General features: G+C 59.7%; 47 protein-coding genes and 1 pseudogene (1 of these 48 running past the window's edge). 22 read left to right on the forward strand and 26 right to left on the reverse strand.

Going from position 1 to position 57,671, the window contains the following annotated elements:
• The 4 genes and pseudogenes from ASB65_RS04180 to ASB65_RS04195 all read right to left on the reverse strand — a co-directional run.
• Positions 1 to 220 (reverse strand): annotated as a pseudogene (locus ASB65_RS04180) (sugar phosphate isomerase/epimerase); the annotation flags it as partial.
• 23 nt (positions 221 to 243) lie between these two features.
• Positions 244 to 1,062: an ATP-binding cassette domain-containing protein gene (locus ASB65_RS04185; RefSeq protein WP_003506065.1), complete on the reverse strand. Its 819-nt coding sequence runs from the start codon at positions 1,060 to 1,062 to the stop codon at positions 244 to 246.
• A gap of 9 nt (positions 1,063 to 1,071) precedes the next feature.
• The gene (locus ASB65_RS04190; RefSeq protein ID WP_003506066.1) at positions 1,072 to 2,076 is read right to left on the reverse strand and encodes an ABC transporter permease; all 1,005 of its coding nucleotides are present in this window, start codon (positions 2,074 to 2,076) and stop codon (positions 1,072 to 1,074) included.
• 104 nt (positions 2,077 to 2,180) lie between these two features.
• Complete coding sequence (locus ASB65_RS04195; protein WP_060723116.1) at positions 2,181 to 3,146, reverse strand: substrate-binding domain-containing protein; 966 nt, start codon at positions 3,144 to 3,146, stop codon at positions 2,181 to 2,183.
• Between the two features lie 148 nt (positions 3,147 to 3,294).
• Here ASB65_RS04195 and ASB65_RS04200 point away from each other — a divergent pair, with 148 nt between their 5' ends.
• The gene (locus ASB65_RS04200; protein ID WP_003506068.1) at positions 3,295 to 4,335 is read left to right on the forward strand and encodes a LacI family DNA-binding transcriptional regulator; all 1,041 of its coding nucleotides are present in this window, start codon (positions 3,295 to 3,297) and stop codon (positions 4,333 to 4,335) included.
• Positions 4,336 to 4,550: 215 nt separating this feature from the next.
• Here the strand turns inward: ASB65_RS04200 and ASB65_RS04205 are convergent, their stop codons facing one another.
• The 5 genes from ASB65_RS04205 to ASB65_RS27015 all read right to left on the reverse strand — a co-directional run bounded on the left by ASB65_RS04205 (position 4,551) and on the right by ASB65_RS27015 (position 9,443).
• Positions 4,551 to 6,059, reverse strand: a complete 1,509-nt coding sequence (locus tag ASB65_RS04205) for an HAL/PAL/TAL family ammonia-lyase (protein WP_060723117.1) — start codon at positions 6,057 to 6,059, stop codon at positions 4,551 to 4,553.
• Complete coding sequence (locus tag ASB65_RS04210) at positions 6,052 to 6,882, reverse strand: quaternary amine ABC transporter ATP-binding protein (RefSeq protein ID WP_060723118.1); 831 nt, start codon at positions 6,880 to 6,882, stop codon at positions 6,052 to 6,054. Before ASB65_RS04210 ends, ASB65_RS04205 begins: the two co-directional genes overlap by 8 nt.
• The gene (locus tag ASB65_RS04215) at positions 6,875 to 7,732 is read right to left on the reverse strand and encodes an ABC transporter permease (protein WP_060723119.1); all 858 of its coding nucleotides are present in this window, start codon (positions 7,730 to 7,732) and stop codon (positions 6,875 to 6,877) included. Before ASB65_RS04215 ends, ASB65_RS04210 begins: the two co-directional genes overlap by 8 nt.
• A 96-nt stretch (positions 7,733 to 7,828) precedes the next feature.
• Complete coding sequence (locus ASB65_RS04220; RefSeq protein WP_060723120.1) at positions 7,829 to 8,866, reverse strand: ABC transporter substrate-binding protein; 1,038 nt, start codon at positions 8,864 to 8,866, stop codon at positions 7,829 to 7,831.
• A gap of 91 nt (positions 8,867 to 8,957) precedes the next feature.
• Positions 8,958 to 9,443: a hypothetical protein gene (locus tag ASB65_RS27015; RefSeq protein ID WP_236734553.1), complete on the reverse strand. Its 486-nt coding sequence runs from the start codon at positions 9,441 to 9,443 to the stop codon at positions 8,958 to 8,960.
• On the opposite strand from ASB65_RS27015, the gene hutC reads away from it, so the two are divergent.
• Complete coding sequence (gene hutC / locus ASB65_RS04230) at positions 9,430 to 10,170, forward strand: histidine utilization repressor (protein ID WP_020012277.1); 741 nt, start codon at positions 9,430 to 9,432, stop codon at positions 10,168 to 10,170. The two genes, ASB65_RS27015 and hutC, sit on opposite strands and share 14 nt — an antisense overlap.
• Before the next feature lie 26 nt (positions 10,171 to 10,196).
• Here hutC and ASB65_RS04235 read toward each other — a convergent pair whose 3' ends face one another.
• Entirely contained in the window at positions 10,197 to 10,811 is a 615-nt protein-coding gene (locus ASB65_RS04235; protein WP_003506076.1) for a TetR/AcrR family transcriptional regulator, read from the reverse strand.
• Positions 10,812 to 11,115: 304 nt separating this feature from the next.
• On the opposite strand from ASB65_RS04235, the gene ASB65_RS04240 reads away from it, so the two are divergent.
• From ASB65_RS04240 to ASB65_RS04255, 4 genes are all read left to right on the forward strand, one after another.
• A complete protein-coding gene (locus ASB65_RS04240) occupies positions 11,116 to 12,192 on the forward strand; it encodes an efflux RND transporter periplasmic adaptor subunit (RefSeq protein ID WP_020808557.1) in 1,077 nt (358 codons plus the stop codon).
• Positions 12,192 to 13,277: an efflux RND transporter periplasmic adaptor subunit gene (locus ASB65_RS04245; protein WP_020808556.1), complete on the forward strand. Its 1,086-nt coding sequence runs from the start codon at positions 12,192 to 12,194 to the stop codon at positions 13,275 to 13,277. The genes ASB65_RS04240 and ASB65_RS04245 overlap by 1 nt, the downstream gene beginning before the upstream one ends.
• A complete protein-coding gene (locus ASB65_RS04250; RefSeq protein WP_020808555.1) occupies positions 13,274 to 16,345 on the forward strand; it encodes an efflux RND transporter permease subunit in 3,072 nt (1,023 codons plus the stop codon). Before ASB65_RS04245 ends, ASB65_RS04250 begins: the two co-directional genes overlap by 4 nt.
• Before the next feature lie 197 nt (positions 16,346 to 16,542).
• Positions 16,543 to 17,259, forward strand: coding sequence for a FadR/GntR family transcriptional regulator (locus ASB65_RS04255; RefSeq protein ID WP_003506080.1), 717 nt, complete (start codon positions 16,543 to 16,545; stop codon positions 17,257 to 17,259).
• Here ASB65_RS04255 and ASB65_RS04260 read toward each other — a convergent pair.
• A complete protein-coding gene (locus ASB65_RS04260; protein WP_223567300.1) occupies positions 17,228 to 18,655 on the reverse strand; it encodes an aspartate ammonia-lyase in 1,428 nt (475 codons plus the stop codon). The two genes, ASB65_RS04255 and ASB65_RS04260, sit on opposite strands and share 32 nt — an antisense overlap.
• 270 nt (positions 18,656 to 18,925) lie before the next feature.
• On the opposite strand from ASB65_RS04260, the gene ASB65_RS04265 reads away from it, so the two are divergent.
• From ASB65_RS04265 to ASB65_RS04300, 9 genes are all read left to right on the forward strand, one after another.
• Entirely contained in the window at positions 18,926 to 20,383 is a 1,458-nt protein-coding gene (locus ASB65_RS04265; RefSeq protein ID WP_060723123.1) for an amino acid permease, read from the forward strand.
• On the forward strand, positions 20,380 to 21,333 hold the full coding sequence (locus tag ASB65_RS04270) for an asparaginase (protein ID WP_060723124.1): 954 nt from the start codon (positions 20,380 to 20,382) through the stop codon (positions 21,331 to 21,333). Before ASB65_RS04265 ends, ASB65_RS04270 begins: the two co-directional genes overlap by 4 nt.
• A gap of 318 nt (positions 21,334 to 21,651) precedes the next feature.
• Positions 21,652 to 21,741, forward strand: a complete 90-nt coding sequence (gene kdpF, locus ASB65_RS04275) for a K(+)-transporting ATPase subunit F (RefSeq protein ID WP_003506089.1) — start codon at positions 21,652 to 21,654, stop codon at positions 21,739 to 21,741.
• 33 nt (positions 21,742 to 21,774) lie between these two features.
• On the forward strand, positions 21,775 to 23,478 hold the full coding sequence (kdpA, locus tag ASB65_RS04280; RefSeq protein ID WP_060723125.1) for a potassium-transporting ATPase subunit KdpA: 1,704 nt from the start codon (positions 21,775 to 21,777) through the stop codon (positions 23,476 to 23,478).
• Positions 23,479 to 23,487: 9 nt separating this feature from the next.
• Positions 23,488 to 23,652, forward strand: coding sequence for a hypothetical protein (locus tag ASB65_RS28650; protein WP_020012266.1), 165 nt, complete (start codon positions 23,488 to 23,490; stop codon positions 23,650 to 23,652).
• 44 nt (positions 23,653 to 23,696) lie between these two features.
• Complete coding sequence (gene kdpB / locus ASB65_RS04285) at positions 23,697 to 25,781, forward strand: potassium-transporting ATPase subunit KdpB (RefSeq protein WP_060723126.1); 2,085 nt, start codon at positions 23,697 to 23,699, stop codon at positions 25,779 to 25,781.
• A gap of 12 nt (positions 25,782 to 25,793) precedes the next feature.
• A complete protein-coding gene (kdpC, locus tag ASB65_RS04290; protein ID WP_060723127.1) occupies positions 25,794 to 26,360 on the forward strand; it encodes a potassium-transporting ATPase subunit KdpC in 567 nt (188 codons plus the stop codon).
• A 55-nt stretch (positions 26,361 to 26,415) separates the two neighbouring features.
• Positions 26,416 to 29,118 (forward strand): sensor histidine kinase, encoded by a 2,703-nt coding sequence (locus ASB65_RS04295; protein ID WP_060723128.1) that lies wholly within the window; start codon positions 26,416 to 26,418, stop codon positions 29,116 to 29,118.
• 48 nt (positions 29,119 to 29,166) lie between these two features.
• Positions 29,167 to 29,856, forward strand: a complete 690-nt coding sequence (locus tag ASB65_RS04300) for a response regulator transcription factor (protein WP_003506100.1) — start codon at positions 29,167 to 29,169, stop codon at positions 29,854 to 29,856.
• Between the two features lie 28 nt (positions 29,857 to 29,884).
• Here the strand turns inward: ASB65_RS04300 and ASB65_RS04305 are convergent, their stop codons facing one another.
• The gene (locus ASB65_RS04305; protein ID WP_060723129.1) at positions 29,885 to 30,937 is read right to left on the reverse strand and encodes a low specificity L-threonine aldolase; all 1,053 of its coding nucleotides are present in this window, start codon (positions 30,935 to 30,937) and stop codon (positions 29,885 to 29,887) included.
• 369 nt (positions 30,938 to 31,306) lie between these two features.
• Between ASB65_RS04305 and gltB the strand changes: the two genes are divergently transcribed.
• Genes gltB through ASB65_RS04315 form a run of 3 tightly spaced genes read left to right on the forward strand, consistent with a single transcriptional unit; the run spans position 31,307 to position 37,689 of the window.
• Entirely contained in the window at positions 31,307 to 36,052 is a 4,746-nt protein-coding gene (gene gltB, locus ASB65_RS04310) for a glutamate synthase large subunit (protein ID WP_060723130.1), read from the forward strand.
• Positions 36,053 to 36,060: 8 nt separating this feature from the next.
• The gene (locus ASB65_RS28010; protein WP_020809065.1) at positions 36,061 to 36,219 is read left to right on the forward strand and encodes a hypothetical protein; all 159 of its coding nucleotides are present in this window, start codon (positions 36,061 to 36,063) and stop codon (positions 36,217 to 36,219) included.
• 15 nt (positions 36,220 to 36,234) lie between these two features.
• The gene (locus ASB65_RS04315) at positions 36,235 to 37,689 is read left to right on the forward strand and encodes a glutamate synthase subunit beta (protein WP_060723131.1); all 1,455 of its coding nucleotides are present in this window, start codon (positions 36,235 to 36,237) and stop codon (positions 37,687 to 37,689) included.
• A gap of 85 nt (positions 37,690 to 37,774) precedes the next feature.
• Here the strand turns inward: ASB65_RS04315 and ASB65_RS04320 are convergent, their stop codons facing one another.
• The 4 genes from ASB65_RS04320 to ASB65_RS04335 form a co-directional block, all read right to left on the reverse strand.
• Positions 37,775 to 39,130 (reverse strand): sensor histidine kinase, encoded by a 1,356-nt coding sequence (locus ASB65_RS04320; protein ID WP_060723132.1) that lies wholly within the window; start codon positions 39,128 to 39,130, stop codon positions 37,775 to 37,777.
• Positions 39,127 to 39,801: a response regulator transcription factor gene (locus tag ASB65_RS04325; RefSeq protein ID WP_003506112.1), complete on the reverse strand. Its 675-nt coding sequence runs from the start codon at positions 39,799 to 39,801 to the stop codon at positions 39,127 to 39,129. The genes ASB65_RS04320 and ASB65_RS04325 overlap by 4 nt, the downstream gene beginning before the upstream one ends.
• Positions 39,802 to 40,052: 251 nt before the next feature.
• A complete protein-coding gene (locus ASB65_RS04330; RefSeq protein WP_060723167.1) occupies positions 40,053 to 41,288 on the reverse strand; it encodes an SGNH family hydrolase in 1,236 nt (411 codons plus the stop codon).
• 63 nt (positions 41,289 to 41,351) lie between these two features.
• Positions 41,352 to 42,575 carry a lytic murein transglycosylase gene (locus ASB65_RS04335; protein WP_003506115.1) on the reverse strand — a complete coding sequence of 408 codons (1,224 nt, stop codon included), beginning with the start codon at positions 42,573 to 42,575 and terminating at the stop codon, positions 41,352 to 41,354.
• A gap of 195 nt (positions 42,576 to 42,770) precedes the next feature.
• On the opposite strand from ASB65_RS04335, the gene galU reads away from it, so the two are divergent.
• Complete coding sequence (gene galU / locus ASB65_RS04340; RefSeq protein ID WP_003506117.1) at positions 42,771 to 43,658, forward strand: UTP--glucose-1-phosphate uridylyltransferase GalU; 888 nt, start codon at positions 42,771 to 42,773, stop codon at positions 43,656 to 43,658.
• Between the two features lie 57 nt (positions 43,659 to 43,715).
• Here galU and uppP read toward each other — a convergent pair whose 3' ends face one another.
• Positions 43,716 to 45,209, reverse strand: coding sequence for a polysaccharide biosynthesis protein UppP (gene uppP, locus ASB65_RS04345; protein ID WP_060723133.1), 1,494 nt, complete (start codon positions 45,207 to 45,209; stop codon positions 43,716 to 43,718).
• Positions 45,210 to 45,215: 6 nt separating this feature from the next.
• Positions 45,216 to 45,536 (reverse strand): hypothetical protein, encoded by a 321-nt coding sequence (locus tag ASB65_RS28015; RefSeq protein ID WP_153315100.1) that lies wholly within the window; start codon positions 45,534 to 45,536, stop codon positions 45,216 to 45,218.
• A 92-nt stretch (positions 45,537 to 45,628) separates the two neighbouring features.
• Between ASB65_RS28015 and ASB65_RS04350 the strand changes: the two genes are divergently transcribed.
• Entirely contained in the window at positions 45,629 to 45,994 is a 366-nt protein-coding gene (locus tag ASB65_RS04350) for a PAS domain-containing protein (protein ID WP_020809342.1), read from the forward strand.
• Between the two features lie 112 nt (positions 45,995 to 46,106).
• Positions 46,107 to 47,102, forward strand: coding sequence for a KpsF/GutQ family sugar-phosphate isomerase (locus tag ASB65_RS04355; protein WP_003506123.1), 996 nt, complete (start codon positions 46,107 to 46,109; stop codon positions 47,100 to 47,102).
• A 22-nt stretch (positions 47,103 to 47,124) separates the two neighbouring features.
• Here ASB65_RS04355 and ASB65_RS04360 read toward each other — a convergent pair whose 3' ends face one another.
• From ASB65_RS04360 to ASB65_RS04385, 6 genes are all read right to left on the reverse strand, one after another.
• Positions 47,125 to 47,589 carry an NfeD family protein gene (locus ASB65_RS04360; RefSeq protein ID WP_003506125.1) on the reverse strand — a complete coding sequence of 155 codons (465 nt, stop codon included), beginning with the start codon at positions 47,587 to 47,589 and terminating at the stop codon, positions 47,125 to 47,127.
• Positions 47,590 to 47,591: 2 nt separating this feature from the next.
• Complete coding sequence (locus tag ASB65_RS04365) at positions 47,592 to 48,641, reverse strand: SPFH domain-containing protein (RefSeq protein ID WP_003506126.1); 1,050 nt, start codon at positions 48,639 to 48,641, stop codon at positions 47,592 to 47,594.
• A gap of 57 nt (positions 48,642 to 48,698) precedes the next feature.
• A complete protein-coding gene (gene hemH / locus ASB65_RS04370) occupies positions 48,699 to 49,733 on the reverse strand; it encodes a ferrochelatase (protein ID WP_060723134.1) in 1,035 nt (344 codons plus the stop codon).
• A gap of 351 nt (positions 49,734 to 50,084) precedes the next feature.
• Complete coding sequence (locus ASB65_RS04375; protein WP_060723135.1) at positions 50,085 to 52,019, reverse strand: 5'-nucleotidase C-terminal domain-containing protein; 1,935 nt, start codon at positions 52,017 to 52,019, stop codon at positions 50,085 to 50,087.
• 215 nt (positions 52,020 to 52,234) lie between these two features.
• Complete coding sequence (omp10, locus tag ASB65_RS04380; protein ID WP_003506132.1) at positions 52,235 to 52,609, reverse strand: outer membrane lipoprotein Omp10; 375 nt, start codon at positions 52,607 to 52,609, stop codon at positions 52,235 to 52,237.
• A 149-nt stretch (positions 52,610 to 52,758) separates the two neighbouring features.
• A complete protein-coding gene (locus ASB65_RS04385) occupies positions 52,759 to 54,204 on the reverse strand; it encodes a homospermidine synthase (protein WP_020809346.1) in 1,446 nt (481 codons plus the stop codon).
• A gap of 259 nt (positions 54,205 to 54,463) precedes the next feature.
• Between ASB65_RS04385 and ASB65_RS04390 the strand changes: the two genes are divergently transcribed.
• On the forward strand, positions 54,464 to 55,372 hold the full coding sequence (locus ASB65_RS04390; protein ID WP_020809347.1) for a sensor domain-containing diguanylate cyclase: 909 nt from the start codon (positions 54,464 to 54,466) through the stop codon (positions 55,370 to 55,372).
• Here ASB65_RS04390 and ASB65_RS04395 read toward each other — a convergent pair.
• Together ASB65_RS04395 and ASB65_RS04400 are read right to left on the reverse strand one after the other, a co-directional pair.
• A complete protein-coding gene (locus tag ASB65_RS04395) occupies positions 55,369 to 56,004 on the reverse strand; it encodes an aminotransferase class IV family protein (RefSeq protein WP_060723136.1) in 636 nt (211 codons plus the stop codon). The two genes, ASB65_RS04390 and ASB65_RS04395, sit on opposite strands and share 4 nt — an antisense overlap.
• A gap of 100 nt (positions 56,005 to 56,104) precedes the next feature.
• On the reverse strand, positions 56,105 to 57,671 hold the 3' portion of the coding sequence (locus ASB65_RS04400) for a M3 family oligoendopeptidase (protein ID WP_060723137.1). Its footprint extends 284 nt past the window's final position; only the last 1,567 of its 1,851 coding nucleotides appear in the window; the start codon falls outside the window, past its right edge; its stop codon occupies positions 56,105 to 56,107.

Below are 57,671 nucleotides of genomic sequence, written 5' to 3' on the forward strand. Positions count from 1 at the left end.
GATACATCGGCAGCAGCGAGGCGATACCGACATCGGCCTCTTTCAGCGCCTTCTTGAAGGACCGGATGCGCTCGGGAAAGACGCGCGGCGCCTTGAACCATTCGAGGAAATCGGCGCGCGGGCTGAGCTCGATCCAGTCGAAGCCGAGTTCCTTTACTTTGGCCGGGAGGGCTTCGAGGCTGCTAAAACGGTGCATGTGGGGGTCGATGGCGATTTTCATCGGTCTTGATCCTTCTCAATGTTTCAATTGGATGGCGGCGGCGGATGGTCGTCATGACCGGCCATGTAATTTTCCACCTCTGCGCTTAGATCGGCGAGCGCTTCACCACCGGCCATCAGATCAGTGATTTCCTCGCGGGATTTCTCGCCCTTGCGGAAGTTGGCGGCGACCGCGCCACGGATGAGCACGGCGAAATGGTCGCCGACTGCGATTGCGTGGGTGACCTGATGGGTGATGAAGATCACCGCGACCCCCCGCTTGCGTGCTTCCAGCACGATGCGCAGAACGTGGGACGCCTGTTTCACGCCCAGCGCTGCCGTCGGCTCGTCAAGGATGAGAACACGTGCGCCAAAATGCACCGCGCGGGCGATGGCGAGCGATTGCCGTTCGCCGCCGGAGAGCCCGCCGATCAGGCGGTCGCCGTCATCGATGCGGGTGATACCGAATTCCTGCACGGCCTTGACGGCGATTTCATTGGCTTTCTTGCGGTCGTAAATCCGGAAGGGCCAGAAACCTTTGGTCGGTTCGGCGCCAACGAAGAAGGAGCGGCCGATGCTCATCAACGGAAAGGTTCCGCCGAACTGATGAACAGTGGAAATCCCCATGCGCTGTGCGTCGCGCGGCCCGTCGAAATTGATCGGCTTTCCATCCATCAACAATTCGCCTGAGCTGGGCTGGTATACGCCAGCCAGCGTCTTGATCAGCGTGGATTTTCCAGCGCCATTGTCTCCCAGCAGGCAGAGCACTTCGCCCGCCCGCACCTTCAGCGAGATATCGTGCAGAACATCGATGGGGCCGAAGGATTTATTGACACTCTTAAGTTCGAGAATGGGTGTCGTCATCGTCCGTCCTCACTTCTTCTTCGGCGAATAGGTGAGCGCCATGACACGGAAAGTGTTGTTCATGAGCACGGCCAGGAGCAGCATGACGCCGATGATGAGGCTTGACCAGTTGCGGTCGAAGGCGGTGAAATAAATGCCCTGATTGACGATGGCGAAGGTGATGGTGCCGAGAAAAATGCCAATCACCGAACCGAAGCCGCCGGTCAGCAACACCCCGCCCACGACGACCGCGATGATGGAGTTGAAGATGAAGGTCATGCCCGCCGAGACTTGGGCGACATTGAACAATATGGCCTGACAGACGCCGACGAAGGAGGCGCTGACAGAGGAAAGGACGAAAAGCGTCACCGTCAACTTGTCGGTGGGAATGCCGGCGTTGCGAGCGCTCACGCGGTCGCCGCCCATGGCGAAGATCCAGTTTCCGAAGGGCGAATAATGGACATAGAAGACATAGATCGCCGTCAGCAGCAGCCACCAGATGATACTGACCTGAAAACTGCCGCCGATGAACTGTCCGAACAGGAATTTGGCGATTGGGCCGGATTGGGCCGGACTTAGCGCCACACTGGTCGTTCCAGTCAGCAGCACCGAAAAACCGAGGATCAGACCCTGCACGGCAAAGAGCGTGCCGAGCGTCACGATCAAGGATGGCACCACGGTTCTTATGACCAGAAAGCCATTGATCAGCCCGACAAGTACACCAAGGCAAAGCGCGCCGATGATGCCGAGCCAGATCGGCATGCCGTAATAACCGGAGATAATGGCGACCGTCAGCGCGCCGGCCGGGATCATTGCGCCGATGGAAATATCCAGCTCGCCGGAAATCATCAGCAACCCGACGGGAATGGCGACGATACCAAGATTGGCAGCGACATTCAGCCAGCTTGCGGCGCCGGCGGGTTTCAGAAATTCGATGCTGCCGAAGACAACAAAGAAGGCAAGAACAAAAACAAGGCCGAGAAAGGCGCCCGATTCCGGACGGCGCAAAAGGTCGCCCAACGAGAGATTTTTCACGTCGTTCACTCCACTATTAGTCAAAGGTTTCGAGGCGGTGTCCTTTGCCCGTCAGGTCCCGATCCCCGGTACGGCGGGGGTCGGGGCAGGGCGTGTCTCACCGCTCAGCGCGCACCCTTGGCGACGCCGGCAAGCGTGGCTTCGATGTTGGATTTGTCGACGATGCTCGGTCCGGTCAGCAGTGGGGCGGTCGGCAGATCGGTGCCGAAATCGATGGCCGAGGCCAGAAGCGTCACCGCCAGCAGCGATTGCAGGTAGGGCTGCTGGTCGATTGCGAAACCCTGCGTTCCGTCCTTGATCCGGTCGAGGCCGGACTGGTTGAGATCGAAAGTGCCGAGCAGGGCGGTTTCGGTTTTGCCGGCCTGCATGACGCCGATGGCGGCCGAATCCGCGTCACCTGCCGAAATGGTAAGGACGCCGTCGATCTTGCCGTCCTGAAGCAGCGTGGCCTTGATCGCTTCGGCGACGGCGGTGGCATCGCCGAAGCTGGTGGCGGGAAGCGGCAGCTGCTTGCCGGTGCCGCCGGCCTTGGTGATGCCGTCAAGGACCCCTTTGCATCGTGCTTCGAGATTGGCGGCGCCAGGAACGGTGTTGACACAGATAACGTTCTTTTTGCCCTGCCTGGCGAAATATTCGCCGCCGGCCACACCGGCCAGATATTCATCGGAGCCGACATAATTGATCGCGCCAAGTTCCCTGGCCTTCTCGTGCCCCCCGGCATTCATGAGAATGACCTTGATGCCGGCATTGATGGCTTCCCGGATCGCTGGGTCCTCGCCTTCCGGAACCCAGTTCGGAATGACGAGGCCGTCGACCTTCTGACTGATGGCGGTCTGGATCAGCTGCACCACATCGGGTGCAAAGTTGTCGTAGGTTTGCAGGCGGAGATAGTTGACCTTGCCACCATTCGCCTCGACCACGAGGCGTGCGTCGTCGACACCTTTTTTGATGAGGTTCCAGAACGCATCGTCATTCTTGCCGCCGACAACGGCGATATTGGCCGCAAACGCACCGGATGCCATCACAAGCGACGCAGCGCCCGCGACCAGAAATTTCCTGAAAAATGCCATTGTTTCCTCCCTGCCCATTCTCCCAACGGGCTCTCATGATGGGATGATTTATATCTTTCATTTTCATAAGAATGGAATTTATATTTCATTTAATGTTGCATTTCGTATCATTATATGTCATTCAGGAATGATAGGATTGTGAGGCGCCATGAACCGACCGACCATCACCGATCTTGCGAAGGCCGCGGGCGTCAGCATCTCCACGGTGAACCGGCTGCTGCACGGTTCGACCGCCGTGCGACAGGATACGATCGACCAGATTCTCAAGGCGGCGGAGGAAATCGGTTTTTATGGTCTCGGCACCATCAAGGACCGTCGTCGCGAGGCTATGCCTCACCACAGGCTCGGCTTTCTGATGCAGCAATCCCACCGGCCGCTCTATCGGCTTTGGGCGGAAGGGATCATTGCCGCCGCACGCCAGCGGCCGGATAGCATTATCGAGCCGGACGTTGTTTTCGAGGACGATCTTTCGCCGGAGGCCGTCTCCGCCAATCTCCTGAAGATGGGGCAATCCTGCAGCGCAATCGCTGTGGTGACGGCCGACCACCCGCTTGTCAGCCAGGCGATCGACGAACTGCGGGGCAGGGGCGTTCCCGTGGTGACTTATGTGTCCGATCTGTCCGCGGCGAGCCGGGCGGGCTTTGTCGGGACCGATAGCTGGAAACGCGGCCGCACGGCGGCGTGGTTCCTTAGCCAGACGGTGAAGGGCGAGGGAACGGTCGTGCCGCTGATTGGCAGCAATCGTTACCAGTGTCAGGATGTTTCTGATGCGAGTTTTCGCTCCTATATGCGGGAGAACACCCCCGAACTTCAGGTCGCGGAAACGCTGCTGACCCACGAGGAGCCGGAAAATGCCTATGTCATCGTTCGGGACATGATTGCTGCCGAACACGGGCTCAGGGGGATTTATGTCAATGGCGGCGGCATATCTGGTGTTCTGCGCGCACTTCGAGAACTGCCTGTCGAGCGGCAGCGCGGCATAAAAATCATCTGTAACGATATCGGCCCGGAAACGCGCAAGGGCCTCAACGAAGGGCTGATCACCGCATCGCTGCCGCTTCCCCTCGACAGGATGCCGCAGCAGTTGATCGACGTAATGTTACGGCGCATCGAAAACGGTGGTTCGTCCTCCGTCGAACAGCGGATTGTGCCCTTCGAAATCCTGACACCCGAAAGCATCTGGACCTAGCTCGGCATGCTCACCGGAATTTGAGGCTCATCCGGGCAAAATCGTCCACGGGCTTTCGGCAAAAGCGCACAGCATGATGACTGGACGGAGCGTCGCCTCGAGGCGGCTCCGCACCACGTCGCCAGCGCGATTGCGGAAACCGTTCTCATCGCCCACAAGACCGGCAGAGAGTAACCTCTTCCACATCCTGTTCAGCCAGATTTCTACCGCAGCAGTCAACCCGCGTCGGCGCGTATCCCTGCATGCGTGGTCTGCAGTATTTCCCGCGCAGCAGCCACCAAGTTGTTGAGCGGCCGGTCGTCACGGTAAAAGGGCACTGTCGTTCGGATACGCTGGTGGAGCGTATCGGTGCCGGGTGCACGGCCGGCTTTGTCTGGTTGCATGTCGTAAGCCTGCGCCGCGCTCATGATCTCGATCGCCAGAATGGTTTCCAGATTGCCGATAATCGAAAGTGTCTTGTCGGCAGCGGCGGTGGCATGAGTGAGTATGTCCTCCTGCAGAGCGGAGGTGATGCCGCCATCGAGGCTGGCGGGAACGGCAAGGCGGCGATTTTCTGCGGCAAGCGCTGCGGCCGTGTACTGGATGATCATGAAACCGGAACAGACACCGTCACTTTCTGCCAGAAAGGCAGGCAGCCCGCTGACAAGCGGGTTGACGAGCCGGTCGATACGGCGCTCGGAAATCGCGGCAAGTTCGGCTGCGGCCGTTGCCAGCCCATCCATGGCAAGCCCGAGTGCCGCGCCAACTGCATGGGCCTGGGAATGGACCTCGGGCGCCTGCGGCGTGCCGGTGACAACAGGATTATCCGTGACGCTCGCAAGCTCGCGGTTCACGACGTCGGCGATCTGCGCGACGCTATCCCGAACGGCGCCGTGCACCTGCGGCACGGCGCGCAGGCTGAGCGGATCCTGCGTGCGCGATCCGGCCGACCGGGCAAGAAGCGGGCTTCCGGCCAGGAGTTGGCGCAGGTTCGCGCCGACGGTCTGGATGCCGGGCGAGGCGCGTAGCGCAAGCGGCTCTGCGGCGAAGGGGTCCGCCTGTGCGCCAAGATTTTCATAGCTCATAGCAGCTGCCGCATCGGCCCAGTCGATAAGGGAAGTGGTGCGGGCAAGTGCGAGGCTGGCGAGACCGGTGGCGCAGGGTGTGCCGTTGACGAGACTCAGCCCTTCCTTTGCCTGCAGGACCATGGGTTCGAGGCCGAGCTTTTCCAGCCCTTGTCTGCCGCTGATCAATTCGCTCCCGTGGCGGGCCTCGCCCTCGCCGATCAGCAGGAGGCCTATGGCCGCGGCATGGGTGAGGTAACCCACCGACCCCTTCGAGGGAATGACGGGAAGAATATCGCCATTCAGCAGGGCCAGCAGCGCTTCAACCGTTTTGACCTGCACGCCGGAGTAACCATGCGCGAAGTTGTTGATCTGGGCAGCCATGATGGCGCGCGTTTCTTCGCGCCCGAGCGGTTCTCCGACGCCGCAGGAATGGCTGAGCAGGATGTTTCGGGAGAGGGCCTGCTGTTGCGGAATATCCACGATCACATCGCAGAGCGCACCGACACCCGTGTTGATGCCGTAACCGCGCACGCGTTTTTCGACGAGTGCATCAACGATGGCGCGGGCATCGGCAATACGCTGCCACGCCGCATCCGACAGGGAAAGCGTCGCACCCTTTGCGACAGCGGCGATCTCTTGCCAGGTAAGGGGACGATCGATGGTGATCGTATCAGCCATGCTGGGCTTCCCCCGCACCTGCGCGGCGCTCCACGAAACGGGCGACATAGTCGTTTGCGGGGCTGTTGAGGATCTGGTCCGGCGTTCCCACCTGTACCAGTTTTCCATCCTTCAGGATCGCGATCTGCGCACCGATGCGGAGCGCCTCGTCAAGATCGTGGGTGATGAAGACGATGGTCTTGTGCAGGTTCTTTTCGAGCTGGAGCAACTGGTCCTGCATGTCGGCGCGGATCAGCGGGTCGAGCGCTGAAAAGGCCTCGTCCATCAGGATGACATCGGTATCGGCCGCCAGCGCGCGGGCGAGACCCACACGCTGTTTCATGCCGCCGGAAAGCTGGTGGGGAAACTTGTCCTCGTAGCCTGAAAGGCCGACAGTCTCGATCCACTTCATGCCGATGGGCCGTGCGTCGGCCTTGGTCAGCCCGCGCACGCGCTGGCCATAAACGACGTTCTGCAAGACGGTGCGGTGCGGCATCAGGCCGAAATTCTGGAACACCATGCTGACGCGCCGGTTGCGGAAATCCCGCAGCTCCTTCGCCCTGAGGGCGAGAACATTGTCGTCTCCGACGAGAATCTCGCCGCTCGTCGGCTCGATAAGACGGTTGATGTGGCGCACCAGCGTCGACTTGCCGGAGCCGGAGAGGCCCATGATCACGAAAATGCGGCCGCCCGCTATATCGAGGCTGACATTGTCGAGGCCGACGCTGCATCCCGTCTTCGCCAGGATTTCGCTCTTTTCCGCGCCCTGCTGCGCCATGGCGAGCGCAGCCTTCCAGTTGCCGCCGAAAATCTTGGACACGTTACGGATATGGATATCAGTCATTGCCCATTTCCTTCCGGCTGGATCGGCCAAAACCCTGGGTGATACGATCGAGCACGATTGCGAGAATAACGATGCCGAGACCCGCTTCGAGGCCCTTACCGACATCAAGCGTCTGGATGCCGTTCAGCACCTGTTCGCCAAGACCGCGCGCACCGATCATCGAGGCGACGACGACCATGGAAAGCGCCATCATGATCGTCTGGTTGAGACCGGCCATGATCGTGGGTGTGGCAAGCGGCAATTCGACGCCGAAAAGGATCTGTCTCGGGCTGCCGCCAAAGGCGGTCGCCGCCTCCACCACTTCCCGGTCCACCTGCCGGATGCCGAGATCGGTCAGGCGGATCAACGGCGGCACGGCATAGACGATGGTGGCAAGTACGGCCGGGACTTTGCCGAGGCCGAACAGCATGATGGCGGGGATGAGATACACGAAGCTCGGCATGGTCTGCATGACATCGAGGATCGGCAGGGTGATACGCCGGGCCCATTCGCTTTTGGCAAGCAGGATACCCATTGGCACGCCGATGACGATGGAGATGACGCTGGCAATCAGCATCAGCGCCAGCGTCTGCATCGTCAGGTCCCAGAGACCGAGCGCACCGACGATGAAAAGCATCACCGCCACCATGATGACGAGCGAAATCTTTTTCGCCGCGAACCAGGCGAGCACCAGGAAGACCAGAAAAATGACCCACCACGGCAGACCGCGCAGCGCCCATTCCACGAAGAGGATCGCCTGCAGGATCGTCTGTGAGATCGCCTTGAAAAGGTAGCCGTAGTTTACCACCAGCGAGCGCACGATCTCATTGATCGGGCCGCGGATGGAAATATGGAAAACTTCAGGAAACATTGGTGTCGTCCTCGCGCCTGCCGACCCCATTTCCGGGAGGCCGGCCCCTGTCCTGACGGGAAAATGCGCGCCGGAAGTCCGGCGCGCCTGCGATGTTTACTTGACGGCGGCTTCGATACGCGCCTTGGCGTCCGCAGAAACCCAGCTGCTCCAGATATCGGCCTTGGTCTGAAGGAAGGTCTTGGCGGCGGCTGTCGCATCGACCTGCTTGTCGGTCATGTAGGCGAGGCTGGCGTTGATTTCCGTCAGCGGGAAGGTTGCCTTTTCAAGGATAGCGATGATCTCAGGCGCTTCCTTGGCAAAGGTGCTGTTCACGCCATAGGCCACCTCGACGGAGGGGAAGGCGCAACCGGCGTCGCGCTTTCCATCCGCGCTTGTCAGTTCCTTCCAGCAGGCGTCGCTATAGGCCGGCTCCTGCAGCTGGACGAGCTTGTATTTGCCCATGATTGCCGTGGGGCTCCAGTAGTAGAACAGCATCGGCTCGCCCTGGAGATAGGCGGCGGCAATTGCGGCATCGAGCGCAGTGCCGGTGCCCGGGCGGAAGTTCACATAGTTTGCTTCCAGCTTGTATGCCTGCAGCTTGGCGGTGTTGACGCCTTCGCAGGTCCAGCCCGACGGGCAATTGAGGAAGCGGCCCTTGGTAGGCTCTTCCGGGTCCTTGAACAGTTCGACGATCTTCGGATCGGAAAGCTGGTCGACGCTCTTCAGGTCCGGAGCTTTGGCTTCGATGCCTTTTGCGGGGTCGCCCTTGATCAGATATTCCGGCACGAACCAGCCTTCGGCGGCGCCGACGAAGGTCTTGCCAACTGACGTGACCTGGCCTGCTTCCGCAGCCTTGTTCCAGACGTCGGAGCGGCCGATCCATTCTTCAGCGAAGATCTGCACGTCATTATTGGCGGTTGCCTGTTCCAGCGTCACGGAGTTGCCGGGAATGGAATCGACCTTGCAATCATAGCCCTTGGAAAGGATTTCCTTCATGACTTCGGTGATGAAAGCGCCGCTTTCCCAGTCGATGCCGGCGAAGGTGATGGTCTTTCCTGCGCTGCAATAGCCTTCCGCCTTGGCCGCGCCTGCGGACGCTCCCATGATGAGCGCGGTGGTGGCCAGCGCGATTTTCAGTTTTGAATTCAGCATTGCATTCCCCTTTTGGTTTGATGATTGGCAATTTGCTGGCATGCGTGAACCGGGCGCGCCCTGGGCAGGTGTTTGCCCCTGAGCCCGGTGGTCATTGATGCATTTCATATCCCGTCAAAATCGGCGGCCGGGCGCTCGTCGAATCAATATGGAATTCGATGTTCACCTCGAAGCGGCGTGCCGGAAGTTCACTATACAACTTTGGGAAATTCGCATGGGGTGCGCGTATCGGCGACTTTGGGTCGAACGCGCCTGCGGCTGGCCGGTTCTGAAAAGGATGAGCTTTCAGCGCATATTGCCCAAGCGAGCCTTCAAATACAGCTTTAGCTCCGGCATGGCAGCTGCTGCCCTTGCGCTGAGCGGGCATTTGAATATCGCTCCGACCGTCGGCGGGAGACTTGCGGCTGCCAGAGATCGAGTCTTCGCTCGCCATTATTTTCCCCTCAAGTTGTATATGTAACTTCACATATTTGCGAAAGACAAGCAAGATAGGATGTGATAATTTTGTGCTTGCGCGGATTCTGGCTGCGTTTTGTGCAGTCGCCCGATTTTTAGGAGTTTTAATGCTGCCCGTCATCGAAAGCGAGTTTTCTGTCTCGGGCGATCGCTCCTCCCTGCCGCTGTATGAGCGGGTGAAGGAACAGATCAAGGAAAAGATCGCCAGCGGAGAGTGGTTGACGAACCACAGGATACCCTCAGAAAACGAGATGGTCGACATGCTGGGTGTCAGCCGCATGACGGCAAACCGCGCCTTGCGGGAGCTGGCAACCGAGGGGGTGATTGTTCGCGTGCAGGGGCGCGGGTCTTTCGTCGCTCCTAAAAAGCGAAGCGCCGGCATGATGGGCGTGCGTAACATCGCCGACGAGATCAAGGAGCGCGGTTCAACCCATCGGCCAAGCCTGATCCTCGCCCAGACGGAAGTTTGCGGTCCGGATCTCGCAACGGCGCTCGAGATCGCCGTGGGAGCGAAAGTTTTCCACTCCATCATCGTGCACCATGAAGATGACGTGCCGATCCAGCTCGAAGATCGCTTCGTCAATGCGGAGATCGCTCCGGATTATCTGATGCAGGATTTCAATACGCTCACGCCGAATGCCTATCTGACGGCGGCGGCACCTATTTCCCGGACCGAGCAGTTCATCGAGGCGGCGTCGCCACAGCCCTGGGAATGCAAGCTGATGGCCATCAGCCGAAACGAGCCCTGCCTTCTCGTGCGCCGCAGAACCTGGTCGTCGAGCCGTGCCGTCACGTCCGTGCGGCTGCTCTATCCCGGTTCCCGATACCGGCTTGAAAGTCAGGAATAGAGGTCTGCGGCCGCGTGCAGTGATGCCTATGCCAGCAGCCCGCGCATGATCAGTTCGAGATGAATCTTCAGAACGGCCTGCCTGTCTAAAATGCGCCGGTCGTTGAAAATCAGCCGAAACACCAATGTTCCAACCATGGGCGACATCACGACCTTGGCGAGTTCGGGGGGATTGGCCCTGAACCTTTTTTTCGCCACGCCTTCCTCGAGGATCGTATTGATGCGCTCGAAGACCGGCGCCATCAACGTGTCATGATGCTGGTCGATGAGATCGGGGAATTTTGCGCCTTCCGCAAGGATGAGGCGGAACAGTTCCCGCATTTTCTTGTTGTCGACGAGTGCGTCGAACATGAATTCCAGTAACAGGCGCAGCTCCTCGACGGGGTCGTCGGATGTATGCGCATAGGCCTTGAACGCTTCCTGGAATGGCTGGGAGGCGTGCTTGACCATTGCCTCGAAGAGCGCCTCCTTGGTTTCGAAATAGACGTAAACCGTCCCTTTCGTCACACCCACCCGTTCCGCGATGTCTTCTACCCGTGTCGCGGTAAATCCCCTTTTGGTGAATTCCTCGAATGCGGCATCGAGAATTTGCAACGGACGTTGTATCTTCTGTTCAGCACGTGTCAGTTTTGCTTTCGCCATGGCCCCGGATCCCTTTGTTTTTTCGGCGCGTGCCCTTCTGTCCGTCGCGATAGGCGGAAATGAGAGATGGTTTGCCTATAGCACCGTCGCAAAAACCGGAATGGATTTTTGTGAAGGCGCGCGCATGCTTCAATATGCCGGAACATTGCCAATGCGCCCGCAAGGATATGCCGGACGAAGTGGAATGATCATTCGGGAGGTTGGCCTGATGTTCCGGACAGATCCCCGATCGGCGGCATAAGAATTTCATTGACTATTCAGTCAGTCAAATATTATAGGATGAGGCGAAGATCAAGAGGTCACCATGAAAACCATCCTTATCGCGGCGGCGCTTGGCGGCATTTTCGCCCTGTCGTCCTGCAGCAATGAAGAGCCGCCTGCGGAAAAGCCGCTGCGCACCGTCGGCGTGGTCGCGGCTGAAAAGAAGCCCGTTGATCGCGGCAGCGTCATAACGGGTGAAGTGAGGGCAAGGGTCCAGACGGACCTGTCTTTCCGGGTCAGCGGCAAGATCACCGAGCGGCTGGTGGATGTGGGTACACGGGTCAAGACCGGGCAATTGCTTGCCCGCATGGATCCTGAAGAGCAAAAGGCCGATCTCGATGTTGCGCTCGCCAACCTGCAATCCGCAGAAGCGCAGCAGACGCAGGCGCAATTGACGTTCGACCGTCAGCAAAGCCTGTTCAGGACGCAGGTGACCTCGCGTTCGGCAGTCGACAAGGCCCAGGAAACCCTGCTGACGACGCAGGGCGCGGTGAGATCGGCGCAGGCGCAGCTCGACACGGCACGGGATGCCCTGTCCTACACCGAACTCAGGGCGGATGCGGACGGCGTGATCACGGCGCGCAATGTCGAAGTCGGCCAGGTGGCGCAGGCCGCCCAGCTTGTCTTCACGCTGGCGCATGACGGACCGCGCGATGCGGTCTTCGATGTCTATGAATCCCTGTTTCTCGAGCGCGACATCGACAATCTCGTCAATGTCAGCCTCCTGTCAGATCCCGCCCGCAGCGTTGCGGCGCCGGTGCGGGAGATTTCTCCGACGATCGACCCCGACAATGGAACGATCAGGGTCAAGGTGGGTCTGAACGGTGATCTGACCATGCCGCTCGGGGCGCCTGTATCCGGCCATTTCCGCTTCAAGCAGGTCGATGCGATTGAGCTTCCCTGGTCGGCGATGACGTCGCAGGACGGCTTTCCCGCCGTCTGGGTGGTCGATCCGCAATCCTCGGAAATCGCCATGCGGCGCGTCGAGGTCGCTGACTACGAGACCGGTCAATTCGTCATCGCGCAAGGACTTAATCCCGGCGATCTCGTCGTCACCGTCGGGACCAAATTTCTCCGCACCGGTGAAAAAGTCGCCTATGAAAAGGGGCAGGCACAATAATGTCCAGTATATACAGAAGCTTGTTTTTGGTGGCTGTGGCGATTGCGGTCTCCTCCTGCGAGGAGAAGCAGGAAGCCGCCGCCGAGGCGCCGCGTCCGGTACTTTCCGTCGTCGTGGAAGAGAAGCCCGCCGATGCGCTGCGGCTGACCGGCACGGTGGAATCGCGTATTCAGACCGATCTCGGTTTTCGTGTTCTCGGTCGGATCATCGCCCGCAATGTCGATGTGGCCGATCTGGTCAAGAAAGGCGATGTGGTCGCGTCGATCGATCCGCTGGCGCTCGAGCTTGCGGTGAAGAGTGCGCAATCCGATCTTTCCAATGCGGAAGCGCAGCTGGCCAACGCGGTCACGACGGAACAGCGTCAGCGCGTGCTGGCTGAAGCCCGCAGCGGCACGGAAGCCGCACTGGAAGAAGCCGAACAGGCAACACGCACCGCCAACGCCGCCGTCGCCAAGGCCCGCGCCAATCTGGACAAGGCCGAGGAGCAGCTGGGTTATGCGCAGCTGCATGCGGAATTTGACGGCGTGGTGACGGCAACCTCAGGCGAAATCGGTCAGGTTGTTTCGGCCGGCCAAACGGTCGTGACGATTGCCCGGCCGGAAGTGCGCGATGTGGTGGTCGATGTTCCGCAATTTGCGGCGCAGCGGCTCGAGATCGGTTCCGCCTTCGAGATCGCCCTGCAGCTTGACCCGAAAATCCGCACCACCGGCGTGGTGCGCGAGATCGCTCCGGAAGCCGAAACGGCAACGCGCACGCGCCGCACGAAGATCAGCCTGCAGGATGCGCCGCCGGCATTCAGGCTGGGTTCCGTCGTCACGGCCTCGGTGCTTGCCGCATCCGAACCGCAGATCATGCTTCCCGCATCAGCCCTGCTGAAAACAGATAGTGGGTGGGGTGTCTGGATCGTCAATGCCGACAAGGCAACGGTGACGTTGCGCCCTGTCACGATAGAAGGTGAGCCGACTGAGGGCGGCAGCGTGCGTATCACCGACGGCGTCAAGCCCGGCGAGCGCGTCGCTAGCGCCGGTGTTCACAAGCTCAAGGATGGACAGGCCATCAGGATCGATCAGGAGGTCCGTCAGTGAAGAAATTCAATCTCTCCGACTGGGCGCTCGAACACCGTTCGCTCGTCTGGTACTTCATGCTGGTCTTCGTTCTCGCCGGCGTTTTCTCCTATCTCAACCTCGGCCGTGAGGAAGATCCGAACTTCACCATCAAGACGATGGTGATCAGCGCGCAATGGCCCGGTGCTTCCGCGGAGGAAGTGGCCCGGCAGGTGACGGACCGGATCGAAAAGAAGCTCGAGGAGCTCGACAATCTCGACCATCTGCGCAGCCAGACGGTGGCTGGCCGCACCACAATCTTCGTGGAACTGGTGCCGGAAACCAAGGCACGCAATGTCGAACCGACCTGGGTGCGGGTGCGCAACATGATCGGCGACATCAAGGGGGAGTTTCCCTCCGGCGTGGTCGGCCCCTTCTTCAATGACCGTTTCGGCGATGTCTATGGCAATATCTACGCCTTCACCAGCGATGGTCTCAGCCAGCGGCAATTGCGCGACCTGGTGGAGGATGCCCGTGCAAAGGTGCTGACCGTCGACAATATCGGCAAGGTCGATGTCATCGGCGCGCAGGACGAGACGATCTATCTGGAGTTCTCCACGCGGCAGATCGCAGCCCTCGGCATCGATCAACAGTCGATCATCAAGACGCTGCAATCCCAGAACGCCGTCACGCAATCCGGCTTCGTTAATGCCGGGCCTGAGCGTGTGGCGCTGCGCGTCAGCGGCCAGTTCACTTCTGAAGACAGCCTGCGGTCCATCAATCTGCGGGTCAACAACCGGTTCTTCCCGCTGACGGAAGTGGCGACGATCAGGCGCGGTTATGTCGATCCGCCGTCATCGCTGTTCCGTTTTAACGGCCAGCCGGCTATCGGCCTTGCGATCGGCATGAAAACCGGCGCGAACCTGCTACATTTCGGCGAGGCGCTGGATGCACAGATGAAGCGTGTGGTGGCGGATCTGCCTGTTGGTGTCGATGTGCATCGTGTATCCGATCAGCCGGCCGTGGTCGATGAAGCGGTCTCCGGCTTCACTTCGGCGCTGTTCGAGGCGATTGCAATCGTTCTCGTCATAAGCTTCATCAGCCTTGGCCTCAGAGCCGGCATGGTGGTTGCCGTTTCCATTCCGCTCGTGCTGGCGATCACCTTCGTCTACATGGAATACACAGGCATTTCGCTGCAACGTATCTCGCTCGGCGCCCTTATCATTGCGCTCGGGCTTCTCGTCGACGATGCGATGATTGCAGTCGAGATGATGGTCGCGCGGCTCGAGGTCGGAGACGATCTCAGAAAAGCGGCGACCTATGTTTACACCTCCACCGCTTTCCCGATGCTGACGGGCACGCTGGTCACCGTGGCAGGCTTCATTCCGGTCGGTCTCAACAACTCCGCGGCGGGTGAATTCACCTTCACGCTTTTTGTGGTGATCGCCGTTTCGCTCATCGTATCGTGGATCGTCGCCGTCCTGTTCACGCCGCTTCTCGGCGTCACGATCCTGCCGAAGACGATGAAATCGCACCATGAAAAGAAGGGCCGGTTCGCCTCCGCCTTTTCCTGGCTCCTCGGGCGGGCGCTGCGCTGGCGCTGGGTGACGATCATCCTCACCATTGCCCTCTTCGGCCTTTCCGTCGGCGGCATGAGCCTCGTGCAGCAGCAGTTCTTCCCGTCATCCGACCGTGTGGAGTTGATCGTCGACTGGAACCTGCCGCAGAACAGCTCGATTGCCGAAACCAACCGGCAGATGGCGCAGTTCGAGCAGGAAATGCTGGCGAAAAATACGGATATCGACCATTGGACGACCTATGTCGGCGAAGGCGCACCGCGTTTCATCCTGTCCTTCGACGTGCAGACACCTGACGTCACCTTCGGCCAGACGGTCATCGTCACCAAGGGGCTGGATGTGCGCGACAAGGTGCGTGCCGAGCTGCAGGATTATCTGGACCGGACATTCATCGGCACCGACGCCTTCGTGAAATTGCTCGATATCGGTCCTCCCGTCGGGAAACCGGTCCAATATCGCCTGAGCGGTCCTGATATCCAGAAGGTCCGCGAACTCGGTCAGCAATTGTCCGGTATCGTCGGTGAACATCAGCTGCTCTCGAACCTCGTGATGGACTGGAACGAGCCGACGCGCGTGGTGAAGGTCGATGTCATCCAGGACAAGGCCCGGCAGCTCGGCGTCTCCTCGGAAGATATCGCCAATGCCATGAACAGCATTGTCGAGGGTTCTACCGTGACCCAGGTCAGGGACGATATTTACCTCGTCAACGTGGTGGCGCGCGCGCAACTGGCAGAGCGGGGGTCCATCGAGACGTTGCAGAACCTGCAATTGCCGGCGACGAACGGCAAGGCCGTGCCGCTCTCGGCGATTGCCAATTTCCGCTACGAACTGGAGCAGCCGACCATCTGGCGTCGTGACAGGATCCCGACAGTCACCGTCAAGGCCGCGATTATCGGCCCAACACAGCCAGCCACGATCGTGGAGCAGCTGAAGCCGAAACTCGAGGCTTTCGAGAAGACGCTTCCCGTCGGTTACAAGATGGAAGTCGGTGGCTCCGTGGAATCCAGCGCGGATTCGCAGGCTCCGATCGTTGCCGTGGTGCCATTGATGCTGTTTGCGATGGCGACGATCCTGATGGTTCAGCTGCAAAGCTTCAGCCGGCTGTTCCTGGTCTTCGCCGTTGCGCCGACGGCCTTGATCGGCGTCGTGGTGGCGCTGCTCTTCTCCAATGCGCCGATGGGCTTTGTCGCCATTCTCGGCGTGCTGGCGCTGATCGGTATCCTGATCCGCAACTCGGTCATTCTGGTGGTGCAGATCGAGCATCTGAGAAGCGAAGGGGTCTCGGCATGGCATGCCGTCATCGAGGCGACCGAGCACCGCATGCGGCCGATCATGCTGACGGCGGCGGCCGCCACCCTTGCCCTCATCCCCATCTCCCGGGAGATATTCTGGGGTCCGATGGCCTATGCGATGATGGGCGGCATCGTGGTGGGTACGGCGCTCACGCTGCTTTTCCTCCCCGCGCTCTATGTCGCTTGGTTCCGCATTCCGCGTGAGGATGACAAGCCGGAGGGAACAGAAATCAAGGCGTGACATCGGTGCGGGGCGAGGGTACGGCGTCGTTGTCCCCTCGCTCCAACAAAAATATCCACCGTCGTTGTTCCCGCGGTCAGGATAATGTTAGGAAGGTCGGCTTAGCTGCGAGAGCGGCGGCCGTCCTTTTGCGTTTGGACGGTTGTCTGGTTTTGCGTTGATATTGCGGACATATTGAGAGTGCGGAGGGTTTAAAGATGGGCGGGTTGTCGGATTGGCTTGCGGATGGGCAGCCGATCAATCGCAAGAATGCCGCAGAAGCGGTGTTCGATGATATCCGTTCGGCCATCACCTCGGGGCAGCTTGCGGTCGGCATCCGGCTGCCTTCGGAAGCCCATCTGGCAGCGCGATATGGCGTCAGCCGGCCGATCATTCGCGAGGCGCTGCGCTCGCTCCAGACCCTGGGGTTGACGCAGACCCGCACTGGAAGCGGCACCTATGTGATGACGCCGACGCCACCTTCCGAATTAAATTACGGCGCCTATTCCGCCCGCGATCTGATCGAGGCCCGCCCCTTCATCGAGGTGCCGGCAGCCGGTTGGGCGGCGTTGAGGCGGACCGATGCCCAGCTGGAGGTCTTGCTTGACCTCTGTGATCGGATGGAAGCCGAAGAAAGGCCGCATCCCTGGGTGCTGCTGGATGGGCAGTTTCATTGCGCCATTGCGGAAGCCTCGGCCAACAGGCTGTTCGCCAAGGTGGTGGCCGATGCGCGCGAAGCCCTATCCCAGCAATCCGAGATGGTGAACCTGATGGCCGGCCGCCGCGTCGCGTCGAATTTCGAGCACCGCCGGATCGTCGAGGCGATCCGGCGGGGTTCAGCGCCAGAGGCGCGGGAGGCGATGGAGCTTCACCTTGGGCAGGTGAAGCAGGTGGTGACGACGATCATTGGCGAAGATCGGCTTCGCCAGCCGTGACGGCAGGCAGGTTGGCAAGGTGTCGCGGGCTCAGCGCCTGCTGCAATTGCGCATCGGTGAGATAACCGCGCTCCAGAACCACCTGTGGCACCGTGCGGCCGCTGGCAAGCGCTTCCTTGGCTACTTCCGTTGCCGCATAATAACCGATCAGCGGGTTGAGCGCGGTGGCGAGACCGATCGATTCTTCCACGCGCTGCGCCATGATGGCCGGATTGGCCACGATGCCGTCGACGCAGCGTTCCGCCAAGGTGCGGCAGGCGGCGCTGAGCTGGCTGATGCTCTGTGAAAGCGCGCGCACGATGATCGGCTCGAAGGCGTTGAGCTGCAGCTGCCCGGCTTCGGCGGCCATGGTGATGGTGATGTCGTTGCCGATCACCGCATAGGCCACCTGGTTGACCACTTCGGGAATGACCGGGTTGATCTTGCCCGGCATGATGCTGGAACCCGCCTGAACCGAGGGCAGGGTGATTTCGCCGATCCCGGCGCGCGGGCCGGAAGAGAGCAGGCGAAGGTCGTTGCAGGTTTTCGACAGCTTCACGGCGACGCGCTTCAGCACGCCGGAGAGATGCACGAAGGCGCCGGGGTCCTGTGTGGCCTCGATCAGGTCGGCGGCCGTTACCAGCGGTCGTCCGGTCAGTTCCGCCAGATGCTGGCAGGCGAGCGCCGCATAACCGCGCGGTGCATTCAGCCCGGTGCCGATGGCGGTGGCGCCGAGATTGATCTCGTGCAGCAATGCCGCGGATTCGATCAGGCGCGCCTGATCTTCGCCGAGCATCACCACGAAAGTGCGGAACTCCTGGCCGAGCGTCATCGGCACGGCATCCTGCAATTGCGTGCGTCCGATCTTGATGAAGCCGGCAAATTCCTGCGCCTTGCGGTCGAAAGCGTCCTTCAGAACGCCCATGGAAGCCGCCAGATCGTCGATCGCCTCGATCAGTCCGACATTGATTGCGGTCGGATAGGCGTCGTTGGTCGATTGGCTGAGATTGACATGATCATTCGGGTGAAGGCGGGCATAGTCGCCTTTTTCGTGGCCAAGCAGTTCCAACGCGCGGTTGGCGATGACCTCATTGGCATTCATGTTGGTGGAGGTGCCGGCTCCGCCCTGAATTTCATCCACCACGAATTGCTCATGCAACGCGCCGGCGCGGATTTCGCGGCAGGCCTCGGCGATGGCTTCCATTCGTTCGGTGTCGAGCAGGCCGAGCTCGTGATTTGCGCGTGCCGCCGCCTCCTTCACATAGGCCAGTCCCCGGACGAGATAGGGGTTGTGGCCAATGGTCACCCCGGTGATCTTGAAGTTTTCCACAGCGCGCGCGGTGTGCACGCCCCAATAGACATCCGCGGGAATTTCCTTCGTTCCGAGCAAATCATGCTCCCTGCGCGTCACGCTCACTGTGTCCTCCACTGGCTTTAAGCGTTGCAAAATCTGTAAAGCTGTCTTACAGATTTGATGACCATATTCCCAAGGAGGGGGAAGGTCAATATTGCCCGGTGGCTCTTGACGAAAGCCAGTCTCTGCAATTAAGAGGGCAAAAATCTGTCATGCAGCTTTACAGCATGCGCGCATTCGCTGGCCATATTTCCAGCCTTGGGGACGACGCCAGTTCCACTTTGATTTCCGGCTTATTGCCGATTACAAGCGTTTTATCGGGAGGATAAATCCATGCATTCTGGAAAAACGGCACCCGCCGAACGTGAGGTCTTCATCGAAGAGGACCTCGGTTACCATAAGGCCTTGAAGCCGCGCCAGATCCAGATGATCGCCATCGGCGGCGCTATCGGCACGGGCCTCTTTCTGGGTGCGGGCGGGCGTCTAGCGCAGGCCGGTCCGGCGCTGGTTTTCGTTTACGCGCTCTGCGGTTTCTTTGCATTTCTGGTGCTGCGCGCGCTAGGCGAGCTTATCATGCATCGCCCGAGTTCCGGTTCCTTCGTCTCCTACGCCCGCGAGTTCTACGGCGAGAAGATGGCCTTCGCGGCCGGCTGGATGTATTGGCTGAACTGGGCCATGACCTCTGTGGCCGATGTGACCGCCGTCGCCCTCTACATGAATTTCTTCAAGCAATACGTACCGTGGCTGGCGGGTATCGATCAGTGGGTGTTCGCGATGACGGCACTGGTCGTCGTGCTGGCGATGAACATGCTGTCGGTGAAGGTCTTCGGCGAGCTGGAATTCTGGTTCAGCCTGATCAAGGTGCTCGCGCTTGCCATTTTCCTCGTCGTTGGCGTCTATTTCGTCATTTTCGGCACACCCATCGAAGGCCACGTTACCGGCTTCAGCCTCATTACGGATAATGGCGGCTTCTTCCCGAATGGCATTCTTCCAGCCTTCGTCATCATACAGGGCGTGGTGTTCGCCTATGCCTCGATTGAGCTGATCGGCACGGCGGCGGGCGAAACTGAAGACCCGCGCAAGGTCATGCCGCGCGCCATCCGCGCCGTGGTCCTGCGTCTCGTCGTGTTTTATGTCGGCTCGGTACTGCTGTTCACGCTGCTTCTGCCCTACACCGCTTACAAGGCCGGCGAGAGCCCGTTCGTCACCTTCTTCGGTTCCATCGGCGTTGAGGGTGCCGATGTGATCATGAACCTCGTCGTTCTGACCGCCGTGCTGTCCTCGCTCAATGCCGGTCTTTATTCCACCGGCCGCATCCTGCATTCCATGGCGGTTTCCGGCTCTGCTCCGGCGGCGCTGGCGAAGATGAACAAGAATGGCGTGCCCTATGGCGGCATTGCGGTCACGGCCGTCGTCACCGTTCTCGGCGTGGCCCTGAATGCGGTCGTTCCCTCCGCCGCTTTCGAAATCGCGCTCAACCTGTCGGCGCTCGGCATCATCTGCGCATGGGCGGTCATCGTGCTTTGCCAGCTGAAGCTCTGGCAGCTTTCCAGGCGTGGCGAGCTTGCACGTCCGGATTTCCGCATGTTCGGCGCGCCCTACACCGGCATTCTCACGCTCATCTTCCTGTTCGGCGTGCTGGTTCTGATGGCCTTCGACTATCCCGTCGGCTCCTGGACCATCGCCTCGCTGTTCGTCATCATCCCGGCGCTCGTCATTGGCTGGTATCTCTTGCGTGAGCGCATCCACCGTCTGGCGGCCGAGCGTGCCGGTGCAGGAGCGTCGCATTGAGCGGGCAGGGCGCAACGCCTCTGGTGGCGGTCATCGCCACCGGCGGCACCATCGCCAGCCGGCGTAGCGCCGATGGCGTCAGCACGCCCAGCCTTTCGGGTGAGGACCTGCTGACGCTGGTTCCGCAAATCAGCGCCCGGCTGAAGCCGGTCGATCTGATGGCGAAGGATTCCTCCAGCCTGACATTGGCAGACATGCAGCGCATCAGCGATGCGGTGGGGGCAGAGCTTGATGATCCCGCCGTTGCCGGCATCGTGGTTCTGCATGGCACCGACGCCATGGAAGAATCCTCGCTGCTCGTGCATTTGCAGCAGGCCATCACAAAGCCGGTGGTCTTCACCGGCGCGCAGTTTACGGCAGACCATAAGGACGCGGACGGGCCGGCCAATCTGGCCCGGGCCATAGAAACAGCGCTCGATCAGGCGAATGCCGGGAAGGGCGTGCTTCTCTCCTTCGGCGGCCGCTGTCTGCCTGCCTGGGGACTTTACAAGCTGAGCGCGGACGAGGCGGACGCCTTCCGCTCGGCCAGGCCGCTGACTGCTGTTGCAACGCTGCGGCTTTCCGCCCCGGTAACCGATCAGCGCGTCGATATCGTCGCCATTCATCCCGGCTGTGATGCCACCCATATTGATGCAAGCCTGCAGGCGGGAGCGAAAGGGATCGTTCTTGCGGCGCTTGGTTCCGGCAACGCCAATCCGCGTATCGCTGAAGCCGTGAAGCGCTGCGCCGAACGCAACGTTCCCGTCATCGTTTCCAGCCGCGTGCCCGAAGGGCGGCTCGTGGCAAGTTACGGCGGCGGCGGCGGGGGGCATGATCTTGTCGCGGCGGGCGCCGTACATTCATCCACGCTTCGTCCGGGACAGGCCCGCATTTTGCTGGCCGCGCTGCTGGCCGATAAAAGTCCGGCGGAAACCATCATGTCCGCTTTCAGCGACAGCCCGCTCTCTTAAGTAGCGGCAGCGATGTCCGCGACCGGCGGGCGTCGAAATTCCTATAGGATTCCTATTTTATTGCCTCTGTGGCCGTCTCGAACCTTTATGCGGTTCGGGTGCATTCTTCTGTGCGGGAAGGGATGGTGTTCCCTTCTCAGCCAGAAAGATTGAAAAGCGACGTCCCACATGACGGCGCTTTTCTTCCTGTCCGGCTCCTCGAATAAAAAGGAGTCCCATCGATGATGGATGTTGTTCTGATCGGTGCAGCCACGGTGTTTTTCGCCCTCTGCTTTGCCTATACGCGCGCCTGCGACCGGCTTTAGACGGGAGGCTGCGATGACATTCGACTATATCTTGAGCGGCGCCGTCACGGTCTTTATCGCCGCCTATCTCACCTATGCTCTCATTCGCCCCGAACGTTTCTGATCGGGAAACGACGGCTATTGAAAGTTCAATACCATGACCCTCAATGGATGGTTTCAGGTCCTGCTTTTCTGCGGGATCATTTTTGCGCTGGTGAAGCCGCTCGGCTTCTATATGGCGCGTGTCTTTAATGGCGAACGCACCCTGTTGTCGCCGGTTCTCGCACCCGTCGAGCGCGGCCTTTATGCCCTTGCCGGGACAAGCGAGCGCGAGGAGCAGCACTGGACGACCTATGCCTTCTCCATGCTTCTCTTCAACCTCCTCGGTTTTGCCCTGCTCTATGCCCTGATGCGTTTTCAGGCCGTGCTGCCTTATAATCCGCAGGGAATGGCGGCGGTTGGGCCGGAACTCTCCTTCAATACGGCGGTCAGCTTCGTCACCAACACCAACTGGCAGAATTATGGCGGCGAAAGCACGCTGTCCTATCTGACCCAGATGGCCGGTCTCACCGTGCAGAACTTCGTTTCCGCGGCGACAGGCATGGCAATCGCCATCGGCCTCATCCGCGCTTTTTCACGCGCCTCCGGCAAGGCGATCGGCAATTTCTGGGTGGATATGGTCCGCTCAACGCTCTACGTGCTTTTGCCCCTCTGCATCGTGCTGACCCTCATCTATGTGTGGCTCGGCGTGCCGCAGACCCTTGGCGCCTATGTGAATGCGCAGACGCTGGAAGGCGTGCAGCAGACGATTGCCGTCGGTCCCGTGGCGTCGCAGCTGGCGATCAAGATGCTGGGCACCAATGGCGGTGGTTTCTTCAACGCCAATTCCGCGCATCCCTTTGAAAACCCCGACGCCATTTCCAACATGATCCAGATGGTGTCGATCTTCGCGATCGGCGCCGCCTTCACCAATGTTTTCGGCCGCATGGTTGGCAACCAGCGCCAGGGCTGGGCGATCCTCGCCGCCATGGGCGTTCTGTTCATCGCCGGCGTCGCCGTTACCTATTGGGCGGAAGCGGCCGGAAATCCGCTGATGCACAGCTTCGGCCTTGCTGGCGGCAATATGGAAGGCAAGGAAGTCCGTTTCGGCGTGGCGCTCTCGTCGCTCTTCGCGGTCATCACCACAGCTGCGTCCTGCGGCGCGGTCAATGCCATGCATGGCAGCTTCACGGCGCTGGGCGGTCTTGTTCCCCTCATCAACATGCAGTTGGGTGAGGTGATCGTCGGCGGTGTCGGCGCGGGCTTTTACGGCATCCTGCTCTTCATCGTCATCGCCATCTTCGTGGCGGGTCTGATGGTCGGACGCACGCCGGAATATCTCGGCAAGAAGATCGAGGCCAAGGAAATGAAAATGGCGGTTCTGGCCATTCTCTGCCTGCCGCTCGCCATGCTGGCTTTCACGGCAACGGCCACCGTCCTTCCCTCGGCCGTGGCGTCGATCGGTACGGCGGGACCGCACGGCTTCTCCGAAATCCTCTATGCCTATACCTCCGCCGCCGCCAATAACGGCTCCGCTTTCGGCGGGCTGACGGGTAATACCACCTGGTACAACATCACGCTTGGCCTTGGCATGCTGATGGGTCGTTTTCTGGTGATCATTCCGGCGCTCGCCATTGCCGGTTCGCTGGTCGCCAAGAAGACCGTTCCGGCCTCAGCCGGCACCTTCCCGACGGATGGTCCGCTCTTCGTCGGCCTGCTTGCCGGCACGATCCTGATTGTCGGTGGTCTCACCTTCCTGCCAGCGCTCGCACTCGGCCCCGTTGCCGAACATCTTGTCATGGCGGCGGGCCAGCTCTTCTGAGGTGATGCCATGAATGACGAAAAGTCTCGAAGTAACCGCATCGTCTCCGCCCGCAAGGGCGCTCCCGGCAAGGGGAGCGCCACGCCCGGCGGCTGGTGCGCCTCCAATCTCATTCTTGCGATGATGGCGGCTCTGTTCGCCGCCGTCGTCGCTCTCGAAGTTATCACGGGCTGATCGACCCTTATCGGTCGCCCCGTTTCAAACGCTGGAGCCTCTTCATGAGCCAGTCCAAACAAGCGAGCATCCTTGATTCTCGCATTCTCGTGCCGGCCATTGCCGCCGCATTCAAAAAGCTCAACCCGCGCACATTGGCGCGCAACCCGGTCATGTTCGTGGTGGCGACAGTGTCGGTGCTGACGACAGTGCTGTTCATCCGCGATCTCATCACCGGTGGCGCCAATCTCGGCTTTTCCTTCCAGATCAATCTCTGGCTCTGGTTTACCGTGTTGTTCGCCAATTTCGCGGAAGCCGTCGCCGAAGGGCGCGGCAAGGCGCAGGCGGATTCGTTGCGCCGGACCCGCACGGAGACCCAGGCGAAACTGCTGACCGGCGATGACCGCAGCCAATATAAAATGGTGGCGGGCACCAGCCTGAAGGTGAACGATGTCGTTCTCGTCGAGGCGGGCGATATCATCCCCTCCGACGGTGAGGTCATCGAAGGTGTCGCCTCCGTCAACGAGGCGGCCATCACTGGCGAATCCGCCCCCGTCATCCGCGAATCCGGTGGCGACCGCTCGGCGGTTACCGGCGGCACGCAGGTGCTGTCGGACTGGATCAGGGTTCGCATCACTGCCGCTGCCGGTTCCACCTTTCTCGACCGGATGATTTCGCTAGTCGAAGGCGCTGAACGCCAGAAGACGCCGAACGAGATCGCGCTCAATATCCTGCTGGCCGGCATGACGCTGATCTTCGTTCTGGCCACAGCCACCATTCCGAGTTTCGCGGCCTATGCCGGAGGTTCGATCCCGATTATCGTGCTGGTGGCACTGTTCGTGACGCTCATCCCGACCACCATCGGTGCGCTTCTGTCCGCCATCGGCATCGCCGGCATGGACAGGCTAGTGCGTTTCAATGTGCTGGCCATGTCCGGCCGCGCCGTCGAGGCGGCCGGCGATGTGGATACGCTGCTGCTCGACAAGACCGGCACCATCACCCTTGGCAACCGTCAGGCGACCGAGTTTCGTCCCGTTGCCGGCGTTTCCGAGCAGGAACTGGCCGATGCGGCGCAGCTTGCCTCCCTTGCCGACGAAACGCCGGAAGGCCGCTCGATCGTGGTTCTGGCCAAGGAAAAATACGGCATCCGCGCCCGTGACATGCAGAAACTCCATGCGAATTTCGTACCTTTCACCGCCCAGACCCGAATGAGCGGTGTCGATTTCGAAGGTTCCTCCATTCGCAAGGGCGCAGTCGATGCCGTTCTTGCCTATGTTGATGGCGGCGCTCCGCAACAGGGCAATGTGGCGCTTGCCGTCAAAACCGAAACGGACGCCACGCGCGGCATCCGGGCAATTGCGGAAGAGATCGCCAAGACCGGCGGCACGCCGCTCGCCGTTGTGCGCGATGGAAAATTGCTCGGCGTTGTGCAGCTGAAGGACATCGTCAAGGGTGGCATTCGCGAGCGTTTTGCGGAGCTTCGCCGCATGGGCATCCGCACGGTGATGATCACCGGCGACAATCCCATGACGGCCGCGGCAATAGCGGCGGAAGCAGGGGTGGATGATTTCCTCGCCCAGGCGACGCCGGAAAACAAGCTGGAGCTTATCCGCGAGGAACAGGCCAAGGGCAAGCTCGTCGCCATGTGCGGCGACGGCACCAATGATGCTCCCGCGCTGGCGCAGGCCGATGTCGGCGTTGCCATGAACACCGGCACCGTGGCGGCCCGCGAGGCCGGCAATATGGTCGATCTCGACAGCGATCCGACCAAGCTCATAGAGATCGTCGAAATCGGCAAGCAATTGCTGATGACGCGCGGTGCGCTGACGACGTTCTCCATTGCCAACGACATCGCCAAATATTTCGCCATCATCCCGGCAATGTTCCTGGCGCTCTATCCGCAGCTTGGCGTTCTGAACGTGATGGGGCTTTCGACACCCCAGAGCGCCATCCTGTCAGCCATCATCTTCAACGCGCTCATCATCATCGCGCTGATCCCCCTGTCGCTGAAGGGCGTTAAATATCGTCCGATTGGCGCCGGCGCGCTGCTGTCGCGCAATCTGGTCATCTATGGCCTCGGCGGCATCATCGTTCCCTTCATCGGCATCAAGGCCATTGACCTCGCTATTACGGCGCTCGGTCTCGCCTGAGGAGTAAAGACAATGTTTAAACAGCTTCGTCCCGCACTGGTGCTCATCCTCGCCACCACCGCCATCACCGGCCTTGCCTATCCCTTGGGCATGACAGGTCTCGCGCAGGCGATCTTCCCCTTTCAGGCAAATGGCAGCCTGGTAGAAAAAGGTGGTGCCGTGGTGGGTTCGCAATTGATAGGGCAGGCCTTCACCGGTGAGAAATATTTCCACGGAAGGCCGTCCGCTGCCGGCGATGGTTATAATGCCGCTTCGTCTTCCGGCTCCAATTTCGGGCCGACGAGCGCCAAGCTCATCGACCGGGTGAAACAGGATTACGAGGCCGCAAAAGCCGAAAATCCGGAGGCCGAGGTTCCCGCCGATCTGGTAACGGCTTCGGGCAGCGGCCTTGATCCACATGTTTCGCCTGAATCCGCCTATTTTCAGGTTCCCCGCGTGGCCAAGGCGAGGGGCATGGATGAGGCGTCCCTGCGTAGCATCATCGAGCGCCATGTCGAAGGACCGGAACTCGGCTTCATGGGAGAGCCTGTCGTGAATGTGCTGGCACTCAACATGGCCCTTGACGCAGCCGGCTCATGAATTGAAATGGCTATGGCTTGTTCGCAAGCCATAGCCTCGACCACTGGTGGGTTAAATGCCTGACGACAATCGTGATATGCCGAGCCGACCATCGCCCGATGCGCTGCTGGAAAACGCCCGGCGCGAGGCGCGGGGCCGGTTGAAGATTTTTCTGGGCGCAGCGCCCGGCGTCGGCAAGACCTATGAAATGCTGATGTCCGGCCGGGCGAAGCTGGCGGATGGTGTGGATGCCGTCATCGGCGTCGTTGAAACCCATGGCCGCCGGGAAACCGAAACGCTGGTGCAGGGTTTCGAGATCATCCACCGCCGTCGCATCGATTATCGGGGTCAGGTGCTGGAGGAGATGGATCTCGATGCCATTCTGGCCCGTCGTCCCGCTCTGGTTCTGGTCGATGAACTGGCTCACACCAATGCCACCGGCAGCCGCCATCCCAAGCGTTACATGGATGTTCAGGAGATTCTGGCGCGGGGCATCAACGTCTATACGACGCTGAATATCCAGCATGTCGAAAGCCTGAACGACATCGTTGCGCAGATCACCCGCATCCGTGTTCGTGAAACGGTGCCTGACAGCATCATCGACCGGGCCGACGATGTCGAAATCATCGATATTACCCCTGACGATCTGATCAAACGCCTGCAGGATGGCAAGGTGTACCTGCCCCGCACCGCCCGGCGCGCCATCGAGAATTATTTTTCGCGCGGTAACCTGACGGCCCTGCGAGAGCTTGCCCTCCGGCGCACTGCCCAACGGGTGGATGAGCAATTGCTCAACCACATGCAGTCCCATGCCATTTCCGGCCCCTGGGCGGCGGGAGACAGGGTTCTGGTCTGTCTCGACCATGGCGGCAATGGTCCGGGGCTGGTGCGTTACGCCCGCCGACAGGCGGATCGCCTGCGTGCACCCTGGACGGCGCTGCATCTCGATACGCCGCGTTCGCAACAATTGTCGGAGGCGGAAAAAGACCGGCTGGCGGGCACCATGCGGCTCGCGCAGCAGCTTGGCGGCGAGACGGTGACCCTGCCGGCACTGGACCTGACCCGTGAGATCATCTCCTACGCCAATGCCAATAATTTCACGCACATCATCATCGGCCGCCCGCGAAAATCCTGGTGGCAGCGAATTTTCCAGCGTTCGCTGACGCATGATCTGATCGACCACGCGGGCGATATCAGCGTGCATGTCATTTCCGGCGACAAGAGGGAAGAAAAGCAGGGTCAAGCCGTAAAGCCCGCACCGGCGCGGTCACGCCAGTCCTTCCGGTCCTATCTCAACAGCACCCTGTTTGTCGGGCTGGCGATCGTGGTCGGCATCGTGCTCGATCAGACGCTCGATGTGCAGAACCTCGCGCTTGTTTTCCTGATGGCCGTTCTGGCGGCCGCTGTGCGCGGCGGTTTGGGCCCGGCGCTTTATGCTTCGCTGCTTGGCGCGGGCGCCTTCAACTTCTTCTTTCTGGAGCCCCGTTACACGCTGACGGTCAGTTCTCCGGACAGCCTTGTCGCTCTTTTGTTTTATTTCGGCGTGGCGCTCGTCGCCTCCAACCTCACCGTCGCGGTGCAGCGGCAGGCGGCCTCCGCGCGGGCAAGGGCGCGAACGACGGAAGATTTGTATCTGTTCTCCAAGAAGCTTTCGGTGACAGGAACGCTGGACGACGTGTTGTGGGCAGCCGCTTTCCAGATGGCCTCGATGCTGAAGGTTCGGATCGTTCTGCTTCTGCCGGAAAACAATACGATAGCGGTCAAGGCGGGATATCCGCCTGATGATACGCTTGTCGACGCCGATATTGCCGCCGCCCAGTGGGCCTGGGAACACAACAAGGCTGCGGGCAGGGGCGCAGATACGCTTCCCGGCGCCAAACGTCTTTATCTGCCCTTGCGCACTGGCAGTGGCGCCGTCGGCGTGGTGGGGCTGGACGATGACCGGCTCGGCCCGCTTCTGACGCCGGAGCAGCAACGGCTGTTTGACGCATTGGCGGATCAGGCGGCACTCGCCATCGAGCGGATTCAGCTCGTCTCTGACGTCGACCGGGCAAGGCTTGCTGCGGAAACCGACCGGCTGCGCACCGCGCTGCTGACATCCATTTCCCATGACCTCAAGACGCCGCTTGCGGCTATCCTGGGTTCGGCCGGAACACTGAAGGATTTCGGCGAGGACATCCCGCCGGATGCGCGCGGCGAACTGCTTTCGACGATCATCGAGGAATCCGAGCGGCTGAACCGGTTCATCTCCAATCTTCTCGATATGACGCGGATCGGTTCGGGCGCCATGGAGCCGAATTATGGTCTGCATTTCCTGGGCGATATGGTCGGAACCGCGCTGTCGCGCGCGGCAAAAATCGTCGTCAGGCATGAGATCGTTCTGGATATTCCATCCGACCTGCCGATGCTGAAGGTCGACCCCGTGCTTTTCGAACAGGTCCTGTTCAATCTCATCGACAATGCCGCCAAATACGCTCCCGAACATACGACCATCGAGATTCGCGGCTGGCGACATGGCAAGAATATCTTCCTGTCTGTAGCCGATGCGGGGCCGGGTATTCCACCCGATGATACCGAGCGGGTGTTTGACAGTTTCTACCGGGTGCGCAAGGCGGACCATGTGCAGGCCGGAACGGGTCTCGGACTGTCCATCTGCAAGGGGTTTATCGAGGCCATGGGCGGGTCGATCCGCGCGGAAAACAGGCCGGGTCGCACCGGTGCGCAGTTTACCGTCAGTCTGCCGGTTCCTGCCGATGCGCCTGTAATAGATCATGATTAAGGCACGATTGCCGGCGACAAGCGGCTATGCCGCTGAAGGAGATCGGGAATGACCAATTCCGCCGTTCGTATTCTGATCATCGACGACGAACCGCCGATCCGCAAGCTTTTGCGCGTGGGGCTGTCGACTCAGGGATATTCGGTGAGCGAAGCGATGAATGCGAAGGTCGCCATGGAGCTGGTCAGTGAGGACAAGCCGGATCTCGTCGTTCTCGATCTCGGCCTGCCGGACATGTCGGGGCATGATCTCTTGGCGAAATGGCGCGGCGAGGGCCTGGCGCTGCCGGTTATCATTCTCTCCAGCCGCACGGATGAGGCGGGTATCGTCAAGGCGCTGGAACTGGGGGCGGATGACTATATCACCAAGCCTTTCGGCATGAACGAACTCGTCGCCCGCATCCGTGTTGCTCTGCGCCATCGTCTGCAAAGCCAGGGGGAGAGGCCGGTGTTTCAGACCGGCGACCTCTCCGTCGATCTGGTCAGACGCATCGTCCGGGTGGAGGACCGGGAGGTGAAGCTCTCGCCGAAGGAATATGACATCCTGCGGGTTCTCGTGCAGCATGCCGGCAAGGTTCTGACCCACCGTTTCCTGCTGGAGCATGTGTGGGACGAACTGACCGACGTGCAATATTTGCGGGTTTATGTGCGCCAGCTTCGCCAGAAGATCGAAAAAATTCCGGATCAGCCCCGTTATATCCTGACGGAAACCGGTGTGGGTTATCGGCTGCAGGAGGTGTGAGGGCGTCGCGATGCGACGCCCTGATATTTCAGACGGCAGCGCAGATCGACAGGAAGTCGTCCACATCGGCCTCGGTTGTCGCGAAGCTGGTGACCATGCGGATCAGCATCTCGTCCTTGCCGACTTCTTGCGGCATGTCGCGCGGTTCCAGCCAATCATAGAACTTCGCACCCTTTGCCGTAGCAGCTTCGGCGGCAGCCTTCGGCAGAATAGCGAAAACCTCGTTCGCCGTGGTCGGCCAGGCAAGGCGGGCGCTGTTTAGCGAAGCGAAACCGGCGCGGAGCCGGTTGGCCATGGCATTGGCGTGGCCGGCGAGACCGAGCCACAGGTCGTCCTGCAGATAGGCCTCGAACTGTGCGGCAATGAAGCGTGATTTCGAAAAAAGCTGGGCGGTGCGTTTGCGCAGAAAGGAAAAGTCCCGGGCGAGCGAGGGATCGAAGAAGACGATTGCCTCCGCGCACCAGCAGCCGTTTTTCGTGCCGCCGAAAGACAGGACGTCGACGCCGCGTTTCCACGTCATTTCGGCGGGCGTGGTGCCGAGTGCGGAAAGCGCATTGGCGAAACGCGCGCCGTCCATGTGTAGCGGCAGGCCGTTGTCTTTTGCGATTTTGGCGATGGCGTCGATTTCATCGAGCGTATAGACGGTGCCGGCTTCGGTTGCCTGCGTCATGGTGATGGCCGCGGCGCGGCCGTGGTGCACGGCATCCTGCGGATAACGGGCAATGCGTTCGATCAGGTTTTCCGGCAGCATCTTGCCGTTCGGTCCCTCGACTGCCACCATGCGCATGCCGGAAAAGAAATCTGGCGCGCCGCACTCGTCCTCGATCACATGCGCTTCGGAATGACAGAAGGTCAGGCCGCCAGCGCGGGCAATGCTGGCCAGCGAAAGCGAATTGGCCGCCGTGCCGGTCGCGACGAAAAATACCGCGACTTCGCGTTCGAAAATCTCGTTGAAGCGTTTTTCGATGGAGAGATCGAGTTCGCTGGTGCCATAAGCTGCGGCAAAGCGTGTGGATTCCCGCGAAAGCCGTTCGTTGACGGCCGGATGGGCGCCAGCCCAATTGTCTGAAGCAAAAAACATCTCTGAAGGCTTTCCGATAGCTGAGGTTCTGTTCGGGCTGTTCGAAGCGATAACGGGAAAGTTCTAGGTCGGAACATTGAGATTGGCAAATCCGGTAATGAAAGCAACGGGTCGGGCTGCTTTGCGACAAGAAAGTTTCGCACAATAGGTCAGTATCGAAACTTCGCTGCAAAATGGGGCTTTCACTAATTGGATTCGCACCCTTGCAAAATTCGCCCGTTTCTGTCAAAATCCTCGTGAATTGAGACAGCTTTGCTGTCCTAAATTTGATCGAGCCGGGTTGAATACGGATTTTGCGGGAAGCGAAAATTCGTGTCGAGCCGGATCTTCGCATGAAACCATGCAAGTAATTTTGCAGGAGGGACAAAAATGATGAACAAGCCGCAGGCAGAGATTGCAGCCGCCGCCCTGACCACTGACTGTCCCACCGCGGCTGCGGCCGCACCCGTTTCTGCGAAAGCGCGTTTCGCGGGCGGCCTGCCGGAAAAGCAGGGTCTTTACGATCCCTCCAATGAACATGACGCCTGCGGCGTCGGTTTTGTTGCGCATATGAAGGGCGTCAAGTCGCACCAGATCGTCAAGGACGGCCTGTTCATTCTCGAAAACCTGACGCATCGTGGTGCCGTCGGTGCCGACCCGCTGATGGGCGATGGTGCGGGCATTCTAGTGCAGATTCCCGATCGTTTCTTCCGCGAGGAAATGGCCGGGCAGGGCGTGACGTTGCCAAAGGCTGGCGAATATGCTGTCGGTCACATCTTCATGCCGCGCGATCCTTCCCGCATCGAGCACTACAAGAAGGTGATCGTTGACGTCATCGGTGAGGAGGAGCAGCAGTTCCTTGGCTTCCGTGATGTGCCTGTCGATAATTCCTCGCTCTCCAAGGCGCCGGATATCGCAGCGACCGAACCGCACCATGTTCAGGTCTTCATTGGTGCCGGGCGCGACGCTGCCACCAATGCTGATTTCGAGCGCAAGCTGTTCCTGATCCGCAAGGTTCTCTCCAACCGCATCTATGATGAGGGCGGCGGCAAGGAAACGCAGGATTTCTATCCCGTGTCGCTCTCCTCCTCGACTATCGTCTACAAGGGCATGTTCCTCGCCTATCAGGTTGGCGCCTATTACAAGGATCTGGCGGACCCGCGTTTCGAATCCGCGGTTGCGCTGGTGCATCAGCGTTTCTCCACCAACACCTTCCCTTCGTGGAAGCTGGCGCACCCCTACCGCATGGTCGCCCATAACGGTGAAATCAACACGCTGCGCGGCAACGTCAACTGGATGGCGGCGCGTCAGGCGTCTGTTTCCTCCGTGCTGTTCGGCGATGACATCTCCAAGCTCTGGCCGATTTCCTATGAAGGTCAGTCGGACACCGCCTGCTTCGACAACGCGCTCGAATTCCTCGTGCGCGGCGGTTACTCCATGGCGCATGCCGTGATGATGCTGATTCCGGAAGCTTGGTCGGGCAACCTGTCCATGTCGGCGGAACGCAAGGCGTTTTACGAATATCATGCCGCGCTGATGGAGCCGTGGGACGGCCCCGCCGCCGTTGCCTTCACCGATGGCAAGCAGATCGGCGCGACGCTCGACCGTAACGGGCTTCGCCCGGCGCGTTATCTCGTCACCGATGACGACCGCGTCATCATGGCGTCGGAAGCCGGCACGCTGCCGGTGCCGGAGGAGCGCATCATCAAGAAGTGGCGTTTGCAGCCGGGCAAGATGCTGCTGATCGACATGGAAAAGGGCTCTATCATTTCCGACGAGGATGTGAAGCACGAGCTTGCCGCCAAGCATCCTTACCGCACCTGGCTCGACCGCACCCAGCTCATTCTTGAGGATCTGAAGCCCGTGGAGCCGCGTGCGCTGCGTCGCGACGTGTCACTGCTCGACCGTCAGCAGGCCTTCGGTTACACCAGCGAAGATACGAAGCTCCTGATGTCGCCGATGGCGACGACCGGCCAGGAAGCCATCGGCTCGATGGGCACGGATACGCCGATTTCGGCCATGTCGGACAAGTCCAAGCTGCTTTACACCTATTTCAAGCAGAACTTCGCGCAGGTCACCAATCCGCCGATCGATCCGATCCGCGAAGAGCTGGTGATGAGCCTCGTTTCCTTCATCGGTCCGCGCCCGAACCTTCTCGATCACGAAGGTGCGGCCCGCGCCAAGCGTCTGGAAGTTCGCCAGCCGATCCTGACCAATGGCGATCTGGAAAAGATCCGCTCCATCGGCCACACGGAAGACCGTTTCGACACCAAGACGCTCGACTTCACCTATGATGTGGAGCGCGGTGCGGAAGGCATGCCTGAAATGCTCGACCGCCTGTGCGAGCGGGCGGAATCCGCCGTTCGCGGCGGCTACAACATCATCGTTCTCTCCGACCGTCAACTCGGCCCGGACCGCATCGCGATCCCGGCGCTTCTGGCGACGGCCGCCGTGCACCATCACCTGATCCGCAAGGGTCTGCGCACCTCGGTCGGTCTCGTCGTGGAAACCGGTGAACCGCGCGAAATCCACCATTTCTGTCTGCTCGCCGGTTATGGCGCGGAGGCGATCAACCCCTATCTCGCCTTCGATACGCTTCTCGACATGCACAAGCACGGTGCATTCCCGAAGGAAGTGTCCGATGATGAAGTCGTTTATCGCTACATCAAGGCAGTTGGTAAGGGCATCCTCAAGGTCATGTCCAAGATGGGCATTTCCACCTACCAGTCCTATTGCGGCGCGCAGATCTTCGACGCCATCGGCCTGTCTTCGGAATTCGTCGAGAAATATTTCTTCGGCACCGCCACCTCCATCGAGGGCGTCGGTCTGACTGAAATCGCCGAAGAAACCGTAACGCGCCACACGGCTGCCTTCGGCAAGGATCCGATCCTTGCCAACACGCTCGATATTGGCGGCGAATATGCCTATCGCATGCGCGGCGAAAGCCACGCCTGGACGCCGGATGCCGTTGCCTCGCTGCAGCATGCCGTGCGCGGCAACAGCCAGGATCGCTACCGCGAATTCGCCGGCATGGTGAATGAGACGGCGCTGCGCATGAACACCATCAGAGGTCTGTTCAAGGTCAAGTCTGCGGAAGCGCTCGGCCGCAAGCCGGTTTCCATTGATGACGTCGAACCGGCGGCTGACATCGTCAAGCGCTTCTCGACCGGCGCCATGTCCTTCGGCTCCATCAGCCGCGAGGCGCATACGACGCTTGCCATCGCCATGAACCACATCGGCGGCAAGTCCAACACCGGCGAAGGCGGCGAAGAATCCGACCGTTACATGCCGCTGTTGAACGGCCAGCCGAACCCGGAACGCTCGGCCATCAAGCAGATCGCATCCGGCCGTTTTGGCGTCACGACCGAATATCTGGTCAATGCCGACATGCTGCAGATCAAGGTGGCGCAGGGTGCGAAGCCCGGCGAGGGCGGACAATTGCCCGGCCACAAGGTGGATGCGACGGTCGCCAAGACCCGTCACTCCACACCGGGCGTCGGCCTCATCTCGCCGCCGCCGCATCATGACATCTATTCCATCGAAGATCTGGCGCAGCTGATCTACGATCTGAAGAACGTCAATCCGGAAGCTGATGTTTCGGTGAAGCTGGTATCGGAAGTGGGTGTCGGCACGGTTGCGGCCGGTGTCGCCAAGGCACGCGCCGACCATATCACCGTTGCTGGTTTTGATGGCGGTACGGGCGCTTCGCCGCTCACCTCCCTCAAACATGCGGGTTCGCCCTGGGAAATCGGCCTTGCCGAAACCCAGCAGACCCTGGTGCTGAACGGTCTTCGCTCGCGTGTTGCGCTGCAGGTGGATGGCGGTCTGAAGACCGGCCGTGACGTCATCATCGGCGCGTTGCTCGGTGCGGATGAATTCGGCTTTGCTACCGCGCCGCTGATTGCGGCCGGCTGCATCATGATGCGCAAGTGCCACCTCAACACCTGCCCCGTTGGTGTCGCCACGCAGGACCCGGTTCTGCGCAAGCGCTTCAAGGGTACGCCGGAACACGTCATCAACTACTTCTTCTTCGTGGCCGAAGAAGTGCGCGAAATCCTTGCCTCGCTTGGTGTTACCAGGCTGGACGAGATCATCGGTGCTTCCGAACTGCTCGAAAAGGATGAGATGCTCGCGCACTGGAAGGCCAAGGGGCTGGATTTCAGCCGCATCTTCCACAAGGTCGAGGCTCCCAAGGAAGCGACCTTCTGGACCGAGCGCCAGAAGCACCCGATCGACGATATTCTCGATCGCAAGCTGATCGAGAAGTCGCTGCCCTCGCTGGAAAACCGCGAGCCTGTCGTTTTCGAAGTGCCGATCAAGAACGTCGACCGTTCCGCTGGTGCGATGCTATCAGGCGCGCTTGCCAAGCGCTGGGGCCACAAGGGACTGAAGGACGACACGATCCACGTGACGCTGCGCGGCACGGCGGGCCAGTCCTTCGGTGCGTTCCTGGCCCGTGGCATCACCTTCGATCTGGTGGGTGACGGCAACGACTATGTCGGCAAGGGTCTTTCGGGTGGCCGCATCATCGTGCGTCCGCCGGAAAACACCCGGATTGTTGCGGAAAACTCGATCATCGTCGGCAACACCGTTCTCTATGGTGCGATCACCGGTGAGTGCTATTTCCGCGGTGTTGCGGGTGAGCGCTTTGCGGTGCGCAACTCCGGCGCCGTCGCGGTTGTCGAAGGCGTCGGCGATCATGGTTGCGAATATATGACGGGCGGCATCGTGGTCGTTCTCGGTGAAACGGGTCGTAACTTCGCGGCCGGCATGTCCGGTGGTGTGGCTTACGTTCTCGATGAGAAGGGCGATTTCGCCACCCGCTGTAACATGGCCATGGTCGAGCTGGAGCCGGTTCCGGAAGAGGACGACATGCTGGAGAAGCTGCACCATCACGGCGGCGACCTCATGCACAAGGGACGTGTTGACGTTTCCGAAGACATGACGCGTCACGACGAGGAGCGTCTCTACCAGCTGATTTCCAATCACTTCCACTACACAAACTCGTCGCGCGCCAAGGATATACTCGACCGCTGGAGCGAGTTCCGTCCGAAGTTCCGCAAGGTCATGCCGGTCGAATACCGTCGTGCGCTTGAGGAAATGGAGCGCATGCGCATGGGCGTGGCGGCGGAGTAATCCGCCGCGTGAGGACACTACACCAACTGGTCTCGCTGATGATCGCGGTCGCCGTTCCCACGGCGATCTACTGGACGAGCGGCGAGACCGGATTTGAATTCATCGTATTGGGGGCGGTTATTGGTTTCGCCACCTGGTACTGGGGCCCGACCGGCGCTCCGCTTTGATGTGAGGACATATACGTGGGCAAGGTAACAGGTTTTCTGGAAATCGACCGGCAGGTGGGCAAGTATCAGCCCGCATCGGATCGTATCCGCCATTTCCGCGAATTCACCATTCCGATGTCGGATGCCGAGGTGCAGAAGCAGGCGGCACGCTGCATGGATTGCGGCATTCCCTATTGTCATGGTCCGACGGGCTGTCCCGTGCACAACCAGATCCCCGACTGGAACGATCTGGTCTATAACAACAACTGGGAAGAGGCGATCCGCAACCTCCATTCCACCAACAACTTCCCGGAATTCACCGGCCGCGTCTGTCCCGCACCCTGCGAGGAGGCCTGCACGCTGAACCTCGAGGATGCGCCGGTCGCCATCAAGACCGTCGAGCAGGCGATTGCCGACAAGGCTTACGAGCTGGGCTTCATCGTTCCGAAGCCGGCGACGATCCACACCGGCAAGAGGGTTGCCATCATCGGCTCCGGTCCCTCGGGCATGGCCGCTGCGCAGCAGCTTGGCCGCGCCGGTCACGAGGTTCACGTCTATGAGCGTGAATCCAAGCCCGGCGGATTGCTGCGTTACGGTATTCCGGATTTCAAGATGGAGAAGAACTTCATCGATCGTCGTGTCGAGCAGATCAAGGGCGAAGGCGTCACCTTCCATTGCGGCGTTAATGTCGGCGTGGATGTAACGGTTGAAGCGCTTCTGGCCGATCACGATGCGGTTCTTTATTGCGGCGGTTCGGAAACCCCGCGCCCGGCCGGCATCGGCGGCGCCGATTTTAATGGCGTTTACGACGCTATGCCCTACCTCGTACAGCAGAACCGCCGCGTCGGCCGTGAAAACATCGACAGCATCGGCTGGCCGGCCGATCCGATCCTCGCCGGCGGCAAGCATGTCGTCGTCGTTGGCGGTGGTGATACGGCCTCTGACTGCGTCGGCACGGCTTTCCGTCAGGGTGCGGTGAAAGTCACCCAGCTCGACATCCGCCCGATGCCGCCGGAAAAGGAAGACAAGCTCGCGGTCTGGCCCTTCTGGGCAACCAAGATGCGCACCTCGTCCTCGCAGGCCGAAGGTGCCGTTCGCGAGTTCCAGGTCGCCACGCTTGAATTTGTTGGCGAAGATGGTGTTCTGACTGGCGTAAAGTGCTGTCAGGTGGATGATCGTCGCAAGCCCATCGCCGGGACGGAATTCATCATCAAGGCCGATCTCGCCTTCATCGCCATCGGTTTCTCCGGTCCTTTCACGGACAGCGTGCTGAAGGAAATGGACGGCAAGCTGTCGCTCAACACCGATCGTCGCGGTTCCACCAACGTGATCGCCAACGAAACGGACTACAAGACCTCGGTCGATAAGCTGTGGGCGGCGGGCGACGTTCGTCGTGGCCAGTCGCTGGTGGTCTGGGCGATCCGCGAAGGCCGTCAGGCGGCGCGTGCGATCGATGAGGCGCTGATGGGGGCGACCGTTCTTCCGCGCTAAGCACCGAAGGTAGTACGAACGGAAAAGGCCTGTTTGCGTCTGCAACAGGCCTTTTCTTTTGTCTTCGAAAATGAGGGATTCTTCGTCAGCAATAGGGAAGGGTGATACGGAAGCAGGCGCCACCGGTGGAAGCATCGCTGATGGTAATCTCTCCGCCATGATAGCGGATGATCTCCTGCACGAGGTTGAGCCCGAGCCCGGTGCCGCGATCTTTAGGCCGCAGGCGGTGGAAGGCATCGAAAATCAGCTCCCGTTCCTCTTCGGGAATGCCATTGCCTTCGTCAGCTATCTCGATCACCCGGTTTGCCGCGACCCGCATCGTGATCGTTCCGCGATTGCCGCCATGTTCGATGGCATTCTGCACGATGTTCATCAGGGCGCGCTGCAACGAGGCGTCGTCGGCAAGGGCGAGGATCGGCTCTTCCTCCGGCTCAAAGGAGAGCTCATATCCCTGTGATATGGCGAGCGGGGCCATATCGGCGACGACCGACCTGCAAAGGCCGACAAGATCAAGCGGCACCAGAGGCGCTTTCTGCCCGCCGAGACGTTGTAGATCCAGCAATTGTTCGGCCAGCACGGCAATGCGGCTGGCATCCGCCAAAATTCTGTTTCTGGCCGGGCCGTCCAGCAGCGTTTCAACGCGGGTCTGGAGAATGGCGACGGGGGTCCGCCATTCATGGGCGGCATCGAGAATGAAGCGCTTGTGCCGTTCGTAGCCGTCATCCAGCCGTTTCAGCGCGCCGTTGACGGCATGCACGAGCGGTTGCACCTCTCGTGGAATATCGCCATCCGGCAATCGATATCCACGTCTGTCGATATCTATGGTTTCCGCTGTCCGGGCAATGGCGGAAAGGGCGCGAAATTCCCTGCGGATGAGCCAGGGAATGGCGACGATCGTCACAATGGACATGAGAATGAGGACCGGCATGATCAGTATGTTTGAGAACAGCAGGACGGGGAAAGTCATGCTGAACGGGCCGCCCTTGCCGATCATGACGAATTCTCCCGCTGGCCCGGAGGCGCGACGAACGACGGCGATGCGCACCACGGCAAGATAGGAATAGGAAAGCGCCGCGTCGCGTACGTCCGAGATCCTGACGTCGCTAAGCTGTTGATCCATGTTGCTGAAGGCCTCAGGCACCTGCCCGCCCTGAACGATCTCGCCTTTTTCGCTGACGGCGACAAACCAGAAATCAGAGGTGCCGTTGCGCAGGTCGATGAACTCAGGTGTTTCCCTGAGAACCAGCCGATTATCCTTATCCCGCACGATCGCATTGGCGGTTATCTGGGCTGCCTCAGGGCTGAGCAGTGCGCTGCCCGCACCGCCACTCGACATATAGGTGATGATGGCCGCGGTAACGAAGAAAAGGCTGCCGATCTGGAACAGCAGCAATTGAATGGTGAGGCGACGTTTGAGGGATTTTCTTTTGGCCGGCTTCATGCGGTCGCCCTCAGCAGATAACCGACGCCACGAATGCCGTGGACTTCGAGACCCGCATTTGCGGCTGCCAGTTTGCGGCGCAAGCGGGAAATATGGGAATCGAGCGCATTGGACTGGATCTCATCATCGAAATTATAGACAGCGTCCTCGAGCAATGAGCGCAGCACCGTTCTGCCCTGCCGCCGCAACAGGGCTTCGAGGATCAGCAGTTCCCGTCTTGTCAGTGGGAGAAATTCACCCATGATACGGACTTCACGGGTTTCGAAGCAGAATTCCAGCCTGCCGAGCTTTGCTGTCATCGTGACCGCACCCGCCGGCCGGCGCATCAGGGCCCGGATGCGGGCAAGCAATTCCTCGACGGCGAATGGCTTGGCCAGATAATCGTCCGCGCCGAGATTGAGGCCATTGACCCGATCCGCAAGTGAACCCTGCGCCGTCAGCACGATGACGGGCGGGGTGACGGGCAGGAGGCGCAAATCTTCAATCAGCTGGATGCCATCGCCGTCAGGCAATTGCCGATCAAGCACAACGAGGTCGTGAACACCATCCATGATGGCGTGACGGGCAAGATCGAGCGTGCCGACGGTATCCACGATAATATCGAACCGGTGGAGCGCGGCGGACAGGGCTGCTGCCATTTCGCGTTCGTCTTCAACAAGCAGCAGGCGCATGAATTCATCTCGGCATTGTCCGGCGTACCTTCCGGGAAGAAGGGGCGCGGGCGAAAGGCAAAAAAAGACGGCGCCGCTGACGCTACGGACGAGCGAGGCGTCGCCGTCAAATAAATATCGCCATGCAAAAGGGGGACCGGGGGTGGTGGATGGCCAATCCCGCATTCCTGCAAAGCTGTACCTACCCTGTCATGCGCGGATTGCCTAAACATTACGCCCGCTGCGGGGCGGTCAGGCCGCTGCGAAAGTGCTTATTGTTTGGCCTGTGTGGTATCCGGCGCCACACGATAATCATCGATGCGGCCTGCCGGTGCATCGGCCATCTCGCCGCGCTTGCTCAGCCTTTCGCGCGGCGATTCCACAACGGATACGCGTGTCGGTCCGGCGGTCAAAGGGGCGTCGCCAAGCAGCTTGTCGCCGCCATCGAGATTGGGATCGGTCAGGCTGATCGGCTGGGTCCGCACCTGCCCCGCATCGATGCCAAGTGCGGGCAGGGAGGGGAGCGCCGGCAGATTGCTGCCGTCCAGTTTCACGAGGTCCGGTCCGGCGCTATCAAGGTGCCGGCGCACGAATTTTTCGACGTAAAATGCAAGCTTGCGCTTGCCGGCCTGTGTCATGCCGATGCCATCTGCCTCACGCAGACGGGCCTGCTGGCCGTTCATGTCGTAGCCGGTTATGACAAATTTTCCCCCCTCACCGACAAAACCGTCCCAGACACCCACGAATTCTCCGCCATATTTTTCGACATGGCTGCGATAAAGCCGGTTGAAGCCGACGAGATCGGCCGAAAGCGATGGCGACTGGAAGGCCGGAACGCCAACCCAGAGCAGCGGCACCTTCTGGCGTCCGGCAAGGGTCAAAAGTTCGTCGATCCGCCGTTCATATTCCTTGAACCAGGCCTCCGTGCCGAATTTCTCCCTGATATCGCCGATCTGCATCTGCTGGCGATCATTCGATCCCATCATGATGACGATGGTGGCCGGATTGGTCTCGCTGATGAATTGCGGCAGGTTTTTGAACCAGTCATAATAATCGGTGCGGACGAGGCCGGAAGAGCCGTTGGCACGCACATCGACGGTGATTGCCGGCGAGCTGGCAAAGGCATTGACCAACTCTTCCCCCATGCCGCCGGCGAGAAAATCGCCGATGACCAGGATGCGCCTTGCATTTTCAAGCTTGGCTGCCGGTTCCGGTTTTGCGGTCCGCATCTGCACCACCGAGGGCGCTTTTCTGGCGGGTTGCGGGCGGGTGACCGATCGTTCACGCGGAGCAGAGGGAAAATCCCGGCGGTTGCGGGGCTGGTATTCACGGCCGGATCCGCCATCGCGGCCCACAGGTTTGCCAAAGAGCATTTCAAACAGGGTGCGCCGTTGCTCTTGTGCGAAGCTTTCGGAAGGAACGAGCGGCAGTGTAAGCACAGCGGAAAGAAGGACGGCGCAGAAACGCCAGCCGGTTCTTCCGTTTTTTTCCGCAGGTTTCCTACTCATGACATCAACCTTTCCGGATGCATCGACGGCGCCCATGACGCCGCCGAATTCGCCGGCACATTATCAATTGCGCAGGGCTCTCAGCAACCGCTGCGACGGCTGACCGTCGGTTTCCATACCCATGCGCGACTGGATGGCGCTGATGGCGGCTTTCGAACCGGAGCCGAAGTTCCCGTCAACCTCGCCATCATAATAGCCGAGTTCCTTCATGCGGGTCTGGAGTTCGAATTTTTCACGAATATCCAGCGTCCCGTCGGGACGCGGCCATTTCTGTTGCATGCCGCCATAACCGGCAATCTCATCCGCAAGCAGGCCGACAGCCAGCGCATAGCTGTCGGAAGCGTTGTATTTCTTGATGGTGAAGAAGTTCTTCATCACCAGGAAACCGGGGCCGTTTGCGCCGCCCTGCAATTTCAGCATGGCGCGATCGGAACCGCGGGTAAAGTTCTTGCCGTTCGGACGGGTGAAGCCAAGCTTTGCCCATTCCGCAATGGTCTTCGTCTGCCCTTCATAACGGGCGCCGCCACGCGGAACGGCGGTTTCGTAACCCCAGGTGCGGCCGGGCTCCCAGCCGTTCTTGGAAAGAAGATTGGCAGCGGTTGCCAGGGCGTCGGGAACGGAATGCCAGATATCGCGCTTGCCGTTGCCATCCGCATCGACGGCATAAAGCAGGTAGCTGGTGGGGATGAACTGGGTGTGACCCATCGCGCCCGCCCAGGAACCCGTCAGCTGTTTCGGTGTCACGTCGCCCGCCTGAAGAATCTTCAAAGCGGCGATCAGTTGCGTGCGCGCGAATTTGGCGCGCTTGGGATCGGAGTAGGCGAGCGTTGCCAGCGCCTGCGGAATATTGTGCAGCCGCTCCGGCTTTTCGAGAACCGCGCCGTAATTCGATTCCATCGACCAGATGGCGAGAATGATGTGCTTGTCGACATTGAAGTTACGCTCGATCCAGTTGAGGGTCGTCGCGTGCTTCATCTTCATTTCGCGGCCGATCCGCACCGTGTACGGATTGACGCGGGAATCGAGATAATCCCAGATCTGCGTGGTGAATTCCGGCTGGAAGGTGGCCTTGCGCAGCGCATCCGGGTCCGGCTCGCTGACACCGGAAAAGGCCTTCTGATAGGTCGCCTTGCTAATGCCTTCTTTCGCGGCTGTTGCGTAGAACTGGTTGATCCACTGTCTGAACCCCGCATCTGCGTGAGCAGAAACGGGCGCCAGCGAGATTGCCAAACCTGCAACCATCATGCAGCCGAATTTGCGGACACCTGAAAGGATCATCTTTGTCATCGTCAGTCTTTCGTTCTCTCGAATGTCATTTCGATTGCGAAAACGCATCGGGCGTCGTCATGGATAACAAAAGAACGTCAACAAATTCTTTACCATTAATAGATGGTAGCGTCACCCTTTACAAAACGTTGTTATTTTTGAAATAACAACAGCGTGCGGGGATTGTGATCAAGTTTTATCTCTCAGGAGGGATATGTGGTAGAACAGAAGAAAATTCGGAAGGCTGTATTTCCGGTCGCAGGTCTCGGTACGCGTTTCCTGCCCGCCACCAAGGCGGTTCCGAAAGAAATGCTCACCGTCGTCGACAAGCCTGTCATTCAATACGTCGTTGATGAGGCGGCGGAAGCGGGCATTGAGCATTTTGTATTTGTCACCGGCCGCGGCAAGGCTGTGATTGAAGATTATTTTGATATTCAATTTGAACTCGAACAGATGCTGCGCGAGCGCAACAAGAATGCCGAGCTGACATTGCTGGCCGGCCTTCTGCCCAAGGCGGGCACGGCAAGTTTCACGCGCCAGCAGGTGCCGCTTGGTCTTGGCCATGCGGTCTGGTGCGCACGTGATATCGTCGGCGACGAGCCTTTCGCCGTGCTCTTGCCCGACATGATCATGCATTCGCAGAAAAGCTGCCTTAAGGGCATGGTCGAACTTTACGACCAGACCCAGGGCAATGTCATCGCGGTGCAGGAATGCGCCCCTGATCAGACGCATAAATATGGCATCGTCGGTGTGGGCGACGCCGTCGGCGAAGGTTTCAAGATCACTGAAATGGTCGAAAAGCCTGCCAAGGGTACGGCGCCGTCGAATTTTTACATCAACGGCCGTTATATTCTTCAGCCCGAGATTTTCGACATTCTCGAAAATCAGGAGCGTGGCGCCGGCAATGAAATCCAGCTGACGGACGGCATGCTGTCGCTTGCCAAGTCGCAGCAGTTCGCCGGCTATCATTTCCGTGGCCAGACCTTCGATTGCGGCGCCAAGGATGGTTTCATTCTTGCCAACGTCGCATTCGCGCTCGAGCGTGGCGATATTCGCCCTGCGATCGAAGAGCCGATCAAGGCTCTGATCGACGGTCTGAAATAATCGACCGAGCACATAAGGAAATCCCGGCCTTCGCGCCGGGATTTTCGTTTGTGGCCATTATCGCTTCAGGACAAGTCCTGCGCCGACCCGCAACTCGCTGCTGTCATAAACCGGCGTCCACTGGTAGCTGACGTCCGCGGTCAGGTCGAGATAGCGGTTGAGGCCCCAGGTCAGGCCGGCGCCCGCGGTATATTCCACGGCATTTTCTGTGTCGGAAGAGGGGAACGTGCGGTGCACGATCTGTCCCGTCAGGCGGGCGACAAGGTTGCTGCGCAATTCGTGGGTCAGGCCGGCATCCAGCCTGTAGGAAATCCAGCCACCCTGCGGCCCGCCGGCAAAGTCCTCTATCGTTGTGCGCAGGCCGAGATTGACATTCGTGCCGCGCTGGGGTGACCAGTTGAGTTCGCCATCCAGTGTCAATGCGGCGATCGAGGCGAGGCGATCGTCATCATATTGCTTGCGCAGATAACCGATGGCGGCCTCGCCGCGTGTCTTCTCGCCAAGATCGACTTCCGCGCCGATCTTTGCCCCATAGGCATTGGAGGAACGGGCATAGCCCGAATTGTCGAGACGCCTGTCATATTTGGTCGTCCCAGCGTTCAGTTCGAGGAAGGGGATGAGCGCCGGTGACAATTCATAGCCGATGCGTCCGCGCAGGTTGGCACCGTTCTGGTCGCGGTCGCTGAGGCTGATCGGCCGTCCGTCTATGCCTTTTGCATCCGTATAGACCGTGCGCGAGAGATCGAGCGCCGCCAGGCCGCGCAGCTTGCCGAAATCCCGCTCTATCGACGCGCTCGTGGTGAAGCGGTGTTCGCCGCCCTGTACGGCAGCGCCAGTCAGAGCGTTGGGGTCCGTCGTGTCCTCACGGCTGAATTCGTAACCGGCCTTGAGATTGGCTGTCGTTTCTTCGCCGAGATCAAGGCGCAGATCGGCCTCTATTCTTGCCCGGGGCTCTTCGCCATCCTTGTCGCTGCCGAAGTTTCTCTCCCAGGCACCGTCGCCTGTCACCGTCAAAGCGTGGCGGGACCAGTCGCTGGTGAGCGTGCCGCGTATGCCCGTCGTCAGATAGTTGCGTCTGGAAGGGCCGCCGGTATTCGTTTGTTTTTCCGTATTGATCGTCTGGCTGATCGAAGGCCGCAGCAGGAATGTACCGAGCCGGATGCCGGGCGTCTGTCCGGGCTGGGTCGCTATCCGTGGATTTTCGCCGCCGTCCATCGTCGGCTCATAGGGGTTTTCGGCGTCGGCATAGGGTTGGCCCGCGTCGTCCTGCTGTTCGTAAATCGGGTCACCGGGATTGTTGGACGGACGCCAGAGTTGTGGTGCGGGCGTAGCCGTGGCCTGAACCGTGCCTGTGCTCACCCCTCCACCCGTCGCCAGCGGGGGTGAGGTTCTTCCGTCTCCGGCAGAAGCGGCGCCCGGTAATACGGGCGTGGCCGTCGTTGCAGTCTGCGCGAAAGCACTTCCCTGCGGGCAAAAAATCGTACAGGCGAGCAGCAGGGTTGCTGCTTTCCGCGACGTCGGCAGACGTGTGGCGGTGCCCTTCACATTCATTCCTTTTCACCCGGCGAGTTTGGCCGATGCCGGATCGAAGGCCCGCCAGGGCATCTCCTCGGACCCGATGAGTGACAGGCCGATGAAATGACATGAAGAAACCAGGGACCAGACAGGCGACGCAAGTTTTAACATCGCTTTAACAATAGGTTTTTTATGGTTAACAGTTGATAAAGATCGCCGGGATTTCAGCGTTATGGCGGGCGGCGGAAAAGCAGCGGCATCCATCACCGAAACCGACGGCTCGATTTCGTCCGCTCCGATGACTGGAGAAAAATAGTCATAAATGCAAAAAAATTCTAATATGAGAAGATTAAAACGTTTCAATTTGGCACGGAATCGCCCTATGATCTAACAGGGCTGATCTTCTATTGCTCAGCAAGCCGTATTAAATTTATTTTGTGTGACAGCGTCGTTTCATGAATCCCGTTTTGAACATCAAGCAGGTTGGCTTTTATTGTTGGGATATTACCAATGACCGTTTCTATTTAGATGAAGTATGTGCTGATCTCTTCGGGATTCCACTAAGACAGGCGATGCAGGGCATCAGCATTTTTCAGATGCTCGAAAAAGTGGACCTGGATCATCGAAACCGTGTGATCGAAACGGCGTTGATCACCCTGAAGGCCGCGAGTTTTTATAATCAGGAATATGCCGTACGCCGTAGCGACGGCTCGGTCTCATGGGTAAGGACGCTCGGGCGATATCTGGTCGATGAGGAAAACATCCCTTTCAAGCGGCTGGGAACGATCGAGGAGATTTCTCCACCGGACCGGCGTCATTAACGACATGCCGTCGTACCGAAACCGCTGAACATTTTCGGGTGGCATCTACTAAAACTCGGTGCTTGCCGGCTGAAGAGTGGACTTATTCCGGCTGAAAGAGTAACAGTCGGCCATGATTACGCGCGCCGTCAAACTGGTCGAAGACAATGCCATCGAATCCGCCGTGCGGACGATTTCGATGGAGCGGGCTGGCCTTGCCGCCCTTGAGGACGCTCTCCAGAACGGTCTTTCCGAGCCCTTCTGCAAGGCGATCGAGACCATCGGCCAGTCGAACGGCCGCCTCATCATCACCGGGGTCGGTAAAAGCGGCCACATAGGCGCGAAGCTTGCGGCCACCTTCGCCTCCACCGGCACGCCTGCCTTTTTTGTGCATGCGGCGGAAGCCAACCATGGCGATCTCGGCATGATCGGCGGCGATGACGTGGTGCTGGCGATCTCCAAAGGCGGCGAAAGCGCGGAATTGCGCAGCATCATCAATTATTCGCGCCGTTTTTCCATTCCGCTGATCGCGCTCACCTGCTCGGAAAATTCATCGCTGGCCCAGGCTTCAGATATTGTGCTGCTGGTTCCCAATGAGCAGGAAGCCTGCCCGCTCGGACTTGCACCGACGACCTCCACATTGATGCAGCTGGCGCTGGGCGATGCCCTTGCCGTTGCGCTTCTCGAGGCGCGCAATTTCACAGCGGGCGATTTCAAGGTGTTTCATCCCGGCGGCAAGCTGGGGGCTAGCCTGACACTGGTCAGCGATATCATGCATACCGGTGATCGCGTGCCGCTGGTCAATAAGGGAACGGCCATGCCGGAAGCGGTTGGTGTTCTCTCGCGCAAGCATTTCGGCTGTGTTGGCATTCTGGATGAGGATGGCCGTCTGTGCGGCATCGTCACCGAGGGTGACATGGCGCGCAACCTGTCGCGCAACCTCGCCGAAATGACGGTCGACGACATCATGACCCGCTCGCCGAAGACCGTCAAAAAATCGGTGCTGGCAACCAGCGCACTGGCGACGCTGGAAAAATTCCACATCGGCGCGCTGATTGTCATTGATGACGACAATCGACCGATCGGGTTGGTGCATTTCCACGATCTCTTGAGGATCGGCGTGGCTTGACGCTACCGCCGATCCTGAAAACCTATCGGTCAATCGGCTCGACTGTCAGCGTGCGTCCGCGCGCAGAAGCGATCCTCACGCGGGTTCCGGCCGGCATGTCTTCGCCGTTTACCGGCCACCATGTATCGTCCAGCCTGATCCGGCCACGCCCTTCGACAATCGGTTCCTGAAGGGTCGCGGTGCGGCCGACAAGGCTTGCCTCCCGCTGATTAAGGAATGGCTCGTCGCTTGCGCCGCGGTTTCGGCCGAAATATTTACGGCCGAGCAGGGCGAAGACGACGGAGAGCGCGGCAAACAGCACCAGCTGCAATTGCCAGGCCCAGATTGCGGCATCCCATAAGAACAGCGAAAAGACGCCGATGACCAGCGCAGCAATGCCGATCCAGATCAGGAAGACGCCGGGCGCGATGAGTTCTGCGGCGAGCAGCACGAAGCCGACGATCCACCAGCTCCAGGGTCCCAGCTCAGTGGCAAGCCGTTGCAACATCGTCACTTCTCCGATGAAGAACCGAAGGGATTACCCGGGATGGTAACATTGATGCTTTGGCCGGAGGGCCGGGTCGGCGGCACGGAGCGGGATGACGTGGGGGCGGCGGGCGCGCTCGGTGCATCGCCCTTGTCGCCGAATACCTCCCGCGCAATCGTGCCGATGCCACCGAGGGAGCCGATCAGCGCTGAGGCTTCCATCGGCATCAGCACGATCTTGGAATTCTTGGCCGTGCCGATTTCGGCAAGCGCTTCGGTGTATTTCTGGGCGACGAAATAGTTGATGGCGTGGACGTTGCCGGAGGCAATGGCTTCCGACACCATGCGGGTGGCGTTGGCTTCGGCCTCGGCCAGACGTTCGCGTGCTTCGGCATCGCGGAACGCCGCTTCGCGCTGGCCTTCCGCTTCCAGAATGGCGGATTGCTTGGCGCCTTCCGCGCGAAGGATCTGGGCGTTGCGGGCGCCTTCTGCTTCCAGCACCTGCGCGCGCTTTTCGCGCTCCGCCTTCATCTGCCGCGCCATGGAATCGACGAGGTCCTTCGGCGGCGCGATATCCTTGATTTCGATACGGGTGACCTTGATGCCCCAGGGGCCTACTGCCTCATCGACCACGCGCAGCAGGCGGTCATTGATGGCGTCGCGGTTTGACAGCAGCTCGTCGAGGTCCATCGAGCCCATCACCGAGCGGATATTGGTCATGGTGAGGTTTTCGATCGCCATTTCCAGATTGGCGATCTGGTAAGCCGCCTGTGCGGCGTTCAGCACCTGATAGAAGGTGACGGCATCGGCAGAAACACTCGCATTGTCGCGGGTAATGACTTCCTGCGTCGGTATGTGGAGCACCTGCTCCATCACATTCATTTTCGAGCCGATTTTCTCGAAGAACGGCACGATGAGGTTCAGGCCCGGTTCGAGCGTGCGGGTATAACGCCCGAACCGTTCAACCGTGTAACGATGCCCCTGCGGCACGGTCTTGATGCCGGCAAACAGCACCAGAATAACCAGAACAACCGCCGCTATGACGACGATGTCGAAACCGCCCAATGCAATCATCACTTTCCCTCCAAATCAGAACTATCGGGGATTTATCCCAACAACCTTATGGCAAGATTACACCCAGCCTTGCAACTCCCGTCTTACAACCGTTTCGAGAACATTCATGCCCTCGACGCTGTCGTTGAGACACGGAATATGGGTAAATTTCTCACCGCCATTATGCAGGAATATCTCCCCGGCTTCACCGGCAATTTCTTCCAGTGTTTCAAGACAATCCGAAACGAAGCCGGGATTCATGACGGCGATGCGCTTCACGCCCTCGGAAGCCAGTTTTTCCACTGTTTTGTCGGTATAGGGCTGCAGCCATTCTTCCGGCCCGAAACGCGACTGGAAGGTGATCATGAAGTTCTTTTCGGTCCGCCCCAGCGCTTGCCGCAGCAGGCGGGCGGTTTTCTGGCAATGACAATAATAGGGGTCGCCCTTTTTGAAATAGGATTGCGGAATGCCGTGGAAGGAGGTGATCAACATCTCCGGCTCCCAGTCCAGCGTGGCCAGATGATTTCTGACGGAGGCCGCGAGCGCCTCGATATAGGCGGGATCGTCATGATAGGGCGGCACGGTGCGGATGGCGGGCTGCCAGCGCAGCTTCATCAGATGCTCGAAAGCCTTGTCGTTCACGGTCGCAGTGGTCGATGCGGCATATTGCGGATAAAGCGGGAAAAGCAGGATTTTTTCGCAGCCCTGTTCCTTCAGGGCGTCGATCTTCGAGGCGATTGAGGGCTGGCCGTAGCGCATGCCCCAGTCGACCACGACGTTGGGCAGATCCTTCAACGCTTCCGCCATCAACTCGCCCTGGCTGCGTGTATAGGTGCGCAGGTAGCTTTCATTGCGCTCGTGGTTCCAGATTTCCTCATAGGCCTTGCCGACCTTCTGCGGGCGCTTGTTGAGGACGATGCCATAAAGGATCGGATACCAGTAGAGGCGCGACCACTCGATCACGCGCTTGTCGCTCAGAAACTCCGCCAGATAACGGCGCATCGGCCAATAGTCCGTGCCGTCAGGTGTGCCGAGATTGACGAGCAGGACGCCCACCTTGCCAAAAGTTACGCGGGGATGGTTTGTGGGGAGTGGGGATAGTTCTGTCGCCATGAATGATACCCTGAAACTCGGACTGGTTGTATAAGGAGCGGCCCGCCGCAGATAAAGGCCGGAAACGCTCCATCTTCTGTTTATCTGCCCGAACGCAAACCGATGAGGTTTGGCCGGAATGCCCGAGCTATACGCTCTGGCCGTCATTTTGTTCATCGTGTTCTAGACGAAATTCTTCAGGATTGAACCATCGGCGGCGGCAATTTCCGGGGTGAGGGGAGGCGCAGGCTCGCCCTTGGCAAAATTTCATCCGTAGCGCTTTGTTTTTAAATAGAAAATAAGAAGCCGGCCCCGCTGTCCCGGGGCCGGCTCTGTGTCTGCGGCAAATTGCCCTGTTCGTTCCCGCCCGGTTTATTGGGCCGGCAGTTCCAGCTCCTCGCCGATTTCAATGTGGTTCGGCTGCTTCAGCGTGTTTGCCTTGGCAATTCTGTGCCAGAGAGCGCCGTCGCCATATTTCTCCGCTGCGATCTTCCAGAGCGAATCGCCCTTTTCGACGACGTATTTGCTGACGGCGGCAGCGGCCGCAGCAGGTGCCGGGGATGCCGGCGCAGTTGTAGCGGGTGCAGCGGGTGCGGTGGCCGCGGGTGCCGCAGGTGCTGGAGCAGCAGCCGGGGCAGGCGCGGTTGCGGCTGGTGTCGGTGCCGCAGGCTTTGCCGGAGCGACATAACCGGCAGGCGTCACTTCGCTGATGCGGCCGTCGGTATAGGGCTTATAGGGGCTGTTGGCGGTGATATAAGCCGCAACTGCCTCTTCAAGGTTAGGGCCGAAGTCATAGGCATTGATCGCCTTGGTCGCGAAGACCTTGAAGCCATCACCGCCGGTGCGCACGTAGTTATTGGCTGCGACGATATAGGTCTTGGCGGGGGCGAGAGGCACGAAAGCATCGCCTTCCTTGACGTCGACCGAAACGATGCGGCTACCGGCCGGCTTGGAACGGTCGAAGGAATATTTCATGCCGGAAACCTGCATGAAGCGGCCCGCGACGTCATCGATCTGGCTGACGCCGTTTTCGAGCGCAACGCGAATATCCTCGCCCTTGAGCTGGAAGGTTGCAACGGTGTTCTGGAACGGCAGAACCGTCAGCACTTCACCCATCGAGACATCGCCGCCATCGATGGAGGAACGCAGGCCGCCGCTGTTTGCAAAAGCGATGGTGACACCCTGATCCTTGACGCGGGCCAGCGTCGCATCGGCCACCAGATTGCCCATGGAGCATTCCTTCACGCGGCAAACCTTGCGGTCGCCTTCGATCGGGCCTTCCGAAGTGCCGACGACCTTGGATTTCAGCGCTTCGATCGGCGCCTTCAGCTCATCAATGCGCTTCAGCGTGGCTTCATCGGGCTTGAAGGAGGAATCGATAAGGATCGGGTCGCCCTTGCTTTCCTTCACGACGCCGCCGTCGTCGAAGACCACTTTGAGGTCGCCGAGATATTTGCTGTACTGGCCGGCCTGCACCACCGGAACCTTGTAGCCGCCGGGATTGTCGACGAGGGTCGGATAAGGGCCTTCGGCCTTCTGGTCGGTGTTGGACAGCAACGTATGGGTATGGCCGCCAACCACGACGTCGACATCAGGAATTTTGGCGATGAATTCGAGATCGCGCGGATATCCGACATGCGTCAGCGCGATGATCTTGTTGACGCCGTCCTGCTTCAGCTTCTGCACCTGTTCGCTGATTTTTGCGACATCTTCGGCGATGGTGATATTGGGACCGGGTGTTGCCAGTTCCGCCGTATCGTTGGCAACGGCGCCGACGATGCCGATTTTCTGTCCGCCGACTTCGAGCACGATGGACGGCTTGACGCGGTCGCCGATTTTCGAGGCGGCAGTGGCCACCACATTGGCGGTTACGACCGGGAACTGCACCTTGTCGAGGAAGCCGGCAAGGCCGTCTTCGCTATCGTCGAATTCATGATTGCCGACGGTCATGGCGTCGAACTTCATGGCGTTCAGCACTTCCGCTTCCACCGTGCCTTTATAGGTGGTGTAGAACAGCGATCCCTGGAAATTGTCGCCGGCATTCAGCAGCAGGACATTTTTCCCTTCCGCCTTCAGCGCGTCACGGGTCTGGTTGATTGCGGTCAGCAGGCGCGCGGCGCCGCCGAAGCATTCGTTCTTGCCTTCTTCTTCCGCCGAGCAGGTCGAGTCGAATTTGTTGATCGATTCGATACGGGAGTGAAAATCGTTGATGTGAAGAATGTTGAGCTCGTAATCGGCCAGAGCCGCTCCAGCTGAAAGCGTTATTACCGAAACGCTCAGCATGCCCAGTCCCAAAATTTTCTTCATGGTCCCTCTCCTGTTCAAAGCGGAAGTCCAGGCCGGCTGATCATTCTCCGACCGCGCTCATTCTTTAATCCGAAAACATCTCAGTCTTTCGAAAACCGGATGTTTCCATTTAGCGGCAGCCGCCGCAAGCGAAATTATGACAGGTGCTCAATAAAGAAAAACGCACGCCGAAGGCGTGCGTTTCAGAAGGTCATCCTATTGAAAAGGCGATATTATCAGCCCTGGCGCGTCAGCGAGAACTGGCTGTTCGTGTCGGTCGTGCAGTTCAATTGTGACGGGGAGACCAGGGCGCAGTTGACGCGTGACTGCGTGTTGCGCACCAACGACGTCATGTTGATTTCATAAAGCGTCGGCGAAATCGTCACGTAGGTGCCGGAGGCCAGAAGCGTGTTGGTGTCTGTCGAACGCGTGGAGAAAGCGCCGTTCTGGAACGTGGATACGATGCCGTTGCGGTCGATCCAGCGGCCGTCGACTGCCGGGCCGCGGGAAAGCGAAGGCGCCATCGAGGTCTGCTGGGAGGGGCCCGGCGCGACGCATGAAGACACCGCGATGGCGGCTGAAAGCAAAGCAGCGCTTGTCTTGAAGTTCATGAGCCTGTTCTCCTGCGATTCGATGAAACCTTCTGTGCTTCGACCATGCCGTGAAGCGTTCTTTATTTCAAGGCAACGTTGTTCGCTCTCCCCGGTTCCTGACGTCGTTCAGGAAAGCCCCGGCGTGGCAAATATGAGACTCTGCCGCGTCAGCGCACAAGGATGTTGCGGAACTGCCAGGGATCGGACGTGTCGATATTGTCGGGGAACAGTCCCGGGCGACCGTCGAGCGGCGTCCAGTCAGTATAATGTCCTTCGACGGGCCCGAGATAGGGGCGTTGCACCTCGAGGCAGCGGCGGTAATCCACCTCGTCCGCTTCAACGATGCCGGCCTGCGGATTTTCAATCGCCCAGACCATGCCGGCCAATACTGCGGAACTGACCTGCAATCCGGTGGCATTCTGGCTGGGGGCGAGCGAGCGCGCCTCCTGCAGGGTGAGACGCGAACCATACCAATAGGCGTTCTTGTCATGACCATAGAGCAGAACACCCAGCTCGTCGGCGCCGTCGACAAGCTCGTCTTCACCGAGCACATGCTGGATCGGCTGGGGGTTGCCGCCATTGCCGAACAGCTCATGCAGCGACAGAATGGCGTCGTTGCACGGGTGATAGGCATAGTGACAGGTGGGCCGATAGGTCACATCACCGTCATCGTTGCGGACGGTGAAATAGTCCGAAATCGAAATCGCCTCATTGTGGGTGACGAGAAACCCATATTGCGGTCCGAGCCCCGGGCACCAGGTGCGCACCCGTGTATTGGCGCCGGGCTGATCGAGATAGATCGCCGACTTGCTTCCCTTTTTCTGCTTTTTCGCGTTTTTCGGCATCCAGTTTTCATGCGTTCCCCAGCCGAGTTCGGCGGGCTGGAAACCTTCGGCGATAAAACCTTCCACGGACCATGTGTTCCAGAAAGCCCCGAAAGGCTTCGGCTCTTTCGCCCGTTGGGTATCGCGCTCGGCCACATGCACGCCCTTGACGCCAAGCTGCTTCATCAGCTTCGCCCAGCCTTCCCGGTCATGTGATTGCGGTTCCTCGATGTCGAGGCCGGTATCCTTGGCGAGATTGACGAGCGCCTGCTTCACGAACCAGGACACCATGCCGGGATTGGCGCCGCAGGTGGAAACCGCGGTCGTGCCGCCGGGCCTGCGCGCTCTTTCCTTCAGCATGGTTTCGCGCAGCGAATAATTGGTTCTGGCGGCATTGTCGGCATCGGCATCGAAATAAAAACCGGGCCACGGTTCCACCACGGTGTCGATGTAAAGCATGCCGTGCTTGCGACAGATCCGCATCAGGTCGACGGAGGCGGCATCAACCGAAAGATTGACGCAGAAGCCCTGGCCCTGCACGCCTTTGAGAAGCGGCTTGAGAACTTCCTTATAGTTCTCCTTGGTCAGATGTTTCTGGACGTGGCGGATGTTTCTCTCGGCCAGAAAGGCGGCGATATCCTCGCGCGGGTCGATGACGACGAGCCGGGTCCTGTCGAAATTGAAATGACGTTCGATCAACGGAAGAGTGCCGCGCCCGATGGAGCCGAAGCCGATCATGATGATGGGGCCGTCAATATCGCCGTAAATCGGGTGGTTTGCGTCCGTCATTCGTCAATTTTCCTTTTTCAGCCAATAAGTAAGCTAGATCATAAAAGCGTGCCACAATAAAGGGCAGGTGGATGACGGACATATGACGATAATGGCGGCGAGACGGGCGAACGCATTGTTTCCACCATTTCTGCCTCTTCGCATTTTAGAGAGTGCGTTTATAATTAAATTCTTCTTTTCGTTTTGTGCGTCCAGAGGCGTGGGGGCTTTGGCCGGATGACGACAGGGCAGTTTTTCGCCATCGCAGGGGAGTTGCCTGTTGAATGATCTTTTAGAGCGTGTCGCAGCTCTTCAGAGTGCCACCCCCGTCCTTATTGCCCTTTACGATTCCGAGGACCGGTTGCGCCATGCCAATCCGTCGTTTCGGGAAAGCTTTCAGCTTGCCGCCGGTGATTTGCCAACCTGGGCGGATATCATGCGGCTGAACCATCGGCTGCGCACCGGTGTCGTCATCCGCAACAATGATTTCGAGGGATGGCTGCTCTCGGCGCAGTCCCGGCGCGGCAAGCTGCCCTATCGCGCCTTTGAGATGGACCTGTATGACGGCCGCTGGTTCTGGATGACCGAGACGGTGCAGCAGGATGGTTGGATGCTGTGCGTCGCAAGCGACGTCACTGAACTGCGCCAGGGTTATAGAACCCTGCGGCAGGACAGGGATCTGGCGGTACGCGCCTCGCAGACGGATGAATTGACGGGAACAGCAAACCGCCGTTTCGTCTTCGCCAAGCTCGCTCTGCAGGTGGAGCAGGTCACCAAGGGGCTTGAGGCGCCCTTTTGCCTCTGCACGCTCGACATCGATTTTTTCAAGCAGATCAACGATCGTTTCGGTCACAAATGTGGTGATGCGGTATTGCGCGATTTTGTCACCATCGCCCACTCCGTCATCCGGCGGGTGGATTGTTTCGGCAGGATCGGCGGTGAGGAATTCATGCTGATTTTGCCGCGCAGTTCGGTTGCCGAAGGCCAGGAGATTGTTGAGCGGCTGCTGCAGAAAGTACGCCTTTCCAGACCTCTTTCCGAATTCCCGGATTTTTCCTATAGCTGCTCGGCGGGCATGACCGCCTATCAGGTGGCGGAAAGCGCCGACGATGTTTTCCTGCGCGCCGATCAGGCCCTTTATGCGGCCAAGGAGAGAGGACGGGACCGGCTTCTGGCGGTGACTGTTTAAACAAGCTCTGCCGCAATCAGCCCATGCAGCGAATTACCGACGAACAGCTTCCGGCCGGCGATGTCTTCCGGTTTCAGCGCCTGTCCGCGCGCCCTGCGTTCGCGGATCAGATCGGCGCGCAGCACACCCGGCAGGATGCCGCTGTCGAGCGGCGGCGTCAGCAATTGCCCATCCGGCATTTCGACGAAAATGCTGGTCGATGAGCCCTCGCACAATTCGCCACGCTCGTTGAGCAGCAGCACCTCGTCTGCCTCCCCGGCTGAAAATTCGGCTCGGGCGGCATCATAGGGCTCCCGGCGGGAGGACTTGTGGCGATAGAAGGTGTCGGAGGAATCGAGCCTGGTCTGCCGGGCGATGCGAACCCGCCAGACCGCATCCTGCTGCAAGGGCTGGAAATCGGCCGTGTCGATATCGAGTTCGCCCTTGTAGTTCATCACCAGCCTGACGCAGAGCGGCTTTTCACCGCCCACCTTCTTTTCCAGCACCTGCACTGCGTTGACCGGCGCGCGAAAACCGAGCGCGTCGGCGGAGCGCAACAATCGGCGCATATGCTGGTCGATGCGCTGAAAGCCGGTCTGCGGCTCCCAGCGCAGGGTTTCCCTCAAGGTCAGATCGGCGGGTTTGCGTTTCATTGCCTTTGCTCGTCGCCTGAATTGTCTGCCGGTGTCTTCTGCCGGCAATATCAACCGGCAAAGCTTGTCCGAAATAGGATAGCCCTGCCGGCGGAAGAGATTAAGCCTGTTTGTTATCCAGCGCTTCCAACTCGTCGATCAGTCCTTCGATCATCGAAAGTCCCTTGTCCCAGAAGGAGGGATCGGTCGCATCGAGCCCGAAGGGTTTGAGAAGCTCCGAATGGTGCTTGGTGCCGCCCGCCTTCAGAAGCTCGAAATATTTCTCCTGAAAGCCGGTCTCGGCCTTCTGGTAGACCGCATAAAGCGAGTTCACCAGGCAATCGCCGAAGGCATAGGCATATACGTAGAAGGGCGAATGGATGAAATGGGGGATATAGGTCCACCAGGTCTCATAGTCCTCGGAAATCCGGATCGCCGGACCCAGGCTCTCGGCCTGAACGGAAAGCCACAATTCGCCGATCTGTTCGGAGGTCAGCTCTCCCTGTTTGCGGGCGGTGTGCAGCTTTCGCTCGAATTCGTAGAAAGCGATCTGGCGCACGACCGTATTGATCATATCCTCGACCTTGCGGGCGAGCATGGCCTTGCGTTCCCTGATATCCTTGGTGTCATCAAGCAGCTTGCGGAAGGTCAACATTTCCCCGAAAACGGAGGCTGTCTCGGCCAGCGTCAGCGGCGTGGCGCACATCAGGGCGCCCTGTTCGCCAGCCAGAACCTGATGAACGCCATGACCAAGCTCATGAGCAAGTGTCATCACGTCGCGCGGTTTGCCGAGATAGTTGACGAGCACATAAGGATGAGCCGAGGGTACGGTTGGATGCGCGAATGCGCCCGGCGCCTTGCCGGGACGGGCCGGCGCGTCGATCCACTCTTCATCGAAGAAACGGCGGGCAATATCGGCCATCTCGGGGGCAAAATTGCCATAGGCGGAAAGCACGGTATCCTTGGCCTCATCCCAGGGGATGATCGTGTTCGACGTATCGGGAAGCGGCGCATTGCGGTCCCAATAATTCATCTGCTCCATGCCGAGCCATTTCGCCTTCATGGCGTAATATCGGTGCGAAAGGCGCGGATAGGCCTTTTTGACCGCTGCCGCCAAGGCATCGACCACTTCCCGCTCGACGCGGTTCGCCAGATGGCGGCTATCGGCAATATCCTCGAACTTGCGCCAGCGGTCGGAAATATCCTTGTCCTTGGCAAGCGTGTTGGTGATGAGGGTGAAGACCCGCAGATTGTCCTTGAAAGTGGTGCTCAGCGCTTCCGCCGCCTTCCTGCGGGTTTCCGGCTCCGGCTCCTGCAGCATGTTTAGCGTCACTTCCAGCGGAAGGCTCGCACCGTCTATATCGAAACGCAGATCGGCCATCGTCTCATCGAACAGGCGGTTGAAGGCCGCCGCGCTGGTCATCGATTTTTCGAGGAACAGCTGCTCCAGCTGGTCGTCGAGCTGGTGCGGCTTGTCCTTGCGCAAATCCACCAGCCAGGGACGGTAATGGCCTGCCGCGGCATCATTGGCCATGCAGGCGTCCATCGTGGCGTCGTCGATGCGATTGAGTTCAAGCGTGAAAAACAGGAGATGCGCGGAAATATCCGTCAGCTTTGCCTGGGCGTCGCCGTAAAGCTTGCCGTTTGCCGGGTTCGACGTATCGGAAAAATAAGTGAGCCCGGCAAAG

It is taken from the genome of Agrobacterium tumefaciens str. B6 (assembly GCF_001541315.1).
In the GTDB taxonomy this organism is placed as follows: domain Bacteria; phylum Pseudomonadota; class Alphaproteobacteria; order Rhizobiales; family Rhizobiaceae; genus Agrobacterium; species Agrobacterium radiobacter.

Bases quoted from the DNA above. Each gene is read 5' to 3' on its own strand.
- ASB65_RS04255 (WP_003506080.1), top strand. From the start codon at position 16,543: ATGGGCGGGTTGTCGGATTGGCTTGCGGATGGGCAGCCGATCAATCGC.
- ASB65_RS04320 (WP_060723132.1), bottom strand. From the start codon at position 39,130: ATGAAGCCGGCCAAAAGAAAATCCCTCAAACGTCGCCTCACCATTCAA.
- ASB65_RS04395 (WP_060723136.1), bottom strand. From the start codon at position 56,004: ATGAAACGCAAACCCGCCGATCTGACCTTGAGGGAAACCCTGCGCTGG.
- ASB65_RS04300 (WP_003506100.1), top strand. From the start codon at position 29,167: ATGACCAATTCCGCCGTTCGTATTCTGATCATCGACGACGAACCGCCG.
- ASB65_RS04305 (WP_060723129.1), bottom strand. From the start codon at position 30,937: ATGTTTTTTGCTTCAGACAATTGGGCTGGCGCCCATCCGGCCGTCAAC.
- ASB65_RS27015 (WP_236734553.1), bottom strand. From the start codon at position 9,443: ATGACGGGCAGCATTAAAACTCCTAAAAATCGGGCGACTGCACAAAAC.
- ASB65_RS04215 (WP_060723119.1), bottom strand. From the start codon at position 7,732: ATGTTTCCTGAAGTTTTCCATATTTCCATCCGCGGCCCGATCAATGAG.
- ASB65_RS04195 (WP_060723116.1), bottom strand. From the start codon at position 3,146: ATGGCATTTTTCAGGAAATTTCTGGTCGCGGGCGCTGCGTCGCTTGTG.
- hemH (WP_060723134.1), bottom strand. From the start codon at position 49,733: ATGGCGACAGAACTATCCCCACTCCCCACAAACCATCCCCGCGTAACT.
- ASB65_RS04200 (WP_003506068.1), top strand. From the start codon at position 3,295: ATGAACCGACCGACCATCACCGATCTTGCGAAGGCCGCGGGCGTCAGC.
- gltB (WP_060723130.1), top strand. From the start codon at position 31,307: ATGATGAACAAGCCGCAGGCAGAGATTGCAGCCGCCGCCCTGACCACT.
- ASB65_RS04245 (WP_020808556.1), top strand. From the start codon at position 12,192: ATGTCCAGTATATACAGAAGCTTGTTTTTGGTGGCTGTGGCGATTGCG.
- uppP (WP_060723133.1), bottom strand. From the start codon at position 45,209: ATGAATGTGAAGGGCACCGCCACACGTCTGCCGACGTCGCGGAAAGCA.
- ASB65_RS28650 (WP_020012266.1), top strand. From the start codon at position 23,488: ATGAATGACGAAAAGTCTCGAAGTAACCGCATCGTCTCCGCCCGCAAG.
- ASB65_RS04350 (WP_020809342.1), top strand. From the start codon at position 45,629: ATGAATCCCGTTTTGAACATCAAGCAGGTTGGCTTTTATTGTTGGGAT.
- ASB65_RS04235 (WP_003506076.1), bottom strand. From the start codon at position 10,811: ATGGCGAAAGCAAAACTGACACGTGCTGAACAGAAGATACAACGTCCG.
- ASB65_RS04240 (WP_020808557.1), top strand. From the start codon at position 11,116: ATGAAAACCATCCTTATCGCGGCGGCGCTTGGCGGCATTTTCGCCCTG.
- ASB65_RS04325 (WP_003506112.1), bottom strand. From the start codon at position 39,801: ATGCGCCTGCTGCTTGTTGAAGACGAACGCGAAATGGCAGCAGCCCTG.
- ASB65_RS04205 (WP_060723117.1), bottom strand. From the start codon at position 6,059: ATGGCTGATACGATCACCATCGATCGTCCCCTTACCTGGCAAGAGATC.
- kdpC (WP_060723127.1), top strand. From the start codon at position 25,794: ATGTTTAAACAGCTTCGTCCCGCACTGGTGCTCATCCTCGCCACCACC.
- ASB65_RS04335 (WP_003506115.1), bottom strand. From the start codon at position 42,575: ATGACAAAGATGATCCTTTCAGGTGTCCGCAAATTCGGCTGCATGATG.
- ASB65_RS04210 (WP_060723118.1), bottom strand. From the start codon at position 6,882: ATGACTGATATCCATATCCGTAACGTGTCCAAGATTTTCGGCGGCAAC.
- kdpF (WP_003506089.1), top strand. From the start codon at position 21,652: ATGACATTCGACTATATCTTGAGCGGCGCCGTCACGGTCTTTATCGCC.
- ASB65_RS04330 (WP_060723167.1), bottom strand. From the start codon at position 41,288: ATGAGTAGGAAACCTGCGGAAAAAAACGGAAGAACCGGCTGGCGTTTC.
- kdpA (WP_060723125.1), top strand. From the start codon at position 21,775: ATGACCCTCAATGGATGGTTTCAGGTCCTGCTTTTCTGCGGGATCATT.
- ASB65_RS04295 (WP_060723128.1), top strand. From the start codon at position 26,416: ATGCCTGACGACAATCGTGATATGCCGAGCCGACCATCGCCCGATGCG.
- kdpB (WP_060723126.1), top strand. From the start codon at position 23,697: ATGAGCCAGTCCAAACAAGCGAGCATCCTTGATTCTCGCATTCTCGTG.
- ASB65_RS04355 (WP_003506123.1), top strand. From the start codon at position 46,107: ATGATTACGCGCGCCGTCAAACTGGTCGAAGACAATGCCATCGAATCC.
- hutC (WP_020012277.1), top strand. From the start codon at position 9,430: ATGCTGCCCGTCATCGAAAGCGAGTTTTCTGTCTCGGGCGATCGCTCC.
- ASB65_RS04185 (WP_003506065.1), bottom strand. From the start codon at position 1,062: ATGACGACACCCATTCTCGAACTTAAGAGTGTCAATAAATCCTTCGGC.
- omp10 (WP_003506132.1), bottom strand. From the start codon at position 52,609: ATGAACTTCAAGACAAGCGCTGCTTTGCTTTCAGCCGCCATCGCGGTG.
- ASB65_RS04220 (WP_060723120.1), bottom strand. From the start codon at position 8,866: ATGCTGAATTCAAAACTGAAAATCGCGCTGGCCACCACCGCGCTCATC.
- ASB65_RS04265 (WP_060723123.1), top strand. From the start codon at position 18,926: ATGCATTCTGGAAAAACGGCACCCGCCGAACGTGAGGTCTTCATCGAA.
- ASB65_RS04385 (WP_020809346.1), bottom strand. From the start codon at position 54,204: ATGACGGACGCAAACCACCCGATTTACGGCGATATTGACGGCCCCATC.
- ASB65_RS04375 (WP_060723135.1), bottom strand. From the start codon at position 52,019: ATGAAGAAAATTTTGGGACTGGGCATGCTGAGCGTTTCGGTAATAACG.
- ASB65_RS04360 (WP_003506125.1), bottom strand. From the start codon at position 47,589: ATGTTGCAACGGCTTGCCACTGAGCTGGGACCCTGGAGCTGGTGGATC.
- ASB65_RS04365 (WP_003506126.1), bottom strand. From the start codon at position 48,641: ATGATTGCATTGGGCGGTTTCGACATCGTCGTCATAGCGGCGGTTGTT.